General features: G+C 65.1%; 52 protein-coding genes and 1 pseudogene (1 of these 53 running past the window's edge). 26 read left to right on the top strand and 27 right to left on the bottom strand.

Annotated features, from left to right (window positions below):
* The 3 genes in view from EZM81_RS12510 to EZM81_RS12500 are tightly spaced (each overlapping or abutting the next) and all read left to right on the top strand, a layout consistent with a single transcriptional unit that may run on beyond the window.
* Positions 1-361, top strand: the end of a protein-coding gene (locus EZM81_RS12510; RefSeq protein WP_136645946.1) for a heme ABC transporter permease. 368 nt of this gene lie to the left of the window's left edge; 361 of the gene's 729 nt are visible here — the last part of the coding sequence; its start codon lies off the left edge, out of view; its stop codon occupies positions 359-361.
* Positions 361-519, top strand: a complete 159-nt coding sequence (gene ccmD, locus EZM81_RS12505; protein WP_371685753.1) for a heme exporter protein CcmD — start codon at positions 361-363, stop codon at positions 517-519. Before EZM81_RS12510 ends, ccmD begins: the two co-directional genes overlap by 1 nt.
* Positions 512-1,051, top strand: coding sequence for a DsbE family thiol:disulfide interchange protein (locus tag EZM81_RS12500; RefSeq protein WP_240784143.1), 540 nt, complete (start codon positions 512-514; stop codon positions 1,049-1,051). The genes ccmD and EZM81_RS12500 overlap by 8 nt, the downstream gene beginning before the upstream one ends.
* 304 nt (positions 1,052-1,355) lie before the next feature.
* Here the strand turns inward: EZM81_RS12500 and acnA are convergent, their stop codons facing one another.
* Complete coding sequence (gene acnA / locus EZM81_RS12495) at positions 1,356-4,103, bottom strand: aconitate hydratase AcnA (RefSeq protein ID WP_136645945.1); 2,748 nt, start codon at positions 4,101-4,103, stop codon at positions 1,356-1,358.
* A 183-nt stretch (positions 4,104-4,286) separates the two neighbouring features.
* Here acnA and EZM81_RS12490 point away from each other — a divergent pair, with 183 nt between their 5' ends.
* On the top strand, positions 4,287-4,982 hold the full coding sequence (locus tag EZM81_RS12490; protein ID WP_136645944.1) for a thioredoxin family protein: 696 nt from the start codon (positions 4,287-4,289) through the stop codon (positions 4,980-4,982).
* Positions 4,983-5,007: 25 nt separating this feature from the next.
* On the opposite strand, the gene EZM81_RS12485 is transcribed toward EZM81_RS12490, so the two are convergent.
* Both EZM81_RS12485 and EZM81_RS12480 read right to left on the bottom strand, forming a co-directional pair.
* The gene (locus EZM81_RS12485) at positions 5,008-5,919 is read right to left on the bottom strand and encodes a lysophospholipid acyltransferase family protein (RefSeq protein ID WP_136645943.1); all 912 of its coding nucleotides are present in this window, start codon (positions 5,917-5,919) and stop codon (positions 5,008-5,010) included.
* Between the two features lie 2 nt (positions 5,920-5,921).
* Entirely contained in the window at positions 5,922-6,800 is an 879-nt protein-coding gene (locus tag EZM81_RS12480) for a DMT family transporter (RefSeq protein WP_240784145.1), read from the bottom strand.
* 154 nt (positions 6,801-6,954) lie between these two features.
* On the opposite strand from EZM81_RS12480, the gene EZM81_RS12475 reads away from it, so the two are divergent.
* On the top strand, positions 6,955-7,548 hold the full coding sequence (locus tag EZM81_RS12475) for an outer membrane protein (protein ID WP_167851013.1): 594 nt from the start codon (positions 6,955-6,957) through the stop codon (positions 7,546-7,548).
* Between the two features lie 45 nt (positions 7,549-7,593).
* On the opposite strand, the gene EZM81_RS12470 is transcribed toward EZM81_RS12475, so the two are convergent.
* The 4 genes from EZM81_RS12470 to EZM81_RS12460 form a co-directional block, all read right to left on the bottom strand.
* Positions 7,594-8,661: a FliG C-terminal domain-containing protein gene (locus EZM81_RS12470; RefSeq protein ID WP_136645942.1), complete on the bottom strand. Its 1,068-nt coding sequence runs from the start codon at positions 8,659-8,661 to the stop codon at positions 7,594-7,596.
* A 72-nt stretch (positions 8,662-8,733) separates the two neighbouring features.
* Positions 8,734-8,898 carry a hypothetical protein gene (locus EZM81_RS18330; protein ID WP_169052368.1) on the bottom strand — a complete coding sequence of 55 codons (165 nt, stop codon included), beginning with the start codon at positions 8,896-8,898 and terminating at the stop codon, positions 8,734-8,736.
* A gap of 138 nt (positions 8,899-9,036) precedes the next feature.
* Entirely contained in the window at positions 9,037-10,341 is a 1,305-nt protein-coding gene (purB, locus tag EZM81_RS12465) for an adenylosuccinate lyase (protein ID WP_135450444.1), read from the bottom strand.
* 81 nt (positions 10,342-10,422) lie between these two features.
* Positions 10,423-12,141 carry a trypsin-like peptidase domain-containing protein gene (locus EZM81_RS12460; protein ID WP_169052367.1) on the bottom strand — a complete coding sequence of 573 codons (1,719 nt, stop codon included), beginning with the start codon at positions 12,139-12,141 and terminating at the stop codon, positions 10,423-10,425.
* 250 nt (positions 12,142-12,391) lie between these two features.
* On the opposite strand from EZM81_RS12460, the gene EZM81_RS12455 reads away from it, so the two are divergent.
* The 9 genes from EZM81_RS12455 (at position 12,392) to glmM (ending at position 24,744) form a co-directional block, all read left to right on the top strand.
* Positions 12,392-13,318 (top strand): glycine--tRNA ligase subunit alpha, encoded by a 927-nt coding sequence (locus EZM81_RS12455; protein WP_135450446.1) that lies wholly within the window; start codon positions 12,392-12,394, stop codon positions 13,316-13,318.
* Positions 13,319-13,320: 2 nt separating this feature from the next.
* A complete protein-coding gene (locus tag EZM81_RS12450) occupies positions 13,321-13,800 on the top strand; it encodes a DUF6446 family protein (RefSeq protein WP_248298217.1) in 480 nt (159 codons plus the stop codon).
* Positions 13,797-15,656 carry an FkbM family methyltransferase gene (locus EZM81_RS12445; RefSeq protein WP_136645939.1) on the top strand — a complete coding sequence of 620 codons (1,860 nt, stop codon included), beginning with the start codon at positions 13,797-13,799 and terminating at the stop codon, positions 15,654-15,656. Before EZM81_RS12450 ends, EZM81_RS12445 begins: the two co-directional genes overlap by 4 nt.
* Before the next feature lie 85 nt (positions 15,657-15,741).
* Positions 15,742-17,826, top strand: a complete 2,085-nt coding sequence (glyS, locus tag EZM81_RS12440; RefSeq protein WP_136646004.1) for a glycine--tRNA ligase subunit beta — start codon at positions 15,742-15,744, stop codon at positions 17,824-17,826.
* Positions 17,827-17,980: 154 nt separating this feature from the next.
* Positions 17,981-20,536 (top strand): putative PEP-binding protein, encoded by a 2,556-nt coding sequence (locus EZM81_RS12435; protein WP_135450450.1) that lies wholly within the window; start codon positions 17,981-17,983, stop codon positions 20,534-20,536.
* 183 nt (positions 20,537-20,719) lie between these two features.
* Positions 20,720-21,340 (top strand): cell wall hydrolase, encoded by a 621-nt coding sequence (locus tag EZM81_RS12430; protein WP_136645938.1) that lies wholly within the window; start codon positions 20,720-20,722, stop codon positions 21,338-21,340.
* An 89-nt stretch (positions 21,341-21,429) separates the two neighbouring features.
* Positions 21,430-22,335, top strand: a complete 906-nt coding sequence (locus EZM81_RS12425) for a dihydroneopterin aldolase (protein WP_135450452.1) — start codon at positions 21,430-21,432, stop codon at positions 22,333-22,335.
* Between the two features lie 46 nt (positions 22,336-22,381).
* A complete protein-coding gene (folP, locus tag EZM81_RS12420) occupies positions 22,382-23,404 on the top strand; it encodes a dihydropteroate synthase (protein WP_136645937.1) in 1,023 nt (340 codons plus the stop codon).
* Entirely contained in the window at positions 23,401-24,744 is a 1,344-nt protein-coding gene (gene glmM / locus EZM81_RS12415) for a phosphoglucosamine mutase (protein WP_135450454.1), read from the top strand. The genes folP and glmM overlap by 4 nt, the downstream gene beginning before the upstream one ends.
* Before the next feature lie 160 nt (positions 24,745-24,904).
* Here glmM and EZM81_RS12410 read toward each other — a convergent pair whose 3' ends face one another.
* Entirely contained in the window at positions 24,905-25,675 is a 771-nt protein-coding gene (locus EZM81_RS12410; protein WP_136645936.1) for a hypothetical protein, read from the bottom strand.
* Between the two features lie 242 nt (positions 25,676-25,917).
* On the bottom strand, positions 25,918-26,940 hold the full coding sequence (ilvC, locus tag EZM81_RS12405; protein WP_136645935.1) for a ketol-acid reductoisomerase: 1,023 nt from the start codon (positions 26,938-26,940) through the stop codon (positions 25,918-25,920).
* A gap of 130 nt (positions 26,941-27,070) precedes the next feature.
* On the opposite strand from ilvC, the gene EZM81_RS12400 reads away from it, so the two are divergent.
* Both EZM81_RS12400 and EZM81_RS12395 read left to right on the top strand, forming a co-directional pair.
* On the top strand, positions 27,071-27,526 hold the full coding sequence (locus tag EZM81_RS12400) for an Lrp/AsnC family transcriptional regulator (RefSeq protein WP_136646003.1): 456 nt from the start codon (positions 27,071-27,073) through the stop codon (positions 27,524-27,526).
* The gene (locus EZM81_RS12395) at positions 27,523-27,981 is read left to right on the top strand and encodes an Lrp/AsnC family transcriptional regulator (protein ID WP_136645934.1); all 459 of its coding nucleotides are present in this window, start codon (positions 27,523-27,525) and stop codon (positions 27,979-27,981) included. The genes EZM81_RS12400 and EZM81_RS12395 overlap by 4 nt, the downstream gene beginning before the upstream one ends.
* A gap of 264 nt (positions 27,982-28,245) precedes the next feature.
* On the opposite strand, the gene EZM81_RS12390 is transcribed toward EZM81_RS12395, so the two are convergent.
* From EZM81_RS12390 to EZM81_RS12380, 3 genes are read right to left on the bottom strand one after another with little or no spacing between them, the layout of a single operon-like run.
* Positions 28,246-29,700, bottom strand: a complete 1,455-nt coding sequence (locus EZM81_RS12390) for an amidohydrolase family protein (RefSeq protein ID WP_136645933.1) — start codon at positions 29,698-29,700, stop codon at positions 28,246-28,248.
* A 47-nt stretch (positions 29,701-29,747) separates the two neighbouring features.
* Complete coding sequence (locus tag EZM81_RS12385; protein WP_135450459.1) at positions 29,748-30,548, bottom strand: IclR family transcriptional regulator C-terminal domain-containing protein; 801 nt, start codon at positions 30,546-30,548, stop codon at positions 29,748-29,750.
* A 23-nt stretch (positions 30,549-30,571) separates the two neighbouring features.
* Entirely contained in the window at positions 30,572-31,432 is an 861-nt protein-coding gene (locus tag EZM81_RS12380; protein ID WP_135450460.1) for a dioxygenase, read from the bottom strand.
* Between the two features lie 99 nt (positions 31,433-31,531).
* Here EZM81_RS12380 and EZM81_RS12375 point away from each other — a divergent pair, with 99 nt between their 5' ends.
* From EZM81_RS12375 to EZM81_RS12350, 6 genes are read left to right on the top strand one after another with little or no spacing between them, the layout of a single operon-like run.
* Complete coding sequence (locus tag EZM81_RS12375; protein ID WP_136645932.1) at positions 31,532-32,308, top strand: citryl-CoA lyase; 777 nt, start codon at positions 31,532-31,534, stop codon at positions 32,306-32,308.
* The gene (locus EZM81_RS12370; protein ID WP_135450462.1) at positions 32,305-33,447 is read left to right on the top strand and encodes a CaiB/BaiF CoA-transferase family protein; all 1,143 of its coding nucleotides are present in this window, start codon (positions 32,305-32,307) and stop codon (positions 33,445-33,447) included. The genes EZM81_RS12375 and EZM81_RS12370 overlap by 4 nt, the downstream gene beginning before the upstream one ends.
* 35 nt (positions 33,448-33,482) lie before the next feature.
* A complete protein-coding gene (locus EZM81_RS12365) occupies positions 33,483-34,556 on the top strand; it encodes a C4-dicarboxylate TRAP transporter substrate-binding protein (RefSeq protein ID WP_211195410.1) in 1,074 nt (357 codons plus the stop codon).
* Position 34,557: 1 nt separating this feature from the next.
* Positions 34,558-35,112 carry a TRAP transporter small permease subunit gene (locus tag EZM81_RS12360; protein ID WP_136645931.1) on the top strand — a complete coding sequence of 185 codons (555 nt, stop codon included), beginning with the start codon at positions 34,558-34,560 and terminating at the stop codon, positions 35,110-35,112.
* A complete protein-coding gene (locus EZM81_RS12355; RefSeq protein WP_136645930.1) occupies positions 35,109-36,419 on the top strand; it encodes a TRAP transporter large permease in 1,311 nt (436 codons plus the stop codon). Before EZM81_RS12360 ends, EZM81_RS12355 begins: the two co-directional genes overlap by 4 nt.
* 10 nt (positions 36,420-36,429) lie before the next feature.
* Complete coding sequence (locus EZM81_RS12350; protein WP_136645929.1) at positions 36,430-36,963, top strand: NADPH-dependent FMN reductase; 534 nt, start codon at positions 36,430-36,432, stop codon at positions 36,961-36,963.
* A 316-nt stretch (positions 36,964-37,279) separates the two neighbouring features.
* Here the strand turns inward: EZM81_RS12350 and EZM81_RS12345 are convergent, their stop codons facing one another.
* From EZM81_RS12345 to EZM81_RS12325, 5 genes are all read right to left on the bottom strand, one after another.
* On the bottom strand, positions 37,280-38,047 hold the full coding sequence (locus EZM81_RS12345) for an ATP-binding cassette domain-containing protein (protein WP_135450466.1): 768 nt from the start codon (positions 38,045-38,047) through the stop codon (positions 37,280-37,282).
* 4 nt (positions 38,048-38,051) lie between these two features.
* On the bottom strand, positions 38,052-39,164 hold the full coding sequence (locus tag EZM81_RS12340; RefSeq protein WP_135450467.1) for an ABC transporter permease: 1,113 nt from the start codon (positions 39,162-39,164) through the stop codon (positions 38,052-38,054).
* Between the two features lie 114 nt (positions 39,165-39,278).
* A complete protein-coding gene (locus EZM81_RS12335; protein ID WP_135450468.1) occupies positions 39,279-40,220 on the bottom strand; it encodes a substrate-binding domain-containing protein in 942 nt (313 codons plus the stop codon).
* Between the two features lie 228 nt (positions 40,221-40,448).
* Positions 40,449-41,255, bottom strand: coding sequence for a TIM barrel protein (locus tag EZM81_RS12330; protein ID WP_136645928.1), 807 nt, complete (start codon positions 41,253-41,255; stop codon positions 40,449-40,451).
* 129 nt (positions 41,256-41,384) lie between these two features.
* A complete protein-coding gene (locus tag EZM81_RS12325; RefSeq protein ID WP_136645927.1) occupies positions 41,385-42,416 on the bottom strand; it encodes a LacI family DNA-binding transcriptional regulator in 1,032 nt (343 codons plus the stop codon).
* A gap of 144 nt (positions 42,417-42,560) precedes the next feature.
* Between EZM81_RS12325 and EZM81_RS12320 the strand changes: the two genes are divergently transcribed.
* The 3 genes from EZM81_RS12320 to EZM81_RS12310 are packed head-to-tail and all read left to right on the top strand — an operon-like array spanning position 42,561 to position 44,770.
* Complete coding sequence (locus EZM81_RS12320) at positions 42,561-43,652, top strand: fatty acid desaturase family protein (protein WP_136645926.1); 1,092 nt, start codon at positions 42,561-42,563, stop codon at positions 43,650-43,652.
* A 9-nt stretch (positions 43,653-43,661) separates the two neighbouring features.
* Positions 43,662-43,973 (top strand): MocE family 2Fe-2S type ferredoxin, encoded by a 312-nt coding sequence (locus EZM81_RS12315; RefSeq protein ID WP_135450472.1) that lies wholly within the window; start codon positions 43,662-43,664, stop codon positions 43,971-43,973.
* A complete protein-coding gene (locus EZM81_RS12310; protein WP_135450473.1) occupies positions 43,973-44,770 on the top strand; it encodes a 3-methyl-2-oxobutanoate hydroxymethyltransferase in 798 nt (265 codons plus the stop codon). The genes EZM81_RS12315 and EZM81_RS12310 overlap by 1 nt, the downstream gene beginning before the upstream one ends.
* Before the next feature lie 174 nt (positions 44,771-44,944).
* Here EZM81_RS12310 and EZM81_RS12305 read toward each other — a convergent pair whose 3' ends face one another.
* The 9 genes and pseudogenes from EZM81_RS12305 to EZM81_RS12265 all read right to left on the bottom strand — a co-directional run bounded on the left by EZM81_RS12305 (position 44,945) and on the right by EZM81_RS12265 (position 54,283).
* Positions 44,945-46,174, bottom strand: a complete 1,230-nt coding sequence (locus EZM81_RS12305) for an NAD(P)/FAD-dependent oxidoreductase (protein WP_248298216.1) — start codon at positions 46,172-46,174, stop codon at positions 44,945-44,947.
* Positions 46,167-46,838, bottom strand: a complete 672-nt coding sequence (locus tag EZM81_RS12300) for a DUF1028 domain-containing protein (RefSeq protein ID WP_136645924.1) — start codon at positions 46,836-46,838, stop codon at positions 46,167-46,169. Before EZM81_RS12300 ends, EZM81_RS12305 begins: the two co-directional genes overlap by 8 nt.
* Positions 46,835-47,257: a RidA family protein gene (locus tag EZM81_RS12295; protein ID WP_135450476.1), complete on the bottom strand. Its 423-nt coding sequence runs from the start codon at positions 47,255-47,257 to the stop codon at positions 46,835-46,837. The genes EZM81_RS12300 and EZM81_RS12295 overlap by 4 nt, the downstream gene beginning before the upstream one ends.
* Before the next feature lie 148 nt (positions 47,258-47,405).
* On the bottom strand, positions 47,406-49,487 hold the full coding sequence (locus EZM81_RS12290; RefSeq protein ID WP_136645923.1) for an NAD(P)-binding protein: 2,082 nt from the start codon (positions 49,485-49,487) through the stop codon (positions 47,406-47,408).
* A complete protein-coding gene (locus EZM81_RS12285) occupies positions 49,484-50,242 on the bottom strand; it encodes a nitrilase-related carbon-nitrogen hydrolase (RefSeq protein WP_136645922.1) in 759 nt (252 codons plus the stop codon). The genes EZM81_RS12290 and EZM81_RS12285 overlap by 4 nt, the downstream gene beginning before the upstream one ends.
* Positions 50,243-50,337: 95 nt before the next feature.
* On the bottom strand, positions 50,338-51,357 hold the full coding sequence (locus tag EZM81_RS12280) for an extracellular solute-binding protein (protein ID WP_135450479.1): 1,020 nt from the start codon (positions 51,355-51,357) through the stop codon (positions 50,338-50,340).
* A gap of 18 nt (positions 51,358-51,375) precedes the next feature.
* Complete coding sequence (locus EZM81_RS12275; protein WP_136645921.1) at positions 51,376-52,176, bottom strand: ABC transporter permease; 801 nt, start codon at positions 52,174-52,176, stop codon at positions 51,376-51,378.
* An 85-nt stretch (positions 52,177-52,261) separates the two neighbouring features.
* Positions 52,262-53,179, bottom strand: a complete 918-nt coding sequence (locus EZM81_RS12270) for an ABC transporter permease (RefSeq protein ID WP_135450481.1) — start codon at positions 53,177-53,179, stop codon at positions 52,262-52,264.
* Positions 53,179-54,283, bottom strand: a pseudogene (locus tag EZM81_RS12265) (ABC transporter ATP-binding protein). The gene EZM81_RS12270 and the pseudogene EZM81_RS12265 overlap by 1 nt, the downstream one beginning before the upstream one ends.
* A gap of 72 nt (positions 54,284-54,355) precedes the next feature.
* On the opposite strand from EZM81_RS12265, the gene EZM81_RS12260 reads away from it, so the two are divergent.
* Positions 54,356-55,147: a helix-turn-helix transcriptional regulator gene (locus EZM81_RS12260; RefSeq protein ID WP_135450483.1), complete on the top strand. Its 792-nt coding sequence runs from the start codon at positions 54,356-54,358 to the stop codon at positions 55,145-55,147.
* Positions 55,148-55,267: 120 nt separating this feature from the next.
* Here the strand turns inward: EZM81_RS12260 and phoU are convergent, their stop codons facing one another.
* Complete coding sequence (gene phoU, locus EZM81_RS12255; RefSeq protein WP_135450484.1) at positions 55,268-55,978, bottom strand: phosphate signaling complex protein PhoU; 711 nt, start codon at positions 55,976-55,978, stop codon at positions 55,268-55,270.
* Positions 55,979-56,021 lie beyond the last annotated feature (43 nt).

Raw genomic sequence — 56,021 nt, 5'->3', positions numbered from 1 at the left:
GGATCCGCGGCTGACCTCGTTCCTGATCCTGTGCCTGTTTTATCTGGGCTACATCGCGCTGTGGGAAGCGATTGAGAACCCCGATACGGCGGCAGACCTGACCTCGATCCTGTGCCTTGTGGGATCGGTCTTTGCGCTTTTGTCGCGCTATGCGGTGAATTTCTGGAACCAGGGGTTGCATCAGGGTGCCTCGCTGAGTCTGGACAAGGAAGAAAATGTTTCGAACGTGTTCTGGGTGCCGCTCCTCGTGTGCATCGCGGGCTTTGTCCTGTTGTTCGTCACCCTCGTCCTGATGCGGACGCGAACGGAAATCCGCGCGCGGCGGCTGAAGGCGCTTCTGGCGCAGGAGAGGGTGGCGTGATGCCGGATCTGGGGAAGTATGCCTTTGCGGTGCTGGCGTCCTATGCGGCAACGGCGTTGCTGATCGCGGGGCTGGTGGCGCTGTCGCTGTGGCAGAGCGCGCGGACCAAGCGCGCACTGGACGAGGTCGAGGCGCGGCAGGGGAAGACGGATGGCTAGGTGGCTTATGGTGCTGCCGCCGGTCCTGTTCGCGGGGCTGGCGGGGATGTTCTATTTTGGCATGCAGCGTGAAAACCCGGGCGAATTGCCTTCGGTTTTTGTCGGACGGCCGGCGCCGGTGCTGCCTGCGACGGGCCTTTCAGGTGTGCCGCAGCTGACCGATGCCGACTTGCGCACGGGCGAGGTGACGGTGGTCAATTTCTGGGCCACATGGTGTCCGCCTTGCCGGGCGGAACATCCGGTGCTGTTGAAGATGGCGGCTGACGGCGTGCGCGTTGCGGGCGTGAACATGATGGACGACGATGCCAAGGCGCGGGCCTATTTGGCAGAAGAGGGCAACCCCTTCATCGCCGTGGCGACCGACCCGAACGGACGCAACCGTGTGGAGTGGGGCGTGACTGCCCCGCCCGAGACCTTCATCATCGGTGGCGACGGGACGGTCCTGTTCCGCTTCGTCGGGCCGCTGGTCGGCACCGACTACGAGACGCGCTTCGTGCCGGCGCTGGAAAAGGCGCTCGCGGGCGGGGATTGAGGGGGCCGGAGCATCCGGACGGCCTGCCCACCCGGTGGCCTGCCCGCCCCGTGGAACGCCGACAAGGGCGGCGATGACAGGGGCGGCGATGGCTGTGCTCACGTATAGCTCTGCCGCCGGCAGGCTGCTACGCCGTGGGGCATGGCGACGGCGCAGTGCGACCGACAAGGCGCGGGGTGGGAAAGCGCATGCGCGGACCTTTCTTGCGTAAGCGGTGGCGCGCAGACACCTCCGGATGCCCGAAGGAAAGATTAAGGCCCGGGTCGCCCCGGGCCTTTGTCATGGAAACCCTCCGTTTGCCAATTCAGGCTGCGGCGAGGTTCCGCAGGACATAGTGCAGGACGCCGCCGTTTTCGACGTATTCGATCTCGATGGCGGTATCGATGCGGCACTTGATCTGGATGGTCTTCTTGGTGCCATCGGCATAGGTGATGTGGCAGGGAACCAGGCTGAGCGGCTTCAGATCGCCTTCCAGCCCCTCGATGCTGATCACCTCGTCGCCCTTCAGGCCCAGCGTCTTGCGGTTTTCGCCAGGGGTGAATTCGAACGGGATCACGCCCATACCGACGAGATTCGAGCGGTGGATGCGCTCGAAGCTTTCGGCGATGACGGCTTTCACACCCAGAAGTGCTGTGCCCTTGGCCGCCCAGTCACGGCTGGAGCCCGCCCCGTATTCGATGCCGCCAATCACGACCAGCGGCGTGCCCTGCGCCTGATATGCCATCGAGGCCTCGAAGATCGAAGTCTGCTTGCCATCTGGGCCGATGGTATAGCCGCCCTCGACACCATCCAGCATCTCGTTCCTGATGCGGATGTTGGCGAATGTGCCGCGCATCATCACCTCGTGGTTGCCGCGCCGGGCGCCGTAGCTGTTGAACTCGCTGACCGGCACGCCGCGTTCGATCAGATACTTGCCGGCAGGGGTGTTCGGCTTGAAGCTGCCGGCCGGGCTGATGTGGTCGGTCGTGATCATGTCGCCCAGAAGCGCCAGGATGCGCGCGCCGGTCACATTGCGGATGGCCCCCTTGGTCTTCGACATGCCCCGGAAATAGGGCGGATTCTGGATGTAGGTCGAGGTCGGCGGCCAGTCATAGGTTTCGCTGTCCGTCACCTCGACCGCCTGCCATTTCGCATCGCCCTTGAACACATCGGCGTATTTCTTCTGGAAGGCCTCGCGCGTCACGGTCGCGTGGACCAGATCGGCGATTTCCTTGTTCGTGGGCCAGATGTCGCGCAGATAGACAGGCTTGCCGTCCTTCCCGGTGCCAAGCGGTTCGGTGGTCAGGTCGATGTTCATGTCGCCCGCCAGCGCATAGGCGACAACGAGCGGCGGCGAAGCGAGGTAGTTCGCGCGAACATCCGGGGAGATACGGCCCTCGAAGTTGCGGTTGCCGGACAGGACCGCCGCAGCCACCAGATCGTTGTCGTTGATCGCCTTGGAGATCTCGGGCTGCAGGGGGCCCGAGTTGCCGATGCAGGTGGTGCAGCCGTAGCCGACCAGATTGAAGCCGATGGCATCCAGATCCTCTTGCAGGCCCGCTGCGTTCAGGTATTCGGACACCACCTGCGACCCCGGCGCGAGCGAGGTCTTGACCCAGGGCTTGCGCGTCAGGCCAAGAGCGCGCGCCTTGCGCGCCACCAGCCCCGCGCCGATCATCACATAGGGGTTTGAGGTATTCGTGCAGGATGTGATCGAGGCGATCACGATCGAGCCGTCGCGCAGCTTGTAGCCTTCGCCTTCCACCGCTGCGGTCTTGGCAATCTCGACCGGCTTCGTGGCGACGGGGCCCTCGTCAGCCATGTCCTTGGCATCGGCCGAAATGTCGATCCCGCGGTATTCCGCCACGACCTTGCCGAACGAGCGTGCGGCCAGATTCAGCGGCGTGTAGTCCTGCGGGCGTTTTGGACCCGAGACTGCAGGCACGATCTCGCCCATGTCCAGATGCAGGGTCGAGGTGTAGATGGGATCGTAATTCTCGTCCCGCCACATGCCGTTCGCCTTGGCATAGGCCTCGACCAGGGCGATGCGGCCCTCGTCACGGCCGGTCTGGCGCAGATAGCGCAGGGTTTCGCCGTCGATCGGGAAGAAGCCGCAGGTCGCGCCGTATTCGGGGGCCATGTTGGCGATGGTAGCGCGGTCGGCGAGCGGCAGGTGATCAAGGCCGGGTCCGTAGAATTCGACGAACTTGTTCACCACGCCGTGCTTGCGCAGCATCTGCACGACCTTCAGCACCAGGTCAGTCGCCGTGGTGCCCTCGCGCATCTCGCCAGTCAGCTTGAAGCCCACGACCTCGGGGATCAGCATGGAAACCGGCTGGCCCAGCATCGCGGCCTCGGCCTCGATCCCGCCCACGCCCCAGCCAAGGACGGCCAGGCCGTTGACCATGGTGGTGTGGCTGTCGGTGCCGACCAGCGTGTCGGGGTAGGCGACCATCTCGCCGTTCTGGTCGGTGTCAGTCCAGACGGTCTGCGCCAGGTATTCCAGGTTCACCTGGTGGCAGATGCCCGTGCCGGGCGGCACGACGCGGAAGTTGTTGAATGCCTTCTGCCCCCATTTCAGGAAGACGTAGCGTTCCATGTTCCGCTCATACTCGCGGTCCACGTTCAGCTGGAAGGCGCGGGGGTGGCCGAATTCGTCGATCATCACCGAGTGGTCGATGACCAGATCGACCGGCGCCAGCGGGTTGATCTTCTGCGCGTCGCCGCCCAGGCCCTTGATGCCGTCACGCATGGCCGCAAGGTCCACCACCGCCGGAACGCCGGTGAAGTCCTGCATCAGCACGCGCGCCGGGCGATAGGCGATTTCGCGCGGGTTCTGGCCGCCGTTCCTGCCCCAGTCGGAAAAGGCCTTGATGTCATCGACGGTCACGGTCTTTCCATCTTCGAACCGCAGCATGTTTTCCAGCACCACCTTGAGGCTGGCGGGAAGCCTGGCGAACTCGCCCAGGCCTGCGGCCTCGGCGGCGGGGATCGAATAGTAGCTGACGGTCTGTCCGCCCGCGGTCAGGGTCTTGCGGGTCTTCGACAGGTCGTGTCCAACTGTGACGGTCATCGGGTGGCTCCTTCGGGAAAGGCGGCTTCTGGTGTCATTGTATGCAATTGTATGCCGATTATCCAGTCCCTGAATGCGGGATCTCGCGGGGCATGTGTCGGATCTCTCGCAAAACCTTGATTGGCAGGGGCATGGTGGCTTCCCTATAACACGCGAGGGGATAAAGGGATCAGGATACGCGACATGCGACATTTCGTCAGCGCCGCCTTCGGCTTGTGTCTGGCGGCGGCAGCCCCGGTTGCGGCAGAACAGGTGGTGGTGGTGGAACTTTACACCTCGCAAGGCTGTTCCTCCTGCCCGCCGGCCGACGAATTCGTCGCGATGCTGGCCTCCGACCCGCGAATCCTGCCGCTGGCGCTGCATGTCGATTACTGGGACTATATCGGCTGGGCCGACAAGTTCGCGCATCCGAAATTCACCGACCGCCAGCGCGCCTATGCCAAGGCGGTGGGCTCACGCACGATCTACACGCCGCAGCTGATCATCGGCGGGCAGGACCGGATCGAGGGCTTCGCGCCCGACAAGACGGCCGAGCGGCTGCGCGCCCACCTCAAGGCCACGACGCCGGTGCGGCTGAGCGTGACGCGCGAAGGCGAGCGCATCGTGATCCGGGCCGAGGCAGACCCACCATTGAAAGAGCCGGTGCGGGTGCAGCTCGTGCGCTACAAGCCGCAGGAAACCGTGACCATCGAACGCGGCGAGAATGCGGGACGGACGATGACCTACCACAATATCGTGACCTCATGGGAAGCTGTAGCCGACTGGGCCGGTCAGGAGCCGCTGGAGCTGGTGGCGCCCTACGGCGGCGACGAGCCGGGGGCCGTGATCTTGCAGACGGCGGGTCCGGCGGCGATTCTTGCCGCGGCGCGGGTGGACTGAAACCCTTCTGGCGCGGTGCCCGCCTTTATGGCCGGGGCTTCATGTTGATGCGCTGTCGTGCCTTGCCAGCCCCCTTCCAGCGGCGGTGGATCCAGAACCACTGGTCGATGTGCTGACGCACCAGCGCCTCGAGGCTGTCGTTCAGCGCCTGGGTCATCGCCTCGGGCGTGCCGCGCGGGATGGGTGGTTCCACGATGATCTCGAACGAAAGCCCGTCCGGCAACCGCACCGCATAGGTCGGCACCAGCAGGGCGTCATACTTCAGCGCCAGCTCCGCCGCCGAAAGCGCGGTCAGCGCAGGACGGCCAAAGAAGCTGAGTTCCTCGCCGTGATGCATGTGCTGATCGACCAGCATCCCCAGCATGCCGCCCGACCGCAGGTGCCGCACCATGTCGGCCAGGCCTGCCCGGCCGCGGGGAAACAGGGGTGTGCCGATCCCCGAGATCGCCTTGACGTAATGTTCGTTGAAGTAGCGGTTGGCCATCGGCATGTAGAGCGCACCCACCCGATAGCCGCGCGCGATCAGGGCTGCGCGGCTGGCGTCGTAGTTGCCGAAGTGGCCGGTCACCAGGATCACCGGGCGCCCCTGGCGATGCGCTTCTTCCAGTGCGGCGACGCCACCGCCCGTCAGGGGGTGGCTGACGGCATGGGCGATGAATTCGGAGCCCGAGTAGATTTCGATCACCGTGCGGCCGACATTGTCGGGCACCGCAAGGACAATGCGTTCGACCTCGGCCTTGGGCAGGTCGGGCAGCACCAGGGCAAGATTGTCGCGGATGCGCCGGCGATAGCCCGCGACGGGCGCGATGATCCGCGACAGAACCCAGCCGCACAGTGGCACCCGCCAGCGGTAGGGCAGGCGCAGAAGCAGCCAGATCAGGCCGCGCAACGCGCGGTCCTGCGTCCAGTGGCGCAAGGAGAAGGTCGGTTCGGCCATGGTCAGGCGGAGCGGGCAGCCCTTGTTTCGCGCTGCCAGACATAGAGCCCCGCCCCCACGATCACAAGCGCACCGATCACCGTCCAGCGGTCGGGCCACTGGTCGTACAGGGCGATGCCCCAAAAGGTGGCGAAGACTATTCCCAGATAGGCGAAGGGGGCGACAATCGAGGCCTCGGTGATCGAAAAGCTGCGGATGATGCACAGCTGGGCCCCGGTTCCCAGGCAGGCGATCAGCCCGAAGCGCCAGAGGTCCGCGGTCAAAATCGGTTGCCAGACGAAGGGCAGGGCGGCGCCGGCGACGATGCTGCCGAATAGCGCGGCATAGACCATCGAGGCCCAGACGCTTTCCTGCGCCCCGATCTTGCGGGTCAGCAAGGCCGAGGCCGCATAGGACAGCGCACAGCACAGGGGCAGCAGCGCCCACCAGGTGAAGACGCCCGCCCCAGGCCTGATCACGATCAGGGCGCCGATCAGCGCGGCGACAACCCCGGCGACCCGCCGCGGCCCAAGCCTTTCCCCCAGGAACAGCGCCGCCCCCAGTGTGATGAGCACCGGGTTGATGTCGGCGATCGCGGTGGCCTCGGCCAGCCCGATGTGGGGCAGCGACAGGAAGAAGAAAGTGGTTGCGCCGAACTGCGAGGCCGAGCGCCAGAAATGCAGCACGGGAAACCGCGTGCGCAGCATCGGGCCTAGATGCTGCCGCAGGATCACGATCACCAGCAGAAGCTGGCCGATGAAGCGCACCCAGATCACTTGCGGCGCGGGGTAACGCTCGATCAGGCCCTTGGCGGTCGCATCCATCGCGGTAAAGAGGAAGATCGCCAGGATCATCAGGGCGACGCCGCGCGTCACATGAGAAAGGGAAGAGGGCTGTCGCATCGGCCGAGACGCTAGAGACATGGCGACAGGACCGCAAGCGATCCGGGCAAGAGGCCCTGGGCAAGACAGTCGGTTGCAGGGAATGACTGACTTTGCGTCATGTACCGATTCATGTACTCTTCATCATATTGAGAAGCGAATTTCGGAGGGCGTCATGATGAATACCAGAAGTCTTGCAATTGCCTGCCTCGTCCTTGCGGCCGGACCGGCCAGTGCGGGTGGGCCGGTGGTGGTCGCAAGCGAGCCGGTGGTCGCGGCTCCGGTTGCGCCGGCTGCACCCAGCTATGACTGGACGGGGTTCTATGCCGGTCTGGCCCTTACGATGGGCAGCATCGATGACGGGACCATAAGTTACGACACGCAGGGGTTTGGCGTTCAGGCCGGCTATCTGCATGACCTGGGTCGCTTCGTGGTGGGCGGAGAGCTTTCCTATTCGACCTCCGATCTGGAGGATATCACGGACGCTTCGGTCAGTTCGACGCGGCTGAAGCTGATCGGTGGTTTCGATGCAGGACGCGTCCTGCCCTATGCATTCATCGGCGTGTCCGACATGAAGCTCGACGAAGGTGGCGACACAGCGTCCGATACCGCCACGGCCTACGGCATTGGCGCCCGCTTTGCCTTCGGGGCGCAGGGGCGGTTGGTCGCTGGCGTCGAATACCTTGTAGAGAAGAAGGACGACTTCGACGGAAGCGCAATCGACATCGACAACCGCGAGTTTGCCCTGCGACTGGACTACCGGTTCTAGACGATTCCGGCACCAGGCCGGGGGCGGCAGCGGCCCCCGGTCGCATCAGTCTTCCTCCTCGCGGATCAGGGTGATGTCGCCCGCTGTCTCAAGCGCGCGAATCGCGGCGACGATCGCGGTCATGGCGGCTTCGCCGTCCTTTTCCTTGACCTTTCCGCGGGTTGCGATTTCCTCGCGCAGACCCTGGGCCAGGCGCTGCGAGATGTTGGCCAGAAGGAATTCTGCGGCCTCTTCCAGTTCGGGCCTGCCCTGGGCGGCGGCAAGTGCGGTGACGAGCTGCGACTGTTCCACCATTCGGGTAACCTTTGGCGCGTCGCGCGGGTGCAGGCGGGCGGGGATATGCGCGAAGGTGAAGATCGCCTTGCGTACCTCGGCGGCGAAATCGGCGTCCTCGGCATCCAGACCCTTCAGCACGCCGTCGCGCGTGGCCGAGGCCGCGACATTCAGGATGGCCCCGACCCGTTCGACCGGCCCCCGGTCGAAGGCGCGGGGCGGCTGATTGTCGAGCTCGCTGAGCAGCGCCACGCCAATCCGGCGTACGGTTTCGGGATCGACGTTGCCGGTCATTGATACCGCATGGGCAACCCTCCGCGCGCGCTCGCCGGGCAGTTTTCCCAGAAGTTCCGCCGCCCTGGGGACCGGAAGCTTCGACAGCATGACGGCCCCGATCTCTACCGCCTCGTCGATCAGGATCGGCAGCAGGCGGTCTGACGGCAGCGCTGTGATACGTTCCCAGGGGTCGATCCTGGATGAGGCAGAGGCCATGCGGCGCAGGCGCGAGGCGGCCGACTGCGAGATGTGGCCGTCCATCATCGACAGTGCCCCCTCTATCCCGCCGGGAAAGGCAAGGCCGACTGAATCGAGTTCGGCGAGGAATTCTGCCACAACCTCATCAAGGGTGGCGCGGTCGATCAGGCGCATCTTACCCATCTGTTCGGCCAGCGCGGCCTGCATGTGTTCGGGAAGCGAGGCCAGCGGCAGGGTCGTGCCCTGTGTCAGCAGGTAGCGGACGATGACTGCCGCCTTCTGTCGCGCCGTCAGAACGCGGCACGAGGAAGACGCCACACTTCGGTCAGGCGCTGTGCGAGAGAGGGGGACAAGATCCTGCGGCATGGGCACCCCTGGCGATTCAGATGCCCAAAGCTTCGCTGCCGCAGGTTAATGCAGGCTTAGCGGTGCTGGAGTTCAGCTGGAAGGTGTGGCGATGCAGGAGCCCTTTTCGGCATCCCAGGTATAGCCCGGCATGCAGGATGCCGCGGTTTCCTGCCTTTCCTTGCCCGGACAGCCCGAATAGGCCAGCGCCGGCGTCAGCGAGAGGGCAAGCGCGGAGAGGGTCAGTGCGATCTTCATGGTCGTCCTCCTGTCGGTTCGGGGTTCAGACGGATCCGATGCGATTGGCGTCGGCACGTTCCTGAAAGGTAGCACGGACCGATCGCAATCAAGCAGCGAAAACCGCGACCCCGCGCCGCAGGCCGGATCACGCTTCCGTCAGCTGCCGAAGACCCGGGCGAAGATCGTATCGACGTGTTTGGTATGGTAGCCGAGGTCGAACTTCTCCTCGATCTCGGCCGGGGAAAGCACGGCCGTTACCTCGGGGTCGGCAAGCAACTCGGCCTTGAAGTCGGCACCCTTTTCCCAGACCTTCATGGCGTTGCGCTGCACCAGGCGATAGGCATCCTCGCGCGAAACGCCGGCTTGGGTCAGGGCCAGAAGCACGCGCTGGGACATGACCAGTCCCTTGAACTTGTTGAGATTCTTCAACATGTTTTCGGGATAGACCACCAGCTTCTCGATCACCCCGGCCAGCCGGTGCAGGGCGAAATCCAGCGTGATCGTGGTGTCGGGGCCGATCATCCGTTCGACCGATGAATGCGAAATGTCGCGTTCGTGCCAGAGCGCCACATTCTCCAGCGCAGGGGTCACGGCCATCCGGACAAGGCGCGCAAGGCCGGTCAGGTTTTCGGTCAGCACCGGGTTGCGCTTGTGCGGCATCGCGCTCGATCCCTTCTGGCCGGGCGAGAAATACTCCTCGGCCTCCAGAACCTCGGTGCGCTGCATGTGGCGGATCTCGATGGCCACGTTTTCGATGCTGGAGGCGATCACGCCAAGTGTGGCGAAGAACATGGCGTGGCGGTCGCGGGGGATCACCTGGGTGCTGATCGGTTCGGGAACCAGGCCCAACATCTTGCACACATGTTCCTCGACCCGCGGGTCGATGTTGGCGAAGGTGCCGACCGCGCCGGAAATCGCCCCGGTGGAGACTTCCTTCCGCGCGTTTTCAAGCCGTTCCCGGTTGCGCTTCATCTCGGCATAGAAGCGGGCGAAGGTCAGGCCCATCGTCGTGGGCTCGGCATGAATGCCGTGGCTGCGGCCGATGCGGATGGTGTCCTTGTGTTCGTAGGCCCTCGCCTTCAGCGCGGCGAGCACCCGGTCGAGGCCGTTGAGCAGCAGGTCTGCGGCACGGACAAGCTGGATGTTGAAGGTCGTGTCCAGCACGTCCGACGAGGTCATCCCCTGATGGACGAAGCGCGCCTCTTCATTGCCGATGATTTCGGCCAGATGGGTGAGAAAGGCGATGACATCGTGCTTCGTGACCGCCTCGATCTCGTCGATGCGGGCCACGTCGAAGGGCACGTCCTTTGCGCGCCAGACGGCTTCGGCATTTTCCTTGGGGATCACGCCAAGGGCGGCCTGGGCGTCGCAAGCGTGGGCCTCGATCTCGAACCAGATGCGGAAGCGGGTTTCAGGGGACCAGATCGCCACCATTTCGGGGCGGGAATAGCGCGGGATCATGCGGGCACCTTCGCGGCGGACTTCGGGGACGCCGCCCCCTTACGCCGCAAGGGGGCAGGGCGCAAGCGCCGCAGGTGCCGATCAGTCCCAGCAGGAGACGAGGACCGTCATCCCGGCGCCAAGTTCCGAGAGGTCATAGGGCGGCAGGGCGCCCTGCGCACGGGCTTCGGTCGGGGCGATGCCCCCCGCGGTCAGCACCCGCGCGACCTCGGCGCCCGTGGCGGCGAAGAAGGTGCCGGGCGGCAGAACCTTGCCTTCGGGTCCGCCGCCGGGCAGCAGAACCCCGATCACCGCACCCGTGGCATCCAGCACCGGCCCGCCGGTGTCGCCGGGCATCGCCTGCACGGACAGCCGCTTGATGCCCGCTTCTCCATTCAGGCCGGTCAGCTCCTCGAGGGTGCCGAAGGTCATTACCGGGGCAGGAAGGCGGTCCTCATAGGAATAGCCGGCGACCATCACCTCTGTCCCAGGCCTTTCCGGCCCGGTCTGCAAGCTGGCCACCTTGCGCGGCGCCAGTGGGGTTTTCGGCCTCACGACAGCCAGTCCGGCGGCAGCGTCGGTCAGCACCACCTGGCCTTCGGTCTGCCGGTCCAGCGTGATGCGCCCGCATCCGGTGACGGCCTCGGTCGTGGTCAGCACCATCCCCTCGCCCGAAACGAAAATGCCCGAACGGCTGAAGCGCGGCTTGCGCACGTCGAGCCCCGACAGAAGCCCCGCCTTTGTCTCGGCAGCAAGAGGAACCATTCCGGGGTCAAGGGCACGGGTGCCGGTCATGGTGAAGCTCTGTTCCATGGCCTGCAGGATGCGCGCATCACGTTCCCCGTTTCCGGGCGCCGAGATGAGCATCCAGCCCTTGATCAGCCCGCCCCGAAGTTCGGCAAAGACCGTGGTATCCACCCGGTCCGACGTGCCGCGGATGCGGAAGCTGCGTTCACCAAGCTGCCGCTCGCCGGTCAGCGGCACGGCATCCAGCGTCTGAACCATCTCGTAAAGCCCGGCAAGGGCTGCCTGGTCGCCAGGCTGCGAGATCAGGACGATCCGGGGCCCCGCGTCCTGCCGGGGCCGGAAGTGGACGAAGGGCGGTTCGTAATGGTCGAACTCGACCAGGCCAAGGGGCAGGGTGATGCTGATTCCGGCTTCGGGCTCGTCCAACCGGGCAAAGCCGAAGGCGGCGGTCTCGTCGCGGTAGTCCTGCAGCAGTTTCGCGCGCTGGCGGCTGGTCAGGATGCCGGTTGGTTCCAGCATGCCCTGCGCCTGCTGCCAGGCGGACATCGAATTGCGGGTGCCCGGTCCGAAGGCGCCATCGATGCCACCCTGGTAGAAGCCGAACCATTGCAGCGCCACCTGCAGTTCCTTGCGCTGCTCCTCGGTCAGAAGCGACTCGCTGTCGCGGGCTTCGGTGCGGGTTTCGTCGGCGATTGCCGCAGGTTCGGGGGCAGGGACGGCAATTTCCGGCACCGGGTTTCCGGGTTCGGGGGCAAGTGTGACCGCCTCTGGTGCCGCGGCCCCGGCGGGCGGCCAGTATTGTTCGCCGAAGTTGCTGGAGAAGGCGATGAAACTGTCGGCCGGGATGGCACGCGACCGTTTCAGATCATTCAGGCGCCGGTTGCCTTCGTCGGCGGGATAGGGACCGATCATGATGCCATACCAGCCCGAGCGCAGCAGGTAGCCCTGGGTTTCGGGGAACCGTTCGGCATAGACGCGGGCGCGGGCCTCGGCCTCGGCGCGGGTCGGCTGTGCCTCGATCTGGACCCAGACCTGCCCTTCCTGCGCCTGCCCCGGATGGGGCCGCAAGGCCATGAGGACCATAAGCAGAAGGCAGGCGGCAAGGGGATGAAGAGGCACACGAAAGGTCACTGGGCGGATCCTGCGCTTTGGCTGCGTGTTTCGCGCGACATTAGACAACCGCGCCGCTGCGGCAAGGGTGGAACCGACCCGGCCCGGTCACAATCGGGCGGGGTTGCGACGGATCATTCCGGAATTGACCCTTATCCTGCCAGTGGGTAGGGAAGGCGCGACCTTCCCTACCGGCCAATCGCAAGGGTGCGCCATGACGCATGAGACGACCACGCCCCGCAGCTTTCAGGAGATCATCCTGCGCCTGCAATCCTATTGGGCGTCGAAGGGCTGCGCGGTCCTGCAACCCTATGACATGGAGGTAGGCGCGGGCACCTTTCACCCGGCGACCACGCTGCGGTCGCTGGGCACGAAGCCCTGGGCGGCGGCCTATGTCCAGCCGTCGCGCCGCCCGACCGACGGACGCTATGGCGAGAACCCGAACCGCCTGCAGCACTATTACCAGTATCAGGTCATCATCAAACCCAGCCCGCCCGATCTGCAGGACCTTTATCTGGGAAGCCTGCGCGCCATCGGCATCGACCTTGACCTGCACGACATCCGCTTTGTCGAGGACGACTGGGAAAGCCCGACGCTTGGCGCCTGGGGCCTGGGCTGGGAGGTCTGGTGCGACGGCATGGAGGTTTCGCAGTTCACCTATTTCCAGCAGGTCGGCGGGCACGACTGCAAGCCGGTGTCGGGCGAGTTGACCTATGGCCTGGAACGGCTGGCGATGTATGTGATGGGCATCGACCATGTGATGGAGATGCCGTTCAACGACCCGGATGCGCCAATTCCTCTGACCTATGGCGATGTCTTCCGCCAGACGGAAGAGGAATACAGCCGCCACAACTTCGATGGCGCCACGACCGAGATGCTGTTCCGGCATTTCGAGGATGCCGAGGCCGAATGCGAGCGTCTGCTGGCCTTCGCGCCGGACGACCCGAAATCGGGCAAGCGCATCGTCATGGCGCACCCGGCCTATGACCAGACGATCAAGGCAAGCCACCTGTTCAACCTTCTGGACGCGCGGGGCGTGATTTCGGTCACCGAACGGCAGGCCTATATCGGCCGGGTTCGGGCCTTGGCGAAGAAATGCGCCGATGCCTTCCGGCAGACCGAGGCGGGGGCGGACCTGTGAATGTGGGCAAGATCGCCGTGGCCGTGATCCTTCTGACCGCCGTCATCGGGGGTGCGGCCCTCTGGTACACCGCCGAGCGGGCCTTTTACGAGCCGGTGGCCTTCACGCAGGGGCAGGAAATCCGGCTGGTGCCGCTGAACGGCGACCAGCCGGAGGCCATCGTCGCCAATGACATCCAGGGGATCGACGCACCCTCGTCCCCGATAAAGTTCCGCGCCTGCTTCACCACGCCCCTCACGCTGGCCATGCTGACCGAGACCTACCGCCCCTATGAGGGCGCTGTGCCCCTGGTCGCGCCCTCCAACTTTCCCTGTTTCGACGCCGAGGCCATCGGCCGCGCGCTGGAGACGGGTGAGGCGCTGGCGTTCCTGTCGGAACCCGACATCCGCCCAGGCGTTGACCGTGTGGTGGCCGTCTTTGCCGACGGCCGCGCCTATGCCTGGCATCAGCTTGGCGGGGCAGAGGGGGCGGAGTCGCAATGACCAACCACCCGGCGTTCGTGCCAAGCGGAGTCCGGGTAGCGGTCATGACGCACGCGCGGAAGGAGCCGTTCTTCTGCGCGCTCTTCAGCCGGCACTACGGTGCGCTTTTCGGGACCGAGAACCTGTTTCTCTACAAGGACGGGGAAGATTGGGAGCTTCCCGCGGACGCGACGTTCGGCACGGTGATCCCGGTGACCTTTCCGTCCAGCCGGACCGAGTGCGACGCCTATTTCGCAGAGTTCCTGTCTGCAGAAAGTGCGCGGCTCTTGACCCGATACGACATCGTGCTGCGGGTCGACGTGGACGAATTCCTGGTCGTGGATCCAGCCCAGGGCAGCTGGACCGAGGTCGTCAAGGAAGCGCAGGACAACGGCTATCTATACGCCATCGGCCTGGACGTGGTGCAGAACCGCAAGATGGAAGGCCCGCTTCGGCTCGACGTTCCGATCCTGGAACAGCGCAGTTATGCCTATTTCCGGGGCGACTATTGCAAGCCCTGCGCAATTGCCCGAGCGGTCGTCTGGACTTCGGCCTGCCATACGGTTCACGGCGAGCCGGTCGTTCTGAGCAAGAGCCTGAAGCTTATCCACCTCGCCTCGATGGATCAGGAGTTGCTGCAGAAGCGCCTTGAAGACCGCGGGGATTTTGCGAAGGCGTCATACTCCAGTCATGCGAAGTCGCGCTTTCGGCAGTTCGAGACTGTAGGGAAAGACACGGCCTTCGATCTTGATGCTATCGATGGACTTATCCGGCAGCGACTGTGCTTTGACGACGTAGGGGCTGCTGCCCACACGCCCCGCTTCACACAGGTGACTGCCCCCGATGGCACGGTGCGGAAGAAATCGCTCTGCGTCCGCCTGCCTAAACGGTACGCCCCCCTTATAGCCGCCCCCGCCGCCGATCAGGGAGCTGTCCAAGAGCGTATTGACAGGGGCAGCAGGGCAAAGACTGCCCAGCCGCCTGCCGAAGCCGACCGCTTGCGCCTCCTTCTGGACCTGCTCGCCCCTGAGCGAAAGACAGTAATTGCCGATGTCGGGGCCAGCGGGAGCAAAGAGCCGCCCTATGCCTTCTTGCTGAAACAGGGCGCATGCCAGGTCTGGGGGTTTGAGCCGCAGCCCGAGGAATATGCCAAGCTGGTTGCCGCGGCTGGGCCGAACGAACATTATCTGCCCTCGGCCGTCGGAGATGGTACGGTCAAACGGCTGCATCTGACCAGTCACCCAGGGTTCAGCTCGACGCTAGTGCCGAACCAAAGGGTGTCGCGGGCGCTGCAGCGCCGGAAGAAGGACATGATCGTCCAGTCGGTGATCGACGTGCCGACAGTCCGCCTTGATGATGTGGCCGGCCTGCCGCAGATCGACCTCTTGAAGATCGATGTCTCGGGCGGCGAGATCGATGTGTTTCTCAACGCAACGACCAAGCTTGCCGGCGCAATAGCCGTAATCACCGAGACCTCTGCCCTGCCGATTTACGAAAACCAGCCGCTCCTGGGCGATCAGATGGTCTGTTTGAACCGGCTGGGCTTTCAGTTGCACAAGTTCAGCTTCTTTCGGTCCGTACCTTTCCGGGGAAAACTGACGTCTGGCGTACCCCGGCGTGCGCGTGCGGACCAGCTCTCGGACGGCGGCGCGATTTTTGTGCGTAAGCTGTTTGACTTCGAGTCCCAGCCGACAGAAGCGCTCAAGCATCTGGCGATCCTGGCGGATTTCATCTTCGCAAGCAGATCGCTGGCGCTGAAATCCGTCGAAGTGCTGATGGACCGCGGTGTCATCGCTGCGGACGGGGCACGGAAGTATGCCGCCGCGATGTCTGCCAAGCACCGATCCCCAGAGAGGCGCGCTCGACTTTTGTCTTGACGAGGATTTCGTAAACTGTGCCTTGCCGTGGCCAGACCGCCTGTGGACTGAACAAAAGCCTGCCAGCTGAATGGACCCAATACTGATGCCCGACCTTCTGATCGAACTCTTCTCCGAGGAAATCCCGGCCCGGATGCAAGCCCGCGCGCGCGAGGATTTGCGGAAGCTGGTCACCGACGGGCTGGTCGAGGCCGGGCTCACCTATGCCTCGGCCGGGGTCTTCTCCACCCCGCGCCGGCTGGTCCTGTCGGTCGAGGGGCTGACGGCCGAAAGCCGCCCGGTGCGCGAGGAACGGAAAGGGCCGGCCACCACGGCGCCGCAGCAGGCGATCGAGGGCTTCCTGCGGTCCACCGGCCTGACCCTCGACCAGCTGGAACGCCGCGCCGACAAGAAAGGCGAGACCTTCTATGCCGTGATCGAGAGGCCCGGCCGCAAGGCGCCCGAGATCGTGGCCGAGGTGCTGGAAACAACGATCCGCAATTTCCCCTGGCCGAAGTCGATGCGCTGGGGGTCGGGCTCCTTGCGCTGGGTACGGCCCTTGCAGTCGATCCTGTGCATCCTGTCGGACGAGGGCGGGGCGCATGTCGTGCCGCTGGAGGTGGACGGCATCGTTGCGGGGAACACGACCGAGGGCCACCGCTTCATGGGGATGGGCCGGTTCACGGTCACGGGGTTCGACGATTACCTGGTGAAGCTCAAGCGCGCGAAGGTGGTGCTGGACAGCGCCGAACGCGAGGCGGCGATCTGGCAGGGCGCGCAGAACCTGGCCTTTGCCGCCGGGATGGAGGTCGTGCCCGACCCCGGCCTGCTGACCGAGATCGCGGGGTTGGTGGAATGGCCGGTGCCGCTGATGGGGCGGATTGCGGACGACTTCCTGTCCTTGCCGCCCGAGGTCCTGCAGACCTCGATGAAGGAGCATCAGAAGTTCTTCTCGGTGCGGAACCCCAGGACGGGCCGGATCGAGGGCTTCGTGACGGTCGCCAACATCGAGGCCGCGGACGGCGGCGAGGTGATCCTGAAGGGGAACCAGAAGGTGCTGGCTGCGCGGCTGTCGGACGCGAAGTTCTTCTGGGAGAACGACCTGCGCGTGGCGAAGGCCGGGATGGTCGAGTGGGTCGAGGGGCTGAAGGCCGTGACCTTCCACAACAAGCTGGGGTCTCAGGCCGAGCGGATCGAGCGGATTGCGGCGCTGGCGCGCGAGATCGCGCCGCTGGTGGGTGCGGATCCTGCTGACGCCGAGCGCGCGGCGCGCCTGGCGAAGTTGGACCTGCGCTCGGCGATGGTGGGCGAGTTTCCCGAGTTGCAGGGCGTGATGGGCCGCTATTACGCGCTGGAGGCCGGGGAGAAGCCTGCGGTCGCCGATGCCGCGCGGGACCACTGGCGGCCGAAGGGCGAGGGCGACGCGGTGCCGGTGGAGCCGGTGTCGGTCGCCGTGGCTCTGGCCGACAGGATCGACACGCTGACCGGGTTCTGGGCCATCGACGAGAAGCCGACGGGGTCGAAGGACCCGTTCGCCCTGCGCCGCGCGGCGCTGGGGGTGATCCGGCTGGTGCTGGGGAATGGGGTGCGGGCCTCGCTGGCCGAGATCGTGGCCGGGGGCATCGCCCGGCATCCCGCCGCAGGTCCGCATGGAATGTCGGCCGCGCTCGACCTTCTCTCCTTCTTCCACGACCGTCTCAAGGTCCATCTCAAGGACCAGGGCATCCGGCACGATGTCATCGACGCCTGCCTTGCCATGCCCGGCAGCGACGACCTGACGCTGCTGGTGAAGCGGGCAACGGCGCTGTCCGAAACGCTCAAGACCGAGGACGGGGCGAACCTGCTGCAGGGGTTCAAACGGGCGAACAACATCCTGGCCCAGGCCGAGGCGAAGGATGGGGTCGAGTATTCCTTCGGCGCGGAAGCGAAATTCGCGGAAACGGCGGAGGAACGCGCGCTGTTTGCCGCTCTCGACGCGGCCGAGGCGCGGATCGGGCCGGCGATGGCGGCCGAGGATTTCGCCGGGGCCATGGCCGCCATGGCCGGCCTGCGCGCGCCCATCGACGCCTTCTTCACCGCCGTGCAGGTGAACAGCGAGAACCCGGTGGTGCGGCGCAACCGGCTGAACCTGCTCAACCGCATCCGCGCGGTCTGTTCCGGCGTTGCCGATCTGAGCCGTATCGAGGGCTGATCGCCCCCCACCCTCATCCCCTTCCCACGGAGGGGGGGAGGCACCCGCGACTGGCGGTTCGTGGACTGCCCAAGGATTCATCGTCGTCCTGCCATGTCACGCTTGCGTGACAGGGCAATCGGCGTATGCTGCGCCTGAATACAGGGGTGCTGCGGTGCAGAAACACGATCCCATCGCCGAATTCGCCCAGATCACGCCAGGCGCGCAGATCGCGACGGCCACGCATGGCTGGCGGGCGAAATGCCTGCAGCGGCTGGTCCGGCTGGATCTGCCGGTGCCGAAGTCGGTCGCGCTGCCCGCCTCGACCGTTCGCGCGATCGCGGCGGGGCACGGGGTGGATGCGGCAGGTATCCTGAACCATTTCGGTGACGGGCCGCTGATTTCCGTGCGCCCCTCGCCGGCAAACCCAGACTGGGGCGGGCCCGCGACGATCCTGAACATCGGGCTGAACGCCAAGCGCCATGCCCGTCTGGCCGAAACCCATGGCGAACAGGCAGCGGATGCGCTGTATCTGCGCTTCGTGCAGGCCTATGCGATTCATGTGGCCCGGCTTGACCCGGAGGTCTTCGACGGCCTCAAGCCAGGCCCCGGCGCCCTGCGCGATGCCTTGCGCGAATACGAGGTCGAGACTGACGAACCCTTCCCCCAGGATCCTGCGCGGCAGTTGTCGGAGGTGTTGCGCAGCATGGCACGGGCATGGGAAGGCACCTCTGCCCGGCTGCTGCGTCAGGCCAAGGGCGCCCCGGAAGAGGCGGCGCTGGGCCTTGTGGTGCAGGAGATGGCCCAGGGCATCGGGCAGGGGATCAGCGGCAGTGGCGTGATCCAGTTCGTCGATCCGGTTACCGGCCAGCCGCAGATTACCGGGCGCTATCTGGGCCAGAGCCAGGGCCGGGACGCGCTGAAGACGACAGAGGCGCTGTATCTGACCCGCGATCCGCGCGGCCCCTCGCTGGAGGACGTGGCCCCCGAGATCTTTGAAAAGCTGGTCGCATACGGCGCCATCTGCCGGGCCCGGCTGCGCGAGGAGATGCAGATCGAATTCACCGTCGAGGACGGCCGTCTGGCGGTGCTGGATGCAGTAAAGGTGCCGCGGTCGGCGCGGGCGGGGCTGCGCATCGCGGTGGCGCTGGCCGAGGATGGGGTGATCGAACGTAACGAGGCAGTCCTGCGGGTCGAGCCGCAGGCGCTTTCCGAATTGCTGCACCATCAGGTCGATCCGCGCGGGAATCGCGACGTGATCGCGCGCGGGATCGCCGCCTCGCCGGGGGCGGCCACCGGGGTTCTGGTGTTCTCCTCATCCGCCGCGCAGGCGGCAGCGGCGCGGGGTGAACCCTGCATCCTGGTGCGCCGCGAAACCTCGCCCGAGGATATCCGCGGGATGCATTCGGCGGCGGCTGTGCTGACCGAACGCGGCGGCATGACCAGCCATGCTGCGGTGATCGCGCGCGGGCTGGGGTTGCCCTGCGTGGTGGGGGCCAGCGACATGCGGCTGGATGCGCGCGACCGCAAGCTGACCACGGCCGATGGCCGGGTGTTCCGCGAGGGCGACGTGGTGACGCTGGACGGGTCGAAGGGCGAAGCGCTGGCAGGCGCGGCCATCATGCTGCCCCCGGCGCTGGATGACAGCTTCCGCCGGCTGCTTGCCTGGGCCGACGAGGTGCGCGACATCGGAATCCGCGCCAATGCCGACACCCCCGCTGACGCCGAGACCGCGCGCAAGTTCGAGGCGGAAGGCATCGGCCTGTGCCGCACCGAACACATGTTCTTCGACGAGGACCGCCTGGTCGTGATGCGCGAGATGATCTTTGCCGACGCGCCTGGCGACCGTGCCGCGGCGCTCGCGCGGCTTCTGCCGATGCAGCGGGCGGATTTCGTGCAACTCTTTGAAATCATGCAGGGCCTGCCGGTCTGCATCCGCCTGTTCGACCCGCCGCTGCACGAATTCCTGCCCCAGACGCGCGAGGGCCTGCGCGAGCTGGCCGAGGCTCTGGATCGCCCCCTGTCCGAAGTCACCCGCCGGGCCGAGGCGCTGACCGAGGTCAATCCGATGCTCGGTATGCGCGGGGTGCGGCTGGGGGTGGTGCTGCCGGAGATCTACGACATGCAGGTCCAGGCGATCTTCGAGGCGACGCTGGAATCGGCCCGCCGCGGCGCGCCGGTCGTGCCCGAGATCATGATCCCGCTGGTCAGCGCGCGCCGCGAGGTGGAGCTGATCAAGACCCGGATCGACGCCGTCGCCGCCATGGTGCGCACCAGGGCGGGGGCCGGTTTCGACTACAAGCTGGGTGTCATGGTCGAAACCCCGCGCGCGGCGCTTCGGGCGGGTGACATCGCCCAGCACGCGGCCTTCCTGTCCTTCGGCACCAACGACCTGACGCAGATGACCTATGGCCTCAGCCGCGACGACGCAGGGCGGTTCATGAACACCTATGTCCGCCAAGGGGTCTTTCCCGAAGACCCCTTCCACATCCTTGATGTAGACGGGGTTGGAGAGTTGCTGCTGATTGGTGCGGAACGTGGCCGCAGAACGCGGAAAGACCTGACATTGTCCATCTGTGGTGAACACGGCGGCAACCCGGAATCGATCGCCTTCTGCCGCAGGGCCGGGTTCGATTATGTCTCCTGCTCGCCCTACCGTGTGCCAATGGCGCGGCTGGCTGCGGCGCACCTTGCCTTGAAAGATCGAAAATCATCATTCAAAAACAGCTGATTGCCGGAAGGACTTGAGGTTTGGGTCGCATTTTTCGGCGAGATTCCGCCGAAAGATCGGCCAAAAGCGTTGCTTTTTGGCAACAGCGGTAGACCGCCCCCTGGTTCCTCGCCTAAGCCCCCGACCGCTTGCAAAGGCGGGGACTGCTTCCGCCGCGTTCGAAAACAATGACGGAAGAGCAGAATGAAACTGTCTGATGTGGGGCGCAGGGTGGCGCCCCTTCTCGTGGCGGCCATGGCGGCCGCCCCTGCCATGGGCGATGTCCACTCCTCCTCCGCTTACGATATGCGCATGCCTGATGTGCGCATCCCCGTGATCACCCGGTTGCCCGACCCCGACATGTCAGGAATGCTGCCGGCCGCCGCCCAGACCGACGGCCTGACCGAGGCCTGGCTCATGGCGCAGCCTGCGCCCGAGGGCGATGCCGAGTGGCAGTGTCTGACCGAGGCCATCTATTTCGAGGCACGCGGCGAAAGCCTTGAAGGCCAGATTGCGGTGGCCGAGGTCATCCTGAACCGCGTGGACAGTCCGCTTTACCCCCGAACGGTCTGCGGTGTGGTCAAGCAGCGCGGTGGCGGGGGCTGCCAGTTCTCATACGCCTGCAACGGCAAGGTCCGGATGCGGGAAAAAGGCGCGGCCGATCTTGCGGGCCGGATCGCCCGGGCCATGCTGGACGGGGCGCCGCGGCTGCTGACCGATGGCGCGACGCACTTCCACGCCCGCGCCGTGCGTCCGAACTGGTCGAAACGCTTTGCGCGCACCGCGACCATAGGGGCCCATACGTTCTACCGCCATCCCGGCTGAGATGTCGTCTTCTGCGCGCAATCGGGCGGCTTCCCGCTTGGCCCGCCCGCCCCGCGTGGTATGAGAAGCGCAATCCCGCGGAGGCGCCCATGACCATGTCCGATATCGAGCTTGCCTTCGCGCATCCGGAGGACAGGGCCGAGGCCTCTGCCAGCGCCGACCCGCGCGACCGGATCAGCCTTCGCGATCATGTCGTCGAGGCCGAGATCGGCGCCTTCCAGCAGGAACGCGGCCACAAGCAGCGGCTGCGCTTCAATGTGGTGGTCGAGGTGCGCCCGGTGACCGGGCCGCTGGACGATGATGTGGACCGTATCCTCAGCTACGACCGGATCACCGAGGCCATCGCGGCCGAACTGGCGGCAGAGCGGCTGAACCTGCTGGAGACGCTGGCTGAACGGGTGGCGGAGCGCATCCTGGCCGAACCCGCCGCCATGCGCGCCTTCATCCGGATCGAGAAGCTGGACATCGGTCCCTATGCCCTTGGGGTGGAAATCGTGCGTTCGCGCGCCGAGGTGCCCCTGCGCCGGACGGATGACAGCGAAGCGACGGTGCATCCGCTGGTGGTTCATTTCGACAACGCGGCGATCGCCGACCCCGCGCTGCCGGCACGGCTGGACGCGCTTCAGGCCGAGGGGCTGCCGCTCATCCTGACTGTCGGCCTGCCGGATCTGCCGCGGCCCGTGACCGGCCACAAGCCGACGCAGCGCCGGATCGACCTGCTGGCCATCGAACAGAACGCCTGGGCCCTGGCCGCCCGCGATCCGCGCTGCGTCGTGGTGGCGACGCGCACCGAAATCGACTGGGCGATGAAGCGCGGCCAGACGGTAGTCTGGGCCCCATCGAAGCTGGTGCTGGACGCTGTGGACGGGCCGAAGGGGACCGAACCGGTGACGCTGGCCCTTTGGCTTGCCGAAACGATGGCCGCAACGGCATTGGTTGTTCACGGCCAGGTTGCAGTGCCGGCAGGAAGCCGCGTGCCGGTGAAACGGGTGTGACGCTTCCCCCTTGCCAAGCGGTCGGGCTTCGGCCACTCCCGACGCCATGGAATACTATTATCGCCCCATCCCCATGATCGACCCGGCCCGTGCGGCAGGTGCCTTGCCGCTGGCGGGTGGCTGGTGCTGGTTCGACCGGGTCGAGGTTCTGTCGCGCAGTGCTGCGCCCTGGGTCATCCCGGCGGGCGAGGTGCCCGAGCCCGTGTTGCACCGCCTGACCGCACCGCGCGCCGCGTTCGCGAGCCTGTCGATGGATCGCCCGCGCCTCATGGGCATATTGAACGTGACACCCGACAGCTTTTCCGACGGCGGGCGCTTTTGCTCGGCCGAAGTTGCCGTCCGCCAGGGGCAGCAGATCGCGGACGATGCCGAGATCGTGGACATTGGCGGCGAAAGCACACGGCCAGGCGCAAGGGAAGTGCCGATCGCCGAGGAAATCTCCCGCACCGTTCCGGTGATCGAGGCCCTGCGGGCGGGTGGCATGCGTGCCCCGATCTCGATCGACACCCGCAAGGCGTCGGTGGCGGCGGCGGCGATCCGGGGTGGTGCAACGTTGGTCAACGATGTTTCGGGCCTGTCCTTCGACCCGGCACTGGGCCCGCTGATCGCCCGTGAAGGCGTGCCCCTGGTGCTGATGCATTCCCAGGGCCTGCCCGAGACCATGCAGGACGACCCGCGCTACGGCAATGTGCTGCTGGATGTCTATGACGAGCTGGCCCGGCGGCTGGCCCGGGCCGAGGCGATGGGAATCGACCGCCGGAACATCGCCGTCGATCCCGGCATCGGTTTCGGCAAGACTGCGGTGCACAACCTGGCTTTGCTGCGTGGGCTGTCGCTTCTGCATGGGCTGGGCTGCCCGATCCTGCTTGGTGCCTCGCGCAAGCGGTTCATTGGTTCGATCGGTCGGGCCGAGGCCCCGGATGCGCGGATGCCGGGATCGCTGGCGGTGGCGCTGACGGGTTTTGCACAAGGCGTGCAGATCACCAGGGTGCATGATGTGGCCGAGACGCGGCAGGCGCTGCGGCTGTGGCAGGCGATGCACACCGAACCACTTGAGGAGATGGCATGACGCGGCGGCTGTTCGGAACCGATGGCGTGCGGGGGCGGGCCAACAGCTGGCCTATGACGGCGGAACTGGCGCTGAAGCTGGGCGCGGCCGCAGGGCGGTATTTCAGGCGTGATGGAAGCGCCGGGCACCGGGTGGTGATCGGCAAGGACACGCGCCTGTCGGGTTACATGCTGGAAAACGCGCTTACGGCGGGCCTGACCTCGACAGGCATGAACGTCATGCTGCTGGGGCCGGTGCCGACACCGGCCGTCGGGTACCTGACGCGCTCGCTAAGGGCGGATGTCGGGGTGATGATCTCGGCCAGCCATAACCCGCATGAGGACAACGGCATCAAGTTCTTCGGGCCGGACGGTTTCAAGCTGTCGGATGCGGCAGAGGCCGAGATCGAGGCCTTGCTCGAAGGGGAGATCCCACCGGCAAAGCCGGGGAACATCGGCCGCGCAAGGCGGATCGAAGACGGGCGCGGGCGATACCAGGAATTCGTCAAGACCAGCTTTCCGGCCGGCCTTCGGCTGGACGGGTTGAAGGTGGTGATCGATTGCGCCAACGGGGCGGCCTACAAGGCAGCGCCCGAAGTGCTGTGGGAACTGGGGGCCGAGGTGATCCCGGTCGGGGTGCATCCGAATGGTACCAACATCAACGAAAACTGCGGCAGCACCCATACCGACACTGCGGCAGAGGCGGTGGTCGCGCATGGGGCGCATGTGGGGATCAGCCTGGATGGCGATGCCGACCGGGTGATGATCCTTGACGAGACTGGCCAGGTGGCGGACGGCGACCAGATCATGGCGCTTCTGGCGGCGCGCTGGGCCGAGGAGGGGCGCCTGCGCGGCGGCGCGCTGGTGGCCACGGTGATGTCGAACCTAGGGCTGGAGCGATTCCTGGAAGGGCGCGGCCTGCGGCTGGAACGTACGGCCGTCGGCGACCGCTATGTGGTGGAACGCATGCGCGAGGGTGGCTTCAATCTGGGCGGCGAACAGTCGGGCCATATCGTGATGACCGACTATGCCACCACGGGCGACGGGCTGATCGCGGGCTTGCAGTTCCTTGCGGAAATGGTCCGAACCGGCCAGCCAGCCAGTAGCCTGACCCGCAATTTCGAAACCGTGCCGCAGAAGCTGAGAAATGTCCGCTTCGCTGAAGGCGCGCGACCGCTGGATGCCGAAGAGGTGCGCCGGGTCATCGCCGAAAGCGAGGCCCGGCTTGCCGGCCTGGGACGCATCCTGATCCGCAAGTCGGGCACCGAGCCCTTGATCCGCGTGATGGCGGAATGCGAGGACGAAAGCCTGCTGGACGCCGTGGTGGACGAGATCGTGGGCGCAATGCAGGCGGCCGTCTGACGGCCCTGCGCGGCCAGGTTCAGGCTTTCGGTTCTGGATGTGACGAAGGCGGTGGTGATCGCGACGCCTGTCGCCCGACCGGGCGCGGACAGACCGCCCCCTTCAGGCGGGGCCCACCCGCCCGCTATGCAGCCCTCTGGCGGCGGGCGCGTGCCAGACGTCAGGGTTTCGGGGCAAGCGCATAGTTTCCGGGATAGGCCAGCGTGCCATGGTGGGTGATCTGCGCGGCCTCATGGCACCAGATTTCGCCCCCGCAACCCTCGATCCAGCGGCGGCAGAAGGAGGTGTCCTCGCCATGCATGATCTCGCCGCCGCGGCCGCGCAGGTGGCTGAAGAAGTCGTGGAAATCGGCGCCGGGGTAGCCAGGGCCATTGAAGCCCGGAACGGGCCTTGCCGCACCCATTTCCACCATGCGTTCCGGGACGGCGCGACGGATCAGCATGAAGCCGGTACCTGCCCCCGGCACCTTGCGGAACTTGCCGCGCCGCTCCAGCGGCCAGGGCTGGCCGCGGTCATAGACTTCGGCCACGTTGTAGCGCAGGGCCTCGGCCAGAAGATCGGCGGTCGAGGCGCGCTCGGCCGCGGGCTTCATGACTTCGCGCTCTATGGCGGCACGAAAGGCGGCCCATGGCATCCGTCGCTGCGGATAGGCCGCGCAGGTGAAATCGGCATCGAAATCAAGCAGCTCGAAGAATAGCTGCGGCTGATAGCTCATATCGCTGTCCAGCAGCAGCGCGTGGCTGAAATTGCGGTTCGCCAAGAACACCGACATCAGGTAATTGCGCGAAATCACCAGATCGGACCATTCGTAGGTCTTCAGCGCAAAGGCGATGCCTTTACGTTGCAGCGCCTGGGTGAGGCCCAGCAGGCTGTGGACGGCCGGCGTGTCGATCTGGCCGCCGGTGGGCATCAGGATCATCAGGGTGGTCATGCTGCGGGCGCTCGTCCGGGGATGACGCAGGGTTCGCGGGGGGAAGGCCCCTTGTCAAGGCGATGATCAGGCAGGTCGAAAGGTCGCCAAGCGACACCACGACAGCGTTCAGGACAAACCGCAGGATCGCAAGGCACAAAGGGAAGAGGCGAAGCCGTCTGCGCATCTTGCGGCTTCGCCAGGGACAGGGGCGCCGGTTGCGCGCCCCTGCGCAGGGTGCGCTTCAGCGCACCTGTCCGGGCCTAGTTCCGCGCCTTGTCCACCAGCTTGCCCTTGCCGATCCAGGGCATCATGGCGCGCAGCTTCTCGCCGACCTTCTCGATCTGGTGTTCGTCGTTCAGCCGGCGGGTGGCCTTGAAGAAGGGCTGGCCCACGGCGTTTTCCTGCATGAAGTCGCGGACGAACTTGCCGGTCTGGATGTCGTGCAGGACTTCCTTCATCCGCCGCTTGGTTTCCTCGCGCGGCAGGATGCGGGGGCCCGAGACATATTCGCCATACTCGGCCGTGTTCGAGATCGAGTAGTTCATGTTGGCGATACCGCCCTCGTAGATCAGGTCCACGATCAGCTTCACCTCGTGCAGGCATTCGAAATAGGCCATTTCCGGCTCGTAGCCGGCCTCGACCAGGGTTTCGAAGCCCATGCGGATCAGCTCAACAAGGCCGCCGCAGAGGACCGCCTGCTCGCCGAAGAGGTCGGTTTCGCATTCCTGGCGGAAGTTGGTCTCGATGATGCCGGACCGCCCGCCGCCGATGGCCGAGCAGTAGGAGAGCGCCAGTTCCATCGCCTTGCCGGTCGCGTCCTGGTGGACGGCCACGAGGCAGGGCACGCCGCCGCCCTTGACGTATTCGCCGCGCACCGTGTGGCCGGGGCCCTTCGGCGCCATCATGATGACATCGACGCCCTTCTTCGGCTCGATCAGGCCGAAGTGCACGTTCAGGCCGTGGGCGAAGGCGATGGCCGCGCCCTCGCGCAGGTTGTCGTGCACATAGTGCTTGTAAGTCGCGGCCTGAAGCTCGTCGGGCATGGTGAACATGATGAGGTCGCACCACTTGGCGGCCTCGGCGATGCCCATGACCTTCAGGCCCTCGGCCTCGGCCTTCCTGGCGCTGGGCGAGCCTTCGCGCAGCGCGACGACGACGTTCTTCGCGCCGCTGTCGCGCAGGTTCAGCGCATGGGCATGGCCCTGGGAGCCATAGCCAAGAATGGCGACCTTCTTGTCCTTGATCAGGTTCACATCGCAGTCGCGGTCGTAGTAAACGCGCATCGGGCGTCCTCCTTGGTGTCGATGGCGCGACAATAGGGATTTCTGCCGCGCGACCCGTGCAATCTTTGACGACTGGCGGCGGATATGCAAAAGATCATTCCTGAAAGCGCCATTCGACGGAAATTTCATGCTGATCGACGACACCGACCGCCGCATCCTGCGCCATTGGCTTGCCGAGCCGGGGCTGGAGCGCGCGGTGCTGGCCGAGCGCGCGGGCGTCACGCCGGCGACGCTGTGGCGCAGGCTCGACCGGCTGCGGGCGGGCGGGGTGATACGGTCTGAGGGCGCGCGGATCGACTGGCGGGCGCTTGGCTATGCGGTCGAGGTCTCGCTGCGCTTCACGCTGGACAAGACCAACCCGCGTGCCTTCGACGAATTCATCGCGGCGGCGCGCGAGGTGCCCGAGGTCATCGCAATCGAGACCTTCCTCGGCCGGGTGGATGTGCGGCTGAACGTGATCGCCCGCGACATGGGGCACTGGACCGGCATCTACCGCGACCGGATCCTGACCCTGCCGCACATCGCCGAGGTCGAGGCGCTGATGCTGGTTGCGACGATCAAGGAGACGGGGGGGCTTCCGCTGTGATCGACCTTGACGACACCGACCGGGCGATCCTGCGGGCGCTGGCGGCGGACGGCACGCTTTCGGCCGGGGAACTGGGGCGCCGGCTGGGCCTGTCGCAGCCCTCCGCATGGCGGCGCGTGCGACGGCTGGAGGAGGCGGGGGTGTTGAAGGGCCTGGCGGTCGAGGTGGACCGCGAGGCGCTAGGCTTCGGGGTCACGGTGTTCCTGGGCGTCAAGCTTGCAACGAAGGGGCGGGTGAGCCTTGAGGATTTCGAGCGCGCCGTGCAGGCCATCCCCGAGGTGCAGGTGGTGCAGCATGTGCTGGGCCTGTTCGACTATCGCCTGCGGGTCGTTGCGCGTGACATCGCCGATTTCGAGCGCGTGCTGCGCCGCCGCATCATGACCTTGCCGGGGGTCGGCAATGTGGAAGCGAACGTGCTGCTGACGGAAGAGCGCCGGCCGGGCCCGTTGCCGTGAAGATCGTCGGCAGCCTTGACAGCATTCCCTTGCGTTCTGGCATGTGGCCGAAGGCATGATCCTTGGTGAAGCGAGGGCTGGGGCGAAATCACCGTTCCGGCTGTCGGAAAAAAAAGAGGGGCAGGAGTATTTCATGAAAACCTGATCGGCGTTGCCAGGGCTCTTGCGGTTCGGCTGTCCGGGGATCCTTGCGCTGGCCAGGTTGCACGGGAAGTCTGCGATGCCTCGTGCCGGCGGCTAGCGCAGCCGGCACGAGGCGGCCCTTCACACCCGGAACAGATCCTTTTCCACCCCGGCCTTTTCCAGCAGATAGTCACGGCTGGCCTCAAGCTCTGCCCGCAACTTCGCGATGTCATGGCCGAGAGTCTTGCCCCGCCACTTGCGCACCTGGCCCGCGCAGATCACGGTCGAGACGTTGGACCGCTCCATCAGCGTCACCACCGCGCCGGGGACATGGTTCAGGGGTGCGACGTTCAGGGCGCTGGCGTCCAGCAGCACGATGTCGGCCTCTTTCCCCGGTGTCAGACTGCCGGTCTTGTGGTCGAGCTTCAGGCCCTTTGCCCCGCCCATCGTTGCCATCTCGATCACCTCAAGCGCCGACAGCAGCTTGGGGTAGTCCTGACCGTTCAGCGCCAGTTCGTTGGCGAACATCCGTTGCAGGGTGATGGTAGAGCGCATCTGGGTGAAGGGGTCCGCCGTCATCGTGCATTCCACATCCGAAGACAGCGACGGCAGCATCCCCAGGTTCAGGCATTTCTGGATCGGCGGCACGCCGTGGCGCATCTGCATCTCGATCGGGACGGACAGCGAAACGTGGGCGCCAGCATCCGCAGCCTTCTGCCAGGCCATGTCGCTCATCCCGGTCATGTGGATGAAGATGCAGTCAGGCCCGAACTGGCCGGCCTCGGCCAGGGAGTCGAAGGTGGGGGCCATGCCGAAGGTGCCGACGATGTGCATGGCGAGGGGAATGTTCAGCTCGCGGCCGGTGGCCCAGGCAGCCTCGTAGCCGGGCAGGTAGATTTCCGCGCCCATCACCATGGTCAGAAGCTGGTCGTCGCTGGCGAAATGCTGCGCCTTGATCCGGCGGGCGTCGGCCGGATACTGGGCTTTCTCGCCCCAGCCCTCGAAATAGCCGAAGACCGCGCGGCGGCCGGCAGCGCGCAGGGCGCTGATCGCGGCGTCGGAATGTTCAGGGCTGTGATGGATCTGGCTGACATCCATCACCGTGGTCACGCCCGCGTCGATCTGGCTGATCGAGCCGAAAAGCTCCGAGATATACACGTCTTCGGGCCGGTAGAGGACGCTGAACTTCTGCAGCATCCATTCATAGTAGTTGGCGGCGCTTTCCGGCCGCCCGTCGTTGACCAGAATCGCATCGGCCAGGATCGAGCGCAGCGCGGTTTCGAACTGGTGGTGGTGGGTGTCGATGAAGCCCGGCATGACGACATGGCCCGAGGCGTCGATCACGGCGGCATCGCCAGCGTCGAGGTTGGCGCCGACGGCGAGGATCTTCGCACCCTCGATCAGCACGTCTCCGCTGGCGAAATTGCCGACGTTGACATCCATGGACAGGATGTGGCCGCCCCGGATCAGCGTCCTGCGGCCCGGCTGGCCGATGCCGGCGGGCAGGGGGGCAGGGGCAGGGTGGGCCGCGGCGCCGCTGGTGTCGGCGGGCGCGCGGGCCAGGGTTGGACGGGTGGCGTCACAGAGCTTGCACATGGTTTCTCCTCCCAGAATGGATGTCTTGGCCGACGGGGCAGCACGGATCAGCGGCTGTCGAGCACGGCGGAAAGTGCAGGGATGCGGGCAGTAGCAGCGCCCAGCCGCGCGGCTGCGGCGCGCAGATCGGGCAGGCGGGTGGCGACCAGATCCTCGGGCGTGACCATGCCGGTGTAGCCGGACGAGTTCAGCGCCGCGACCACCCGCCCGTCGGCGGCGCGGATCGGCACGGCAAGCGCGGTGATGCCGTAGTCAAGCTGATCGACGGTCGTCGCGTAGCCGTCCTCCCGCGCCTTCAGGATCAGGCGGCGTATCTCGGCCTTGTCGGTCACGGTGCGCGAGGTCAGGGCCACCGGTTCCATCCGGGCAAGGCGCGCATCGAGTTCATGATCCGGCAGGCCCGCCATCAGGACGCGGCCGAGGCTGGTGGCATGGGCCGGATAGCGCGCGCCCACCACGGCGCTGGCACGGCGCGCGCGCTGGGTGGAATGATGGGCGATATAGACGACCTCTGTCCCTTCCAGCGTCGCGACCGACGAAGCGTCGCCATGGGTTTCGACGATCTGGCGTAGTTCGGGCAGAAGGAACTCGTCGATCCGTGCGGCGAAGTAGAAGCCCGAACCAAGCGACATCACCTTGGGCCGCAGGTGAAAACGCTTGCCGTTCTGCCCGACATAGCCCAGCGCCATCAGCGTGATCAGACTGCGCCGGGCTGCAGCCGGGGATAACCCAACCCGACGCGCGATTTCCGACAGGGTCATGTCCGGATGCGCGGCGTCGAAGCTTTCCAGCACCGCCAGGCCCTTGGCCAGTGCCTCGACGAATTCAGGCGGCCGATCGCCTTCCATGGGCTGTCCCCCGCCCGACATCGTCAGCCTGCCGGGGCAAGCACGAAGTCGAAGTGGCACTTCGCGTCGGGCTTCTTTTCGGTCGCGGGCAGCACATCTCCGGCCTTCACCGGCTCGAGTTTGGTGATCAGCGACTTGCGCACGCCGAAGACCGCATCGTTGTCGAGATAATCGGTGTTTTCGAAGAACATCTCGGTCGTGATCGGGCGGTAGCCCTCGGCGCGGATGATGTAGTGCAGGTGCGAGGCGCGCCAGGCGTGGCGGTTGCCCGCGCGCAGCAGGCGCCCGACCGGGCCATCGTAGGGCACGGTATAGGGCTTGGGCAGCACGGTGGTGTACCAGTAATTGCCATTCTCGTCGGCGGTGAAGATGCCGCGCAGGTCGTACTTGTCCTGCCCGCTTGCCTGTTCCTGGATCGGATAGGTCCCGGCGCTGTCGGCCTGCCAGGTGTCGATGATGGCGCCGGGGATCGGGTTGCCCAGCGAATCGCGCACCTGCCCCTGGACCAGCAGAACCGCACCGTCGCGGCCCTTGCCCAGATCGCCTCCAAGCGCAAAGCGCGGAGCGTCGTCAAGATAGAACGGCCCGAGGTTTGAGCCCTCGGTCGCGCCGCCCCTGGTGTTGATCATGTCCACCAGCGCCGAAAAACCCAGAACGTCGGACAGAAGTATGAATTCGTGCCGTTCCGGCGTGGAGATCTGCCCGCAGTCATACAGGAAGTTCAGGACGCCGATCCATTCCTCGTGCGTCATGTTCACTTCCCGGGTGTAGTCGTGCAGATGCTGGATGAACGTCTCCAGCAGGAACTTGAAGCGGCTGCCCTCTTCTGTCCTGAAGGATTTCTTCACCGCCTCGGTGATCGTGAATTGGTTGATGTCACGCATCGCTGACCTTCCCTGAATTTACCCGGTTGACGGCAAGCTAGTGCAGTGCATATTCTCCGGCAAGAGAAAATAATTTCGCTATACGAAAAAAGGTGCGCCATGAGGATCGGCAAGCAGGACAACGCCTTCACGGCGATTGCCACATCGGACGAACATTCGATCACGGTCCGGGGCCATGACCTGGTGGGCGATTTGATCGGGCAGATCGACTTCACCGAATATTTCTGGTTGCTGGTCTGCGGCCACCGGCCCACGGATGCGCAGAAGACGATGATGAACGCCTGTCTGGTGGCCATCGCCGAACACGGGCTGGTCCCAAGTGTGCAGGCCGCGCGGATGACGCTGGCGGCGGCACCCGAGGCATGGCAGGGCGCCATGGCGGCGGGGCTACTGGGCATGGGCACTGTCGTCGCGGGGTCGTCCGAGATCGCCGGGCGTTTCCTGGCCGAGGTCGTGGCGGCGGGCGGCGATGAGGCCGCGGCTGTCAGGGCGCTGGAGGGGGTGAAGGCGGCGCGGAAAAAGGTGCCGGGTCTGGGGCATCCGCAGCATTCCTCGGGTGATCCGCGCGCCGACAAGCTGTTGGAGATTGCCGACAAGCTGGGTGTCTCCGGCCCCCATGTCGCGGCGCTGCGCCATGTGGGCAAGCATGCGCCCGCCATCATGAGCCGCCCGTTGCCGATCAATGTCAGCGGCGCGATCCCGGCAGTGATCCTGGATGCCGGCTGGCCGCTTGAAGCCTTGAAGGCTGTGCCTCTGCTGGCCCGCGCCGGAGGACTTGCCGCACACCTTTACGAGGAATCGCGCCGCCCCATCGGGTTCATCCTGTCGCACAACGCCGACCTTGCCATCGCCTATGACGGGGAGCGCGCGAAATGATGCCCTTGCGCAATATCCGCGTGGTCGAGATGGGAACCTACATCACCGGCCCCGCCGCAGCGATGCAGCTGGCCGACCTTGGCGCCGACGTGATCAAGGTCGAACGCCCCGGCGAGGGCGACCCGTTCCGCGCCTTCAAGGGCGGGCTATACTCCCCGCATTTCCAGACCTACAACCGCAACAAGCGGTCGATTGCGCTGGACACCAGGAAGGCCGAGGATCTGGCCGTGTTCCACGCGCTGATCGAAGGCGCGGACGTTTTCATCCAGAACTTCCGCCCCGGCGTAGCCGAAAAGCTGGGCGCGGGTGAGGAGGATCTGCGCCGCATCAATCCGAACATCATCTACTGCGCCATTTCGGGCTTTGGCACATCCGGACCCGCGCGTGACCGGCCAACCTATGACACGGTTGCGCAGGCGGCCTCGGGTTTCCTGCGGCTGATGACGCCCCCGGTGAAGCCCCGCGTCATCGGCCCCGCCATTGCCGATGCGGTAACCGGCCATTACGCGGCAACCGGAATCCTCGCGGCGCTTGTCGAGCGCGGGGTTACGGGGCAAGGGCGGCGGCTGGACATCTCGATGCTCGAGGCGATGTGCCACTTCAACCTGGACAGCTTCACCCACTACTTCAGCGCGGGCGAGGTGATGGGGCCGTTGTCCCGTCCGGTGGTCAGCCAGTCCTACACCTTCGAATGCTCCGATGGGAAATGGGTGGCGATCCACATGTCGAGCCCCCCGAAGTTCTGGGAGGGTTTCCTTGAGGCGACAGGGCAGCAACACCTTGCTGCCGACCCCCGCTTTGCCGAACGGATGGAGAGGATCAGGCATCAGGACGACCTGATCGAGATCATGACCCCGATCTTCAAGGCAAAGCCCCGTGACCACTGGTGCGCGGCGCTCGAGGCGGCCGAGGTGCCCTATTCCCCGGCCTATGACAGCGACGAGGCGCTGGAGGATCCGCAGGCCGTCCATCTGGGTATCAAGGTGTCTGCCGATCACGCCCTGATGGGTCGCTTCACCACCGTGCGTGCGCCCTACAACTTTGACGGCGAGGCCAACCGCCAGGTTCTGCCACCCCCGGTGCTGGATGAACACGGGGCGGAAATCCGTGCGGAACTGCAAGGAAGAAAGGCGGGCTGACACCCGCGAAAATCTTGATCTGGGAGGAGAAAGACGTGCAAATCAAAGCCATCCTCATGGCCTCGGCCATGGTCATTCCCGGCGCTGCCTGGGCGCAGGAAAACATCGACCTGACCATCGCCTCGAGCCACCCCACGGCTATTCCGTGGGTTGGCATGATGCAGACCCACTTCATGGCCGAGACCGACCGTCTGCTGGCCGAAACGGGCAACTACAAGATCACCTGGAACGAGGCATTCGGCGGCACGCTATACAAGGCCAATGCCACGCTGTCCTCGGTGGAACAGGGCGTGACGGATGTGGGCTGGGTCTTTTCGCTGCTGGAAGGCGCGGAACTGCCGCTGAGCCAGGTTTCCAGCTATGCGCCTTTCGCGACCAACAACCCGCCCGTGCAACTGGCCGTGATGCAGGAACTGATCGACACGATCCCCGAGCTGAAGGCCGAATGGGAAAGCCACAACCTGGTGGTGCTGGGTCTGACAGGCACCGACAGCTACGATCTTTATGCCAAGAAGCCGATCAGCAGCCTGGCCGATCTGAACGGCATGAAGATTTCCGCCCCCGGCGTGCTGGGCACCTGGCTTTCCGGCACGGGCGCAAACCCGGTCGATGGCGCGCTGACCACCTTCTACACCGACATCCAGACCGGCGTTTCGGACGGCGTCCTGTCGCTGGCGCTGGGTGTCTTCCCGGCCAAGATCTACGAAGTCGCGCCCTATATCACCAAGGTGCAGATGGGCACCGCCTTTTCCGGTGCGATTGCGATCAACAAGGACAGTTGGGATGCCCTGCCCGAGGAAGTGCAGGACGCCATGAGGAAGGCCGGCGCCTATTACACCGAGGCCCACGGCAAGGATCTGCTCGAACGTCCGGTTGCCGTGACCCAGAAGATCATCGAGGCCGGCGCCACCCAGAACCCGCCCGTCACCCTGGCAGAACTGCCGCAGGATCAGCGCGAGGCGTGGGTGAACGCGCTGCCCGATCTTGCTGGCAACTGGGCCCGCGATCTGGATGCAAAGGGTCTTCCAGGCACAACGGTGATGAATGCCTACATGGCGGGGCTGAAGGCGCGGGGCGAAACCCCGGTCCGCGACTGGAAGGCGGAATAAGGTGAGCGGCCCCGTCGTGACGGCCCGTGCGATGGGGCCGGTCGGCCGCCTGCTGACCTGGGTGGGAGAGGGGCTTGCCGCCATCTCTACCCTGCTGATCGTGGTGCTGATGCTGATCATCAGTGCCGATGCGCTGGCGCGGAACCTGCTGGGTGCCTCGCTGCCGCTGGTTTCGGAACTGGGCGCCTCGCTTCTGGTTGCCATTGTCTATCTGGCCCTCGCAACGACGATCCGGGCAAACCGTCTGGCGCGGACCGACATGGTGCTTGGTGCGCTGGCACAGTCGCGGCCCCGGGTCGCAGCGGTGCTGTCGGCCTTCTACGATCTGGTCGGCGCGGCGATGCTGGCCTTGGTCTGCTGGGCCGGGGTGCTGACGCTGATCCGCGATTACGAGGGCGGAAAGTACATCGGCATCCAGGGGGTGCTGACCTTTCCGGTCTGGCCCTTTGGTCTGGCTTTCGTTCTGGGTCTTGCCGTCGCGGTGCTGCAATTCCTGCATCAGGCCTGGCGTGCCATCGCGGACGGCAGCGCGCGAACCGGCGGGGGGCTGGAATGACCGGGGTGGAAATAGGCATCCTTGCGGTCGGGCTTCTGCTGTTGCTGATCCTGATCGGAATGCCCATCGGGGTTGCGATGCTGGCGGTATCCTTCGGCGGCGTGTCCCTCATCCGTAACGAGAACGTGGCCTTCCGAATGGCCGGGTCGGTCGCCCGGGACAGCTTGCAGGAATATCTGTTCGCCGTGGTGCCCCTTTTCGTGCTGATGGGGCTGCTGGTCACCGTTTCGGGTGTCGGAAAGGACACGTTCGACGTGTTCCAGTCGGCGCTGCGCAAGGTCAGGGCGGGGCTGGGGGTTGCGACGGTCTTTGCCAATGCCGTCTTTGCCTCGATTACCGGCATCTCCATCGCTTCGGCCAGCGTCTTTTCCCGCGTCGCCGTGCCCGAGATGGTGCGGCATGGCTATGCCAGGGGCTTTGCGACCGGGGTGGTGGCGGGGTCATCCGTGCTGGGAATGCTGATCCCGCCATCCCTGCTGATGATCGTCTATGCCGTGCAGGCAGAAGAATCAGTCGGGCGGATGTTCCTGGCCGGTATCGGGCCGGGCTTGCTGTTGTCGGTCATGTTCACCTTGACGATCCTGCTGATGGCGCGGTTGCGCCCTGCCGCAGTGTTCGATCGGAACGAAGACCACGTTGGCCCCGAACTCACGCTTTCCCAGACCCTGCGCAAGGCGCTGCCGATACTGTCATTGATGGGACTGGTGCTTGGTGGACTTTACGGCGGTTTGCTGAACCCGACCGAGGCCGGCGCGGCTGGTGCCCTTGGTGCGCTGGTGATTGCGGTCCTGCGCCGGTCTCTGGGCGAGGGGCGGTTCTGGCGCCTTTTGGTTGAAACCGGGCAGATCACCGTTTCGGTCCTTTTCCTGGTCATGGCGGCAAGCTTCTTTTCCCGGATGCTGGCCATGTCGGGCCTGCCGGCCGCGCTGGGGGAAACCCTGCTTTCCGGCCCGGTCGGACCCTGGGGCTTTCTGGTGATCTATCTGCTGGTGGTGATCCTGCTAGGCTGCATCATCGACAGCATTTCGATCATGCTGATCCTTTTGCCCATCGCCCTGCCGGTGGCGCAGGCGGCGGGGTTCGACATGATCTGGTTCGGCGTGATGACCGTCGTTGCTGTCGAGATCGGCCTGCTGACCCCACCATTCGGCCTGTCGGTCTTTACCATCAAATCCGCGATGAACGACCCGGCGCTGCCTGTGGGCACCATCTTCCGCGGCACCATGCCCTTCGTGCTGGCAATGGTGGCGGCGCTGTTCATCCTGACCCTGTTCCCCGGCATCGCCACCTGGCTTGCCCGACTTTGAAGGACGTTCCATGACCCGACTGCTTTTCTTCCCCGGATCGCTGCGCGCACAGGCATCTTCGACCGCGCTTCTCAAGGCGCTGGCCGCCCGCCTGCCGGAAGACGTGACCTCGCAAACCGCCGACATTGCCGCGCTGCCCTTCTACAACGCCGACTATGACGGCGGCGCGCCTGTGGCGGCACTGCTGGCGCAGGTCAAGGCAGCGGACGGGGTGGTGTTCGTCACGCCAGAATACAACTACTCTGTACCCGGAGTGCTCAAGAACGCGATCGATTGGGCTTCGCGACCCGGCTACAACTCGGTCTTCAAGGGAAAGCCCTGCCTTGTTGTCACCACATCGGCTGGGGCCTTGGGCGGGGTGAGGGCGCAAGGTCACCTGAAGCAGATCCTGTCGGCCATGCTGGCCGAACCCTTCCCCTGGCAGGAGATCGTCGTGCCCGAGGCGGTGAAGAAGGTGAAGGACGGTGTCTTTGCCGATCAGGCGGTACTGGACTTTGCCGGGGCGGCAATGTCGGCCTTTCTTGAGCGGATCCGCCGGCAATAGGCGTGCCGCTGGAGTGCTTTCAATCGGTGCGCAACGGCAGCGTCCCACCGATGCTGCCGATCAGTGCGATGCCCGGCTGCTGCACGGCCCTGTCGTTCGGCCTGCCAGGGTCGAGACCAGGGTCCCCGATACGTCCGTTTCCCCACTGGTTCCGGTGCTGCCGGATCAGCTGTCGCGGCTGAAAGGACGTTCACACCCTGAAATCCATGCGGGGACGCGGACGGCCCCCACCTGTTGGCAGATGGCATGAAACGTATCTCAGCGACCGCGGTCTGCGGTCGCTGAGATCATGTCGGCCACGATTGTCCGGGGTCGGTCAGGCCGCGACGGGATCCTGCCCGCCCTTGACGCCGGTGATATAGCTGACGATGTCATTGCCGTCGGTTTCATCCTTGCGCAGCGAAGCGACGATCCGGCCCCTGCGGAAGACGACGATCCGGTCCACCAGATCAAAGACCTGCCGCAGGTTGTGGCTGATCAGGATCATCGGGATACCCCGGTCCTTGAGGCCCCGAATGATGTTTTCGACCTGAGCCGTCTCCTGCACACCCAGGGCGGCGGTGGGTTCGTCCATGATGACAAGCTTCGAGGCAAAGGCGGCTGTCCGCGCGATGGCAACGCATTGGCGCTGTCCGCCCGACATGTTGCGGATCGGATTGTCCACGTTGGGGATCTTGACTGCAGTGGTCTTCAGCGCCTCTAGCGTGCGGTCGCGCATCCCCTTCCGGTCAAGCCAGCTGAACGGGCCAAGGCGGAAACGGAACAGTTCCCTTCCCAGAAACAGATTGGACGGCACGTCCAGATCGTCTGCCAGTGCCAGCGTCTGGAACACCGTCTCGATGCCGGCCTCGCGGGCCTCGAGCGGACCGGAGAAATTCACAGGCTGCCCGTCGAACAGGATCTCGCCGCTGGTGCGCTGTTCGACGGCGGTGACCTGCCGAACGAAGGTCGATTTGCCAGCGCCGTTGTCACCGACGACGGCAACGTGTTCACCCTCGTGCAGGATGAAATTCGCGTCCTCCAGCGCATGCACCCCGCCGTAGTGCTTGGTCAGTCCGCGCGTTTCCAGGATGATCTTCGACATCGGCCTACCCCCTTGCCCGCTTGCGCTGCCGCCACTGGTCCAGCACCACCGCGCCGACGATGATCGCGCCCTTCACCATCTCCTGATAGTAGGCGTCCAGCCGGATCGAGGTAAAACCCGAGATGATGACGGAAAAGATCGCAGCGCCCAGCACCGTGCCGATGATCGAGCCGCGTCCGCCTGCAAGACTGACGCCGCCGATCACTGCCATTGCGATGGCGTCGAGTTCATACATCACCCCCATTCCGGCCTGGGCCGTCAGGTTCTTCGAGGTCAGAAGGATCGCCGCCACTGCCGCCATCAGGCCGGCGATGGCATAGACCAGAACCTTGTGACGATCGACGTTGATGCCGGACATCCGCGCCGCAGCCTCGTTCGAGCCGATGGCATAGCTGCGCTTGCCATAAAGCGTGTAGGCCATCACGATGTGGAACAGGATTGCCAGCAGCACGAAGACCACGGCCGGGTTCTGCCCAGGCCACGACAGGATGCCGAAGGTCATGCCGCCCAGCAGGTCGCCATTGGCCAGCGACCCGTAGCTTTCGGTCGGAAAGCTGACCGGCTGGCCGTTCGACCACCAGCGCGCCACGCCGCGCGCCGAAACCATCATGCCAAGCGTGGCGATGAAGGGCGGGATCTTCGTATAGGCCACCAGAAGCCCGTTGATCAGCCCCGCCAGCAGGCCGCAGGCCAGCCCTACGGCTATGGGCACGATCACCGGCAGGTCCATGGCCCAGTCGCCGAAAATGGCCTTGGGGTTGGGGTTGCCGTTCACCACTGCGGTCTGGGCAAAACTCATCACGATCATCGCCGTCGCACCCACGACGCTGCCCGACGACAGGTCGATGCCCCCGATGATGATGACCTGAGTCACGCCCAGCGCGATGATCCCCACGATCGCAACCTGCAGGATCATGATGTCCAGCCGCTGCTTGTTGAAGATCGCGTCCACGTTGTCCCGCATGTTGAACAGGAACGAGCCGCCCTGCATCCGGTTCAGGATCTCGAACACCAGAACGATCAGGATCAACGCCCCAAGAACATTCCATTCCGGCGCCCGCGTTCGCTTTGCAGGGTCATACCTGAGCCCCCCGACACCATGCGTCGCTTCAGCCACGGCCAGTTCCTCCCCAACCTCTGCCGATCACGGATAGAGCCCGGACCTGCCCATTGGTCACGGTCCGGGCAAACGGGGCGGTTGCCGCCGCCCCGTCAGGCCCCTGCATGGGGGTCAGTTCTTGGCCATGTATTCGGCCATGTTTGCGGGCGTGACCAGTTCGAAGGGAATGTAGACCTTCTGTTCCACCGTTTCCCCTTTCGCCAGCTTGACCGCCGCATCCAGCGCGCCGCCACCCTGCGCAGCCGCATTCTGGAACACCGTGATGTCCAGCTCGCCCGCCTGCATCGAGGCCAGCGCATCCTGGGTCGCGTCCACGCCCGAGACGATGACATCGTCCATCGAGATGCCTGCAGCCTTCATCGCCTGAATCGCCCCAAGCGCCATTTCATCGTTGTTGGCCAGGACGCCGTCGAACGGCGTGCCCGTCGAAAGCCAGTTGGTCATGAGGTTCTGTGCCTGGTCGCGGCTCCAGTTCGCGGTTTGCTGATCGATGATGTTGACCTTCACCGGGCATAGCCCTTCGTTCATCACGTCATAGTAGTTCTGGGTGCGCTGCACTGCGGCCTGGTTCGACAGTTCGCCCTGAAGGACGTAGACACTGACTTCCTCCTTGCCTTGTTCCTTCCACAGCCGGCACTGCTCGATGAAGCCCTGGCGCGAGGATTCGCTTTCATTGGAGGCGACGAAGGCCTGGTTGTCGGGCAGGCTGTCCACATTGATCGGCTGGCGGTTCACATAGACCAGCGGCACGCCAGCGGCGGCGGCGGCATCGGTCATCGCCTGGGTGGCGCTGGTGTCCACCGGGTTCACGATGATCGCATCCACCCCTTGTGCGATGAAATTGTTGATCTGGTCCAGCTGCTTGGCCACGTCGTTCTGGGCATCCTGGATCTGTACCGAAAGTCCGTCGGCATCGGCCTTGGCCTGGATGCCGTTGCGCAGCACGGTCAGAAAGTTGTCGTCGAACAGCGCCATCGACACACCGATGCCTTCGGCCATCGCGGTCGTGGTCATCAGCGAGGCGAGGCCCGCAGCGATAAGGGTCTTCTTCATGGTGGTTCCTCCCTGTGTCGGCCTGCCGTCCGCTACGGCAGGTCCGGTTTCTTCAACGTCCGGCCGCGCCCTCCCGGCGCGGTCCGGGGCGACTCGATCAGCCCGGGGTTCCAGACTGAGGAGTTGCGGACAGCCGGTCAACAGATTTTTGCAACCGGTTGCAATCCATTTGCGATGCCATGCACGCGGCCTTTTGTTGGCGCGTCCTGCGGCCGAGACGGGGCGTCGTCATGCGGGCACCCGCGAGATGTGATCCATGCTGGCCCGAAGTGCGGCTTCGGGATCGGCCAGTTCGTGGACGAGGGGTGAAAAAGCCTCGTAAGACACCGGCCCGTCCCATCCGGCGGCGCGAAGTGCTTCGATCTGGGCGATGTTACCCAGCCGATCGGCTGGTGTGACCAGCACGCGATGCGGATCGCGCATGTCGGACAGGGCTACCTCCTGGTCCACCACGCCAGAGACATGCACGATCCCGGTATGTTCGGGAAAGATCGGGCCGCCATGGGCGAGCGTGTGGTGGAAGGTATCATGCACCAGCTTGAACCGGCCAGTGCCGCCGATCGCCTCGACCGCCTCGACGGCTTCGGCCTTGTAGCGCAGTGCGCAGATCTCGAACCCCAGGGGCTCTACCATGCCCACAAGGCCATGGTCTTCCAGCATCGGCTTCAGCGCCTTCAGCGCCACGCGCAGCGCGGCCTGCCTTTCGCCGTTGCCTATGCCCCTGTTGTCATTGCGCGGGATCAGGCTGACGGCCTCGGCCCCGGCGGCGCGGGCGATCCGCATGAGGGCCAGAGCCTCATTGGCCTTTTCGTCAGACCAGTCGTTGAACCTCTTGACCTCGGCCAGTGCCAGAAGCCGCAGACCCGCCGCCCGGACCAGCGCGCCGGCCTCGGCAGGGTCCATCCCGTCGAACAGCGGCTGCGGCAGATCGTTTCGCACTTCGATCCCCACGCAGCCAAGGCGCGCGGCAAGGGCGACCAGATCGCGGAACGACAGCCGGGCCACGGTCATGTGGTTCAGGGCAAACTGGGTCATGCACGGCCTCCCACCGCGATGCTTCCGGGTGGAACAGGGATCGCCCCAAGCCGCGCGCATCGTCAATCCGACAGGGAAAGTTCACATCAAAGCTGACGAAATACTGCGTCATGTACTGACGAAATGCAATCAGACCGACTCGGGCAGGTAGAGATCGGGTTGCAGGAAATGCTGCCCCTGCACGCCGGCAATTCCCCCGGCCAGCGCCTTGGCGGCAAGGGTCAGCAGATCGGCGCACAGCCTTTGCAGGGGCGTGGCGATGACCATGGTCACATGCCTTTCGATCAGCGCACTGCGGCTTTCCGGGGTCAGTTCGTTTACCACGAGCGCGACCTCGCCGGGCTGGCGGGCCTCGCGCAGGGCGGCTATGGCTCCTTCCATGCCGCCGCCCGCGCAGTAGATGCCCCGCAGGTCGGGATGGCGCCCCAGAAGATCCAGCGTCGCCTCGTAGGTCAGCTGCCGGGTTTCCAGGTTGATCAGCGTGTCCAGCACCTGGAACTGCGGCGCATGTTCGCGGAAATAGCTGCGAACGCCGGTTTCGCGCAGTTCGTGCCCGTGCCAGCGGTAGCCGCCGACGAAGACCGCAACCTTGCCCGGATGATGTGCCGCCGTGGCGATCATGTGCGCGGCGATCCTGCCGACTTTCAGATTGTTCAGGCCAAGATAGTTCTGCCGCACGCCTTGGGCAAAGTCGTTCAGCAGAGCGAAGCAGGGTATGCCCTTGGCGTTCAGGCGGACCACGGCCTCGGTAACATCGGGGTGGGTCACGGCAGTTGCTGCGATGGCATCGACCCGGCTTGCCATGCCTTCCATAAGTTCGGTGAAATCCCGCGGCGACTGGGACGCGGCGAAGGCCACCTGAAGCGAGGCGCGCACCCCCGTTGCCTGGGCGACTGCACGCTCGGCCTCGGCCTTGAAGGCCTGGTAGAAGGACTGGCGTTCCTTGTGCAGTACCAGCCCCAGGCGAAGGCGGGGCAGGTCTGGCTGCATCCTTTGCCCGATCAGCGGGGCAGCGTGGTAGCCGATCAGTCGCGCCGCGTCATAGACCTTGCGGGCTGTTTCCTCGCGCACCTTCTCGCGCCCGTTCAGGACGCGGTCGACGGTAGCGGTGGAAACGCCTGCCTCGCGGGCGACATCATGGATGGTGGGACGACGGGCCATCGGATTATGACGAAAAAACATCAGGACTGCCGAAGAGCATGATGGCTTGTGACGAAATCCGCAAGGTCCGGTCTTGGTGAAAGGGCCCAGACCGACCTATGCAGGAAACACCGGGCGAAAGGCCCGGGCAATCTGGAGGGCAAGATGGCCAGACGGGATTACAGCCCCTTCGGACCTGACGCGCAGCGCGCAGTCGAAAGCGGTCTGACGGCGGCAGAGTGGTATCATACCGAAGTGCCGCGCAAGGTGATGAAGGAACTGATGCAGCGGTCCGACCAGCCTGCGATCCGCGATACGATCATCCTTTACGGCGGCATGATCCTGCTTGCCGGAATCGGCATCGCGCTTTGGCCGTCCCGGTGGTCGGCGCCATTCTGGCTGGCCTATGGGGTGCTTTACGGCTCGGCCTCTGACTCGCGCTGGCACGAATGCGGGCACGGCACCGCCTTTCGCACGCCATGGATGAACAATCTGGTCTACGAGATCGCCAGTTTCATGATCATGCGCAACTCGGCCACCTGGCGATGGAGCCATGCGCGGCATCATTCAGAGACCTATTTCGTCGGTCGCGACCCCGAGATCGCCGTAATGCGCCCGCCGGAACTGGCCAAGCTGATCCTGAACTTCTTCGGGATCATCGATGTGATCCGTTTCTTTCCGACCCTGATCCGCAATGCGATCGGGGGCCCCACGGCGGAAGAGCGCACCTTCGTGCCGCAAAGCGAATGGGGCAAAGTGCAAAGGGTGGCCATCGTCCACCTGTCGATCTACGTGGCGACCATCGGACTTGCGCTATGGCAGGGTTCGATCCTGCCGCTGATGGTCGTTGGCCTGCCCCGCATGTATGGCGCCTGGCACCATGTGATGACCGGGCTTCTGCAGCATGGCGGGCTGGCCGACAACGTGGTCGACCACCGGCTGAACAGCCGCACCGTCTACATGAACCCGATCAGCCGCTTCATCTACTGGAACATGAACTACCACGTCGAACACCACATGTTCCCGATGGTGCCTTACCACGCCCTGCCGCGCCTGCATGAGGTGATCAAGAACGATCTCCCGCCTCCGAACCGCTCTATCGCCGAGGCGTTTGCCGAGATGTGGCCCGCGATCAAGCGGCAGGTTCTGAACGAGGACTATTTCCTGAAGCGCGACCTGCCACCCACAGCCAAGCCCTACCGCGAGGATTTCCACCAGTATGTGCCGGGCATGACGCGCCCCGCCGCTGCCGAATGAGGATGACCCATGCCCTGGATTGACGCCTGCGCCACGGACGACATCGAAGAGGAGGACCTGATCCGCTTCGACCATGGTAGCCAGACCTTTGCCGTCTACCACTCGCCGGAAGGTGAGTTCTACGCGACCGAGGGCCTGTGCACGCACGAGAACGTGCATCTTTGCGATGGCCTCGTCATGGGCCACCTTGTCGAATGTCCCAAACACAACGGCCAGTTCGACTATCGCACGGGCGAGGCGATGCGACCGCCGGTCTGCGTCAACCTGAAGACCTTTCCGGTGAAGGTCGAGGGCGGCCGCGTCTTCATCGAGGTGGCGTGATGGCGCCGCCCACCGTTCGCGACCTGCTGGATGCGCGTGGAAACCATCAGTTTGCCATGTTGCGGGTCGAGACCATCGAGGAGGCCGAGGCCGCGGCCAGGGCGGGGGTAGAGCTTCTGTCGGTGCCGCCGTCGATGATCTTCGATGGCCGCTTCCGTGAGGTGGCGCCCGACTGTTTCGCCTTTCCGGGCGAGAACTTCTACGAGATCGGCGGGACAGAGGCTTTCCTGCGCTGGGCCTTCCCGCTGTACAAGCACGGGGCGGATGCCTTCTACTGCTCGGGGAGCCTTGCCACTGTCCGTGCCATGGCGGACCACGGGTTGCCGGTCTGCGGCCATGTCGGGCTGATCCCGTCGAAGCGCACCTGGACGGGCGGTTTCAAGGCGGTAGGCAAAACGCTGGAGACGGCGCAACTCGTCTGGAACCAGTGCAAGGCGCTGGAAGCGGCCGGTGCCTTTGCGGTGGAGATCGAGATCGTGCCGCATTCGATTACCCGTCTGATCGCCGAGCGCACGGCCCTGTTCCTGATCTCGATGGGGGCAGGGAAGGCGGGCCACGCGCAATACCTGTTCGCCGAAGACGTGCTGGGGCAGAACCGGGGACATATCCCGCGGCACGCCAAGGTATATGCCGATTTCAAAGGTGAGTACGACCGGCTGCAACGCATGCGTGTCGAGGCTCTGGGGCGATTTGCCCGGGACGTTCACGACGGCGACTATCCCGCGCCGCAACACCTGGTGGATTGCGACGCGGCCGTGGTCGAGGCTTTCCGCGACTGGCTGCATCAGGTCGCCTGACACCGGCACACTGCCCGGTGGCCCCGCACCCCATCCCCGCGGAGGGGGAGGGGAGGCGCTCCTCCCCATACGCTTCTCCGTGCCGCCGGTTGCCGAAGCCAGGCGACCGCCGCATCCTCTCGCGCTTTCCTCCTCCTTCGTGGGAGAGGGAGAGGGTGGAGGGCGTCCTTTGCCTCAGGCCCGCGCGGCGATCAGCCCCGCCAGCCGTTCCGCGTCGCGCCATGCGCCCCAGATGAAGGCCGAGCCCCGGCATGACAGCCAGGGCAGGCCGACGAAATAGAGGCCCGGCACCTCGGTCACACCCTCCCGATGCCGCGGCCGCCCGTCGGGCTGGAAGATGTCCAGATCGATCCAGCCGAAATCCGGGCGGAAGCCGGTGGCCCAGACTATCGTGCCGATTCCCGCTACCGACAGGTCCAGGTGCAAAATCGGGTCTGCCACTTCCGGCGGCATGGGCAAGAATTCGCGCGCCTGCGGTTCCTCTGGCAGGTCAAGGCCATGCGCCGCGGCGTAGGCGTCGGCTTCGTCAAGCACCGAAAGATAGTTGCGGTCGCCTTCGGCGATGTTCCGGGCCAGGTCGTCGGCGAAGTGCAGGGCCCCGTTGCGCCATGCGCCGGCCCGGCCCAGCAGTGTGATCCCCAGTGTGGCAAGGCGGCGGAAATCCATCGTGTGGCCGCCGTAGGCACCCGAGACGGCGATGGTGACATGTTCGGTTCCAGGGGTTGGGGCCTTCATGTCCCATTTGCCAAGTTTGCCCAGCCACCAGACGAAATCCTTGCCGCGATAGCGGCGCGGTGGGCGATCATGCGGGCCGATCGACAGGAACACGCGGCGCCCGGCCCTGGCCAGTTCCTCGGCGATCTGCGCGCCGGAAGACCCTGCGCCGACCACGAGAACTGCGCCATCGGGCAAGGCAGCGGGGTTCCGGTAGGCGCTGGAATGCAGTTGGGCGATCGCGGGATCGTTCACCACGGTTGGAATTATCGGTTTCTGGAACGGGCCCGTGGCGACAACGACATTGCGCGCCGCGATCACGCCCGCGGCGGTGGTTGCATAGAACCCCTCGCTGCTGCGTTCCAGTTTCGTGACCTCTACCCCGGTGCGGATCGGCAGGGCCCGGTCGCGGGCGAAGCGCTCGAAATAATCGGCCACAGCCTCTTTCGGGGGAAAGGCATCTGGGTCGATCCCCTCGAACTCCGCCGCAGGGAAGCGGTCGTGCCAAGCCGGGCCATTCGCAACCAGGCTGTCCCATCGCTCGCTGCGCCAGCGTTCGGCGATGCGTGCGCGTTCAAGCACCAGATGCGGCACACCGTGCCCTTGCAGATGCGCCGAGGTGGCGATGCCTGCCTGACCGCCGCCGATGACAAGGGTATCCGTGCTTTCCATCAGGGCCTCGCTATTCATCGCCGGGCACCCCGTAGGATGGCGCCCCTGTCGGATCTTCGGCGCGCTGGACATAGGCCGCAGCCTGCGGCGCATAGATATCCCAGGCGGCGCGCAGCATTCCCACCGGATCGTCAGCCCAGTCGATGCGCAGATCGACCATTGGCCAGGACAGCCGGTCAGCCACCTTCAGCCCGGCGGAATGGACGGGCCCGGCCTCGCCACCTGCCGCAAGCCCTGCCTCGAGTGCCCGCATCAGCCGTTCAGCCAGAGGGCCGGTTGCCGTTTCGAAGGCTGCAACCATGACGGCTGGGATGCCGGGATCGGCCAGCAGATTGCCTGCCGCGGCGCAGTCGGACCCCGTAGCCTGGCCCCAGAGGCCAAGCACCTCTGCCCCGGAATGGATCGCTGTCCGTCCGGCACTGTCCACCACCAGAAGCTGTCGGAAGGCGATGTGCGGGCGGCCCTCGGTCACAGCGCGCAGGGCGTCGGGGGCTGCAAGTCCGGCTTCCAGCCGGTCGAGGATCAGCGGGCCCAGTGCCGGATCGGTCACATTCTGGCTGGCCACCGCGCCGACCCCGGCCCGGACATGGGCGCAGCGCGCAGCAACGGCGGGTGACGAGGAAGAGATCGCCATGCCGAACTGGCCGGTCCGTGCGCAGCGGGCAACAAGCGAGAACGTCATGCCTCGTCGTCCGGGATGACGGCGGTCCCGTCGATTTCCACCAGCCACGAAGGTCGGGCAAGCGCGGTCACGACCACGCCGGTCGAGACCGGATGTACGCCCTTGATGTATTCGCCCATGGTCCGATAGACGGCCTCGCGGTGGCGCACGTCGGTCAGATAGACGACGATCTTGCACAGATGTTCCATCCTGCCGCCGACTTCTTCCAGCAGCTGGCGGATGTTCTGCATGACCTTGTGGGTCTGTTCGACCGGGTCGTGGCTGCCGATGTCCTGCGCGGTGTCCAGGTCCTGCGGGCACTGGCCACGCAGAAAGACGATACGGCCCCTGGCCACGACAGCTTGGGCCAGGTCGTTGTCAAGCTTCTGTTCCGGGTAGGTGTCGCGGGTGTTGAACTTGCGATGGCGGAAATGGGTCATGGTCGGGTCCGGGAGATGATGGTGGTTGCGGAGCGGAGCGTCCTTGCGGGCGAGCGGCCCTTGTCTCGGCCCCGCGCGTGAAGGACACCCAGGGCCTCGGCAGCCTTTGGCGGGGATATTTGCGAACAGGAGAAGGGGCAGCGGGGTGTCATGGCAGGAGGCCTGGCCCGCTGTCGAGCGCGGCGATCTCGCGGCGGAAGGTCAGGGCGTCGCCGGGGTCGGGCTGGTCCAGGCCCTCGGCCCAGTTGCGCCCTGCATAGGTGGCCCAGGCGATGGGTCCGGGGGCGGCGGCGTCGCCGATCAGCTTCAGCGACCGGATGCCCGCGCCTTGCCAGTCCAGCGCCCTGGTCGCGTGGTAAAGCTGGTCGTCCGGCGTGCGGGACGTGACCAGCACGACGGCCTCTGCCGGCAGGGCGGTCAGGCGTCCGGTCCAGGTGCAGGCGAGAGTCAGTTCATCTCGGCCGATGGTTTCCGGGGACTTGTTCAGATGGACATCGACACCGCTTTCCAGCAGGCGGCGCATGATCGTTCGCTGTTCCAGCGTGTTTTCGGTCCATTCGGCGGCTTTCGCGGCGGGAGTGATGAAGTGGACCCGGTTGCCCTTGGCCACAAGAAGTTCGGCAAGGACGGAGCCCATGTAGAAATGATCATCATCGTAAATGGCGACTGTAAGCCCCTCGGGGGCCTTGCCGTCCATCAGGTCGTCGGGGGTGAAAAGCGGCATTGCCGGATCGGTGGGTATCGGGTGCAGATGCAGCCGCGCGACGGCATCGCGCCGCCAGATGGCCCCGGTGGCAACGGCGACATGATCCGCCCCAGTGGCAAGGATGTCACCGGGTGTGAGGGGGCTGTTGCGGTAGATTTCAACATTCGCCATGCGGGCGAGTTGCCCTATCCGGTAGTCGGCCACCCGGCCCCAGGCGGAAAGGCCGGGAAGGTTGCGTTCCCGCGCCACACGGCCGCCCAGGGTTGTGCCGGCTTCTGCAAGGGCGACCCTGTAGCCGCGCCGCGCAGCCTGAAGGGCGGCCTCCAGTCCGGTCGGGCCGGCACCGACGATCAGGACGCTTTCAGAGGCGCCCCTGGGACGCGCGCGTTCGGGGTGCCAGCCCTTGCGCCATTCTTCCATGAAGGCGGTGTTCTGGGTGCAGCGGCTGATGCCCTGGGTCATGTCGCCCGAGACGCAGATATTGCAGCCGATGCATTCGCGGATGTCCTCGTAGCGGCCTTCCTCAACCTTCTTCGGCAGGAAGGGGTCGGCGATCGAAGGCCTGGCGGCACCGATGAAATCAAGGATGCCGGCCCTGATCTGCCGGGCCATGGCATCCGGGCTGGTGAAGCGGCCGACGCCGACCACGGGCTTAGGCGTTAGGGCCTTGATGCCCTTGACCAGATCCTCCTGCGCGCCTTCGGGCGTGAAGCGGCTGGTACCGGAACAGCTTTCCCAGGTGCCGTGGGCAAGATCCCACAGGTCGGGCAGGTTGCCGTGCATCTCGATGAAGTCGCGCAGTTCGGCGTTGGAAAAGCCGTAGGCGCCCGCCTCGTGCAGCGACATGCGCAGGGTTACGGCCAGTTCCCCTTTCGTGGTATCACGCATGTCTTCAATGACTTCGCGCAGGAACCTTGACCTGTTTGTCAGGCTGCCGCCGTATTCGTCGCTGCGCTGGTTGGTCGCGCGGGACAGGAAATGCTGCAGGATGCCGAAGCCGTGTGCGCCATAAAGGCAGATCAGGTCGAAACCCGCCTGCTGGCTGCGTCGGAAGGCATTGCGGAACCAGCGGCGAAGGTTGCGGATGTCCTCGCGGTCCATGGTGCGGGCCTGGACGGGATCGGCGGTGAAGGTCAGGATCGGGCCGCCGGTCACGGCCAGCGGCACCTCGCGCGAATAGAGGTTCGGGCCGTTGATGCCGGAATAGGCCAGCTGGATGCCGGCCAGCGCGCCGTGCGACTTCATCGCCTCGGCCATGCGGGCGAGCGCAGGGATGTCTCGGTCATCCCAAAGGTGTTGTTCGATAAATGGCGTGATTTCGCTGCTGGGGTGGATTTCCGTCTGTTCGGTGAAGATCACACCCCAGCCACCCTCGGCCTTGGTGCGGCGCATTTCTGCCACAGCCGAGGGGTCGCGGTAGCCGCCACCGTTGCAGTGCGGCACCTGGTAGAAGCGGTTCTTCGCCGTCTTGGGCCCGATCTGCATCGGCGTGAAAAGGATGTCGTGGGCAGGCAGGCGGGTCATCCGACGGGCCTCAGATCCGCCGACTGGGTGGACAGCCGGGCGGGGTCACGCACGGGCAGATCTGCGACCAGCAGGGCCGGGCCTTCGCCCGCCTGAGCAAGGATTTCCCCGTGCGGGCCGGCAATCAGGCTACCGCCGACATAGGTCAGGTCGCCCTCTTGCCCGCAAAAGTTGGCATAGACGATGGTGGCCCCATGGTTCGCCGCCATGGCTGGGACTGTGTAGCGCACGACGTGGGTGAAGGGCAGCATGTTGGCGGTTGGTGCGAGGATCACGGTCACCCCGCGATCGGCAAGCGCCTTCACATGGGGCGCAAACTCTATGTCGTAACATATAAGGATTGCTGCAATTTCGTCGCCAAGGGCGAAGAGCGAATAGGCCTCGCCCGGCTGATAGAGGGCCCGTTCCCGGGGGCCGTAGAGCTGGATCTTGCGGTAGTTGGCAAGCAAGGTGCCATCCGGGCCGAAGCAGGCGGCAGAGTTGAACACGCGTTCGCCTTCGCGTTCGGCATAGCCGACCACCAGCGCCGTTCCATGTGCCCTTGCGGCTGCTGCAAGCCTTTGCATCGGAGCGCTGTCCAGAGCCAAGGCCCGGGCCGCAATGTCCGGCTGGTTGTAGCCGGGCAGGAAGACTTCGGGCAGGACGAGGGCTGCCGCACCCATGGCTGCGGCTGCGGCAAGTGCCGCCTCGGCCTGCGTGCAGGCAGCGTCGAGGTCGCCCATGGGCGAAGGGGTTTGCAGAAGGGCGAGGCGCATGGTCGGATCCCGGCTAGCCGCTCATCGTTTACCTGCCGGACGCTTTTCGCTGGTGTTGGCGAAGAGGTCCGGCAGGGCCGATGAGCAGCGGGGTGTCACTTCTTCAGGTTGGTCCAGATCGCGTCGTAGAGCTTCTGTGTCTCCTGATCGCAGGCCTGGGCGAAGACACCGGGGGTGATGCCCGGCGGTGGGTTGTTTTCCGGGCTGTTCTTGATCGCATCATCCAGGAACGGCTCTACCCCCATCACGCCCGAGGTATAGGCGGCATAGTTGGTTACGGCTGCCGCATTTTCCGGCTCCAGAAGGAAGTTCATGAATTTCAGGGCATTTTCGCGGTTCGGCGCATCCTTCAGCAGCACCACGTTGTCCATCCAGACCACATGGCCTTCCTTCGGATAGACATATTCGACATTCGCCCCTTCGGCCCGGGCCTTGGCAGAAAAACCGTTGTAGATCATGCCCGCGGCGGCATCGCCCGAAACCAGCACATCCTTGGCGATGTCCGAACCGAAGCTGGCCCAGTGCTTCTTCGCATTCAGCAGCATGTCATTCAGCGCTTTCAGCTGCTCGCGGTCCTGCGTGCATTGCGGAATGCCGAGGTAGAGGCTGCCCAGGATCAGCACCTCGTTCTGGCTGTCCAGCACGTTGATCTTGCCCGAAAGCTCCGGCGGCGGGTCGAAGATGGTGGCAAGGGACGAGATGTCGCCCTGATACACGTCGCGGTTCACGCTGAACGAGGTCGAGCCCCACTGGTAGGGGATGGAATGCTTGCGTCCGGGGTCGAACGGCACATCCATCCATTTCGGTTCGATATTGCCGAGGTTCGGCATTTCCTCGGGTGTGAAGCTGTCAAGCATCCCGTCGGCGGCCATGATGCCCACCATGAAGTCAGCCGGCACCGCCACGTCATACTGGCCAAGCTTGCCTGCCTTCAGAGAGGCCAGCATCGCCTCGTTGCTGTCATAGGTGTCGATGGTGACCTTGATCCCGGTTTCGGCCTCGAACTTCTGCACAAGGTCGTCGGGGATGTATTCGAACCAGTGATATACCTTCAGCTCGCCTTCGGCGAAGGCGGGTGTGGCAAGCAGCGTGGTCAAGGCTAGAAGGCGTTTCATGGATCTCTCCTGTGGGTCTCAGGGCGTCTGGCGTCCCTTGCGGTTGATCAGATAGGCGGCGGTCACGAACAGCACGCTGACCAGCAGCATCAGCGTGGAAATGGCCATGATGTTCGGCTTGATGCCCTGTTTCACGCTGCCGAAGATCGCGGTGGGCAGCGTTTCCATGCCGGCACCCTTGACGAAGTTGGTGATGATGAAGTCGTCGAGGCTGATGATGAAGGCCAGAAGCCAGCCCGAGACGATTCCCGGCACCATCAGCGGCAGCAGGATCAGACGAAAGGCTTGGGCGCGGGTCGCGTAAAGATCGCGGGCGGCCTGTTCGTATGTGCCCTCGATCCCCTCAAGCCGGGCGGCGATGGGCAGGTAAGCGAAGGGGATGCAGAAGGTGATGTGAGCCAGCAGGATGGTCAGATAACCGGTTTTCAGGCCGATGGTGCTGAAGAAGATAAGTGTGGCGACCGCAATCACGATCTCGGGTACCATCAGCGGCAGGTTGATCAGGGCAAAGCTGGCCTGACGCCCCCTGAATGGCCCGCCCCTTACCATAGCAAGGGCCGCGGCGGTGGCAATCACTGTGGCGGTGGTCGCGGCCATCAGCGCGATGGTGATCGAATTCCAGGCGGCCTGACCGAAGCGCGTGGCCTCGCGGCCGGTGAAGACTTCGCCATACCAGCGAAGCGAGAAGCCGCCCCAGCTAGTGATCGAGGTCGAGGCATTGAAGCTGTATACCGCGACGACGATGAGCGGCGTGTACAGGACCACCAGGCAGACGATGGTCAACGGCAGGAAGCCCGGATAGTGCCGCACGCCCTTCATGGATTGGCCCCCCGGCGATTGCAGCCCCTGACTGGCCCCATGCGAAAGTGGGGGTGGGGGACGTGGGGCTGGGTCATCGCATCGTTCATCGCGGCGCCCTTCCTTGCGAGCGGGCGTAGATCAGCAGCACGATCAGGACAAGGCTCATCAGGATCATCGCGGCGGCGGCTCCGAAGGGCCAGTTCCCCTGGCTGCCGCGGAACTGTTCGTCGATCAGGCTGCCGATCATGAAGGTCTTGGCCCCGCCAAGAAGGTCGGGCGCCAGAAAGGCGCCAAGCGATGGGATGAAGACCAGGATACAGCCCGCGACGATGCCCGGTTTGACGACCGGCAGAACCACCTCGCGCAGGGTTGCCCATCGGTTGGCATAAAGGTCGGCGGCGGCCTCGGACAGGGCGAAGTTGTATCGCTCGACTGCGGCATAGATCGGAAGGACCATGAAGGGCAGGTAACTGTAGAACAGCCCGATCTGTACCGCCAGATTGGTGTTGATGATGGAAAGCGGGCTATCCAGAAGCCCAAGCCATTGCAGCGCCCCGTTCAACGGCCCCTGATCGCGCAGAAGGAAACGCAGCGACACGGTGCGGATCAGCAGGTTCACCCAGTAGGGGATCGTGATCAGGAACAGCCAGAGACCGCGCGTCCGGGCGGGTCGCGTCGCAATGAACCAAGCAGTGGGAAAGCCGATCAGCAGGCACAGAAGGGTTGCCAGCCCCGCTTGCCAGATCGAGCGCCAGAAGATCGAGATGTAGGTCCATTCAATCCGGGGCGGGTCGTCACCGAAAAGGCCACGGTCAAGGAAGAACTGGTCATAGGCGGCAAGGGTGAAATCCCAGATCACGCCACCGCGAAATTCCTTGGTCAGGAAGGAATAGACCGCCATCAGGGCGACAGGCAGAACCATCAGGATGCCGATCACCAGCCAGCTTGGCAGCAGCAACGGGCGCACGAGATCCCGGTAGGTCGCGTCGCCCGGTGGCCGGTCGGGTCCGGGGCCGGCCATCAGTCGGCCAGAAGGCGGGCGCCGCCTTCCTCCAGGTGCAGGCCGATCCTCTGGCCGGGTTCGGGCAGGGCGACGCGGGCTGCGTTCTGAAGCCGCAACGTGATGGGCTGGCCGCCGTCGAGATGGGCGATCACCTGAAGGTCGGTGCCAAGATAGACGACCCTTTCAACGGTCGCCGTCAGGTCGGCATCGTCTGAAATCATCAGGCGCTCGGGGCGGATCGACAGATGGTGAAGGCCGGTCGAGCTGCTGGCCGAGGGGCAGGTGATCCGGTGCCCGCCCGGCAGGACGACTGTGGCCCGATCTTCCGAAACTTCTTCAACCGTGACCTGCAACAGATTGGTTTCACCAATGAAATCCGCAACAAAGCGGTTGACGGGCGCCTCATAGATCTCGCGCGCGGTGCCGATCTGCTGGACGCGGCCCGCGCTCATCACGGCGATCCGGTCTGACATGGTCAGCNGCGCTCATCACGGCGATCCGGTCTGACATGGTCAGCGCTTCTTCCTGATCGTGGGTCACGAAGATGAAGGTGATTCCGGTTTCTTCCTGAAGCTGCTTCAGTTCGACCCGCATCGCCTGGCGCAGCTTCAGATCCAGTGCCGAAAGCGGCTCGTCAAGAAGCAGCACCCTGGGTTGCGGCGCCAGCGCCCGGGCCAAGGCAACGCGTTGCTGCTGGCCGCCGGAAAGCTGGGCTGGCATGCGGTCGGCGAACTGCGACAGATGCACCATTTCCAGCATCCTGCCCGCACGCGCACGGCGGGTGGCAGGATCGACGCCCTTCATCTTCAACCCGAAGGCCACATTGTCGATCACCGACATGTGCGGGAACAGCGCATATTGCTGAAAGACCGTGTTGACAGGCCGCTGGTGCGGTTCCAGCCGGGCAATGTCCTGACCGAAAAGACGGATTTCGCCCGAGGTAATCTCTTCGAACCCGGCGATCAGGCGCAGGAGCGTTGTCTTGCCGCAACCGGACGGGCCAAGCAAGGTAAAGAATTCGTTGTCGGCGATGGTCAGCGAAACGCCATGCAGCGCGGTGACCAGACCATAGCGTTTCACGGCATCACGGATGTCGACAGCGGTGGACATCGGCCAGCTCATACCCCCAGTATCGGCGCGGAAAGGCTAAACCTTGCGTCGTGCAGGGGTATATACCCCCAATGAGGTATTCGCATGGAGGCACTGCCGAACCTCTCCGAAAGCCGGCTGGCCGAAGTGATCGCCCGGATCGGGGGCGAGGGCTTCGAGTCGGCCCTGTGGGATTTCTTTCTGGGCCTTGTCCGCCCCGACAACCTGGTCATTCTGGCCTACCGGGATGCCGGGCCGCCGCTCGTCCTGTATCGGCGCTTTGTCCATCCGCAAGTGTTTTCGGAATTGGAAAACACCTATGTTGCGGGGGCCTTTCGGCTGGATCCCTATTATGACCTGCATCGCCGGCGCGCTCCCGAGGGGGCCTATCGCCTGCTGGACATTGCGCCCGATGCCTTCCAGCGCAGCCGGTATTTCATCGAATACTATGACCAGACCACGCTGGTGGATGAGATCACCTTTGTTGTCTGGCCCGCGCCAGGGGTGTCGCTGAACCTGTGCCTAGGGCGCGACGCGACATCCGGCCGGGCGTTTTCGGCTTCGGAAATGGAATGTTTCCAAAGACTTGCCCCGGTGATTGCCGCACTGGCGCGGGCGCATTGGCGGGGGATTGCCGAAAGCGTCGGGCCGGCAGAGGACACTGCCGGGGTCCTGGCGGCCTCGGCGGCGGCGCGGCACGGGATCAGCCTGTCGCCCCGCCAGGCGGAAGTGGCGCTGCTGATCCTGCGGGGACATTCGACCGTGTCGATCGGCCTGCGTCTGGGCGTATCGCCCCAGACCGTGAAGGTGTTCCGCCGACAGCTTTATGCGCGCTGCGGGATCAGTTCGCAGGCAGAGTTGTTTGCCTTGATGCTACCCCTGCTAAAGGCAGGATGAAAAACCTGACGGTATGATCCAGAAGCCCATGCCGGCAACATCCGTATGGCATGCCTCGGCTGATGCCGCGCGACGGTCGGCCGTCACCCCCCTTGCGGCGAAGGCGACGCGGCGACCGCGTCAGCCGTCCTCCGTGGTCGGCGTCTCGGCCTTGGGGCGCGGCTCGGATGGCATCTTGCCAGTCGCCAGATACACAGCCTGTTCGGCGATCGTGGTTGCGTGATCGCCAGCGCGTTCGATGTTCTTGGCGATGAAATGAAGGTGCATCGATGGGCCGATATTGGCCGGGTTTTCCATCATGTAGGTGAACAGCGACCGGAAGAGCGTGTTGTACATCTGGTCCACGTCGAGGTCGCGCTTGCGTACACTGTCGGCCAGCGCCGCATCCCGCCGTACCAGCGCCTGCAGGGCCTCTTCCAGCATCTTCGCTACCAGCGTCGCCATCCGGCGGATCGTTCCGGCATGGCCTTCGACCGGGGCGGTGCGGCCGATCACGCGGGCGCGCTTGGCCACGTTCTTGGCATAGTCGCCCACCCGCTCGAGCGCATTTGCCGCCCGCATGACTGCAAGCACCAGCCGCAGATCCCCGGCAGTAGGCGCCCGACGGGCAATCAGGGTGGCGGCCTCGGTCTGGATGAACTCTTCCAGCTCGTCCACCGCCGCGTCGCGGGCGATCACCTGGGCGGCTGCCTCGAGATCCTGGTCCTCGAGGGCTTTCGCGGCATCCACAAGAGCGGTCTCGACAAGACCGGAAAGCCGCGCGAGATGTGCCTGAAGGGCATCGAGATCGCGGTCGAAGGCATGCAGGATGTGCGAGTCGGTCGTCGTCATGGCCTTGCTCCTTACCCGATGCGGCCGGTGATGTAGGCTTCGG

The organism is Tabrizicola sp. YIM 78059 (assembly GCF_004959785.1).
Classification (GTDB): domain Bacteria; phylum Pseudomonadota; class Alphaproteobacteria; order Rhodobacterales; family Rhodobacteraceae; genus Tabrizicola; species Tabrizicola caldifontis.
The sequence above is the reverse complement of the archived record's forward strand: the minus strand, read 5'-3'. Positions and strand labels throughout refer to the sequence as shown.

What these genes read in the sequence shown, in the direction of transcription:
- ccmD (WP_371685753.1), top strand. Translation starts at nt 361, where the DNA reads ATGCCGGATCTGGGGAAGTATGCCTTTGCGGTGCTGGCGTCCTATGCG.
- EZM81_RS12500 (WP_240784143.1), top strand. Translation starts at nt 512, where the DNA reads ATGGCTAGGTGGCTTATGGTGCTGCCGCCGGTCCTGTTCGCGGGGCTG.
- acnA (WP_136645945.1), bottom strand. Translation starts at nt 4,103, where the DNA reads ATGACCGTCACAGTTGGACACGACCTGTCGAAGACCCGCAAGACCCTG.
- EZM81_RS12490 (WP_136645944.1), top strand. Translation starts at nt 4,287, where the DNA reads ATGCGACATTTCGTCAGCGCCGCCTTCGGCTTGTGTCTGGCGGCGGCA.
- EZM81_RS12485 (WP_136645943.1), bottom strand. Translation starts at nt 5,919, where the DNA reads ATGGCCGAACCGACCTTCTCCTTGCGCCACTGGACGCAGGACCGCGCG.
- EZM81_RS12480 (WP_240784145.1), bottom strand. Translation starts at nt 6,800, where the DNA reads ATGCGACAGCCCTCTTCCCTTTCTCATGTGACGCGCGGCGTCGCCCTG.
- EZM81_RS12475 (WP_167851013.1), top strand. Translation starts at nt 6,955, where the DNA reads ATGATGAATACCAGAAGTCTTGCAATTGCCTGCCTCGTCCTTGCGGCC.
- EZM81_RS12470 (WP_136645942.1), bottom strand. Translation starts at nt 8,661, where the DNA reads ATGCCGCAGGATCTTGTCCCCCTCTCTCGCACAGCGCCTGACCGAAGT.
- EZM81_RS18330 (WP_169052368.1), bottom strand. Translation starts at nt 8,898, where the DNA reads ATGAAGATCGCACTGACCCTCTCCGCGCTTGCCCTCTCGCTGACGCCG.
- purB (WP_135450444.1), bottom strand. Translation starts at nt 10,341, where the DNA reads ATGATCCCGCGCTATTCCCGCCCCGAAATGGTGGCGATCTGGTCCCCT.
- EZM81_RS12460 (WP_169052367.1), bottom strand. Translation starts at nt 12,141, where the DNA reads ATGGCCTTGCGGCCCCATCCGGGGCAGGCGCAGGAAGGGCAGGTCTGG.
- EZM81_RS12455 (WP_135450446.1), top strand. Translation starts at nt 12,392, where the DNA reads ATGACGCATGAGACGACCACGCCCCGCAGCTTTCAGGAGATCATCCTG.
- EZM81_RS12445 (WP_136645939.1), top strand. Translation starts at nt 13,797, where the DNA reads ATGACCAACCACCCGGCGTTCGTGCCAAGCGGAGTCCGGGTAGCGGTC.
- glyS (WP_136646004.1), top strand. Translation starts at nt 15,742, where the DNA reads ATGCCCGACCTTCTGATCGAACTCTTCTCCGAGGAAATCCCGGCCCGG.
- EZM81_RS12430 (WP_136645938.1), top strand. Translation starts at nt 20,720, where the DNA reads ATGAAACTGTCTGATGTGGGGCGCAGGGTGGCGCCCCTTCTCGTGGCG.
- EZM81_RS12425 (WP_135450452.1), top strand. Translation starts at nt 21,430, where the DNA reads ATGACCATGTCCGATATCGAGCTTGCCTTCGCGCATCCGGAGGACAGG.
- folP (WP_136645937.1), top strand. Translation starts at nt 22,382, where the DNA reads ATGGAATACTATTATCGCCCCATCCCCATGATCGACCCGGCCCGTGCG.
- glmM (WP_135450454.1), top strand. Translation starts at nt 23,401, where the DNA reads ATGACGCGGCGGCTGTTCGGAACCGATGGCGTGCGGGGGCGGGCCAAC.
- EZM81_RS12410 (WP_136645936.1), bottom strand. Translation starts at nt 25,675, where the DNA reads ATGACCACCCTGATGATCCTGATGCCCACCGGCGGCCAGATCGACACG.
- ilvC (WP_136645935.1), bottom strand. Translation starts at nt 26,940, where the DNA reads ATGCGCGTTTACTACGACCGCGACTGCGATGTGAACCTGATCAAGGAC.
- EZM81_RS12390 (WP_136645933.1), bottom strand. Translation starts at nt 29,700, where the DNA reads ATGTGCAAGCTCTGTGACGCCACCCGTCCAACCCTGGCCCGCGCGCCC.
- EZM81_RS12385 (WP_135450459.1), bottom strand. Translation starts at nt 30,548, where the DNA reads ATGGAAGGCGATCGGCCGCCTGAATTCGTCGAGGCACTGGCCAAGGGC.
- EZM81_RS12380 (WP_135450460.1), bottom strand. Translation starts at nt 31,432, where the DNA reads ATGCGTGACATCAACCAATTCACGATCACCGAGGCGGTGAAGAAATCC.
- EZM81_RS12375 (WP_136645932.1), top strand. Translation starts at nt 31,532, where the DNA reads ATGAGGATCGGCAAGCAGGACAACGCCTTCACGGCGATTGCCACATCG.
- EZM81_RS12370 (WP_135450462.1), top strand. Translation starts at nt 32,305, where the DNA reads ATGATGCCCTTGCGCAATATCCGCGTGGTCGAGATGGGAACCTACATC.
- EZM81_RS12355 (WP_136645930.1), top strand. Translation starts at nt 35,109, where the DNA reads ATGACCGGGGTGGAAATAGGCATCCTTGCGGTCGGGCTTCTGCTGTTG.
- EZM81_RS12350 (WP_136645929.1), top strand. Translation starts at nt 36,430, where the DNA reads ATGACCCGACTGCTTTTCTTCCCCGGATCGCTGCGCGCACAGGCATCT.
- EZM81_RS12345 (WP_135450466.1), bottom strand. Translation starts at nt 38,047, where the DNA reads ATGTCGAAGATCATCCTGGAAACGCGCGGACTGACCAAGCACTACGGC.
- EZM81_RS12335 (WP_135450468.1), bottom strand. Translation starts at nt 40,220, where the DNA reads ATGAAGAAGACCCTTATCGCTGCGGGCCTCGCCTCGCTGATGACCACG.
- EZM81_RS12330 (WP_136645928.1), bottom strand. Translation starts at nt 41,255, where the DNA reads ATGACCCAGTTTGCCCTGAACCACATGACCGTGGCCCGGCTGTCGTTC.
- EZM81_RS12325 (WP_136645927.1), bottom strand. Translation starts at nt 42,416, where the DNA reads ATGGCCCGTCGTCCCACCATCCATGATGTCGCCCGCGAGGCAGGCGTT.
- EZM81_RS12320 (WP_136645926.1), top strand. Translation starts at nt 42,561, where the DNA reads ATGGCCAGACGGGATTACAGCCCCTTCGGACCTGACGCGCAGCGCGCA.
- EZM81_RS12315 (WP_135450472.1), top strand. Translation starts at nt 43,662, where the DNA reads ATGCCCTGGATTGACGCCTGCGCCACGGACGACATCGAAGAGGAGGAC.
- EZM81_RS12310 (WP_135450473.1), top strand. Translation starts at nt 43,973, where the DNA reads ATGGCGCCGCCCACCGTTCGCGACCTGCTGGATGCGCGTGGAAACCAT.
- EZM81_RS12305 (WP_248298216.1), bottom strand. Translation starts at nt 46,174, where the DNA reads ATGAATAGCGAGGCCCTGATGGAAAGCACGGATACCCTTGTCATCGGC.
- EZM81_RS12300 (WP_136645924.1), bottom strand. Translation starts at nt 46,838, where the DNA reads ATGACGTTCTCGCTTGTTGCCCGCTGCGCACGGACCGGCCAGTTCGGC.
- EZM81_RS12295 (WP_135450476.1), bottom strand. Translation starts at nt 47,257, where the DNA reads ATGACCCATTTCCGCCATCGCAAGTTCAACACCCGCGACACCTACCCG.
- EZM81_RS12290 (WP_136645923.1), bottom strand. Translation starts at nt 49,487, where the DNA reads ATGACCCGCCTGCCTGCCCACGACATCCTTTTCACGCCGATGCAGATC.
- EZM81_RS12285 (WP_136645922.1), bottom strand. Translation starts at nt 50,242, where the DNA reads ATGCGCCTCGCCCTTCTGCAAACCCCTTCGCCCATGGGCGACCTCGAC.
- EZM81_RS12280 (WP_135450479.1), bottom strand. Translation starts at nt 51,357, where the DNA reads ATGAAACGCCTTCTAGCCTTGACCACGCTGCTTGCCACACCCGCCTTC.
- EZM81_RS12275 (WP_136645921.1), bottom strand. Translation starts at nt 52,176, where the DNA reads ATGAAGGGCGTGCGGCACTATCCGGGCTTCCTGCCGTTGACCATCGTC.
- EZM81_RS12270 (WP_135450481.1), bottom strand. Translation starts at nt 53,179, where the DNA reads ATGGCCGGCCCCGGACCCGACCGGCCACCGGGCGACGCGACCTACCGG.
- EZM81_RS12260 (WP_135450483.1), top strand. Translation starts at nt 54,356, where the DNA reads ATGGAGGCACTGCCGAACCTCTCCGAAAGCCGGCTGGCCGAAGTGATC.
- phoU (WP_135450484.1), bottom strand. Translation starts at nt 55,978, where the DNA reads ATGACGACGACCGACTCGCACATCCTGCATGCCTTCGACCGCGATCTC.